Below are 55,097 nucleotides of genomic sequence, written 5' to 3' on the forward strand. Positions count from 1 at the left end.
GAGCGGTGATCCGCTGAGCTCACCACGCTCGACGAGATCATCCACCAGCCGCAGAGCCTCGGCGGGACCGGCATCCATCGACACCGCCACCGCCCGATTGAGCTCCACGATCGGGTTCGGGGCGATGCGACCGAGGATGTCGTACAGCACGACGATGCGCGCCCAATCCGTCTCCGCGACACTCGGAGCCACCGCATGACATTCGGCGATCGCCGCCTGCAGCGCGTACGGCCCACGTGCGACACCTCGCGCCCGCGCTACAGCATCGGCGCGCGCCAGAACCTGCCGAGCTCGGGCGATCTGCCCGTGATCCCAGCGGCGCCGATCCTGACCTGCCAGCAGGATCGGGGTGCCATCGCGCTCCTCACGGGCGCCAAAGCGCGATCGCTGAAACTCCATCAGGGCCAGCAAACCGAGCGGCTCGGGTTCGCGCGGCAGCAGCTCAGCCACGATCCGACACAGGCGGATCGCTTCGTCAGCGAGATCGGAGCGGGTCCACCGCTCACCCGCGGTCGCCACGTATCCCTCCGTGAAGAGCAGGTAGATGACACCGAGCACACCGGTCAGACGTGCGCGCCACTCGGTCGCAGGCACCGACTCAAACGGCACCTGCGCCTCGGCAAGCGCCTTCTTCGCCCGGGTGATGCGCGCCTGCACCGTCGGAACCCGGGTGAGCATCATCCGGGCGATCTCTTCTGTCGAGAGCCCGGCAACGACTCGCAACGTGAGGGCGATCTGCGACTCCCGCGAGAGCACCGGATGACACGCAATGAACACGAGCCGCAGCACGTCGTCGGCGATCGGCTCCCACTCGTCTTCGCGGGCCTCGTCAAGATCCCGCGCGAGCACAGCGTACCGGGCATCGAGTTCACCGCGCCTCCGCCACGCGTCGATCGCGCGACGCTTGGCTACCGCGGTCAGCCACGCCCCCGGATTACGCGGGATGCCGTCGCGCTGCCAGGCGACAAGCGCCTCGGCGACGGCATCCTGCGTCACATCCTCAGCCAACCCGACATCGCCCGTCATGCGCGCGACGCCGGCGACGATGCGGGCACCCTCGATGCGCCAGAGCGCGTCGACAGTGCGACGGATCGAGGTGTCGATGGCGGCCTCAGCCTGCCTCGGGCCGGGCGGCGTGCTCGGCCTCACGCCACTCGGCCTCTTTCTGGATGTACTCGTTATCGGCGAAGTCGGCGAAGTCCGACTCGTCGGTGACACGGCGCACCTCGAGCACGTTGCCGGGGGTGAGCGGGGCGCGCTTTGCCCACTCGAGCGCCTCTTCAACCGTGGCTGTCTGCACGATCCAGAATCCGTTGAACAGCTCGTGCACCTCGCCGTAGGGTCCGTCGCTGACGACCGGGGTCTCGCCCGAGAAGTCGACGACGTACCCGGGCTCGGGCGCGAGGCCATCCCCACCGACCAGAACGCCCGCGGTGATCATGGACTCGTTGTACGCGCCCATCGCGTTGATGACGTCTTCCATGTTCATCTCGCCATACGCCTCGACCGCTGCGGCGTTCGCTCGCATGATCAGCATGTGCTTCATTGGTGACTCCTCCGTCGTCATGGTGTGGTCCGGGGACTCCCCCGCCACCGCACTCCCTTCACTATCGCGTCGAATGGCACTCGGGGATATCGACATCGGGATCGAAAGTTCCCGGATGCCGTTTTTCAGCTTGTCCAGAGGGTCGCGAGCACGAGCGCAGTGGGTGCCAGAGGGAGGACCCAGCCGAGGAGTGCGTCGGTGCGGCATCCGTCGTCCCTGAGGCAAGCTCCGAGCGTCGTTCCACGTGACGGGTGTGGCGCTCGCCCCACCACCGCACCAACACGCTCCGCCTGAGCGCGTGGGAGGCCGCACCAGTGCGAAACGGCGCGCGACGAAGTGTTCGAGATCATCCGGGATATGCCCGGAACCCATGCTCGCGTCTTGGCGCGGCGTACGTTGCAGGTGAGCCGTCATGTCCCTTCCGCGACTGGCTCGGCCACCCGACAAGGAAGCACGACCGTGACCCCAACGGCTCCCGAAAACGCAGAACCCGGCGACTCAGCGATCGGCAGCGAACAAACCCGCACGACGAGGCGCCCCCGCCGGCACGGCGCGATCTTCCTCGCGACAGCGATCGTGGCGGTCGTCGCCCTCATCGCGGCAGGCGTCGTCTGGTTCGCCCTCCCTCGCGAGACGACCGTGACCCACGAATGGGGTTCCGGCACTCTCACCGTCCAGGCCACGGGCGTCGACCTCAGCATCGTCGAGGCGGAGCCGACACCCGAGCTGCTCGACGCCATCACCACGGTGGTGCCGACTTCGTACCTCGCCCCGACACCACTCGAGATCACCCCGACGGGCGACATCCCAGACACCGGCGTCACCCTGAGCTGGCAGCTGCCTACGCCCCTCCCCGAAGCCGCCGCCGCCACCTTCGCGTACTTCGACGAAGAGATCGACGCGTGGGTTCCCGAATACACGACGATCAGCGAAGACCGCCTCACCGTGACCGCCCTCGTGCACCACCTCTCGGTATGGGATGCCTTCATCTCTGCGACCGAAGACGTCGTCAGCGCGCTCGGCGACTATATCGTCGACTTCGGAGACGCCTACGTCGCCGGGTGGGAGACCGGATCCCAGCACCTGTTCCGATTCAGCCACGACCTTCTCGGGAACGCCGCAGCCAACCCCGTCTGTTCCGCCGACCTGCCCTCGTGGGTCGACGACACACTCATGAGCGACAATGTCGACGTCGACTACGGGCTCGGCGGTGATGCCGTGGGAACCGCCGCCGTCCTGCTCTGCACCGGCGCCGCCGAGGATGCGGAGTTGCTCGAAGTCCGTGCGGCCGCGAACCGCGGCTACGGCTTCCCCGTCACCTTCGCCGAAGGTGTCGTGCCCGTCTCGGCCGGCCTGTCGGGCGTCGAACCGACCATCGCAAGCGCGATCAGCGTCGGCATGAGCACCTTCTTCGACGGCGCAACCTCGCTCGGACTCTCACCCGACTCGTTCGTCTTCGCGACGCAGGAGTACTCCGCCACGTTCTCGCAGCAGAACCTTCGTGACGCCGCCGCGGGTCGGATCATGGAGTTCGGTCTTCCCAACATCGTGCAGGTCGCCGTGTCCTCGACCTTGAAACTCGCCATGGATCAGATCGCGGGCGAAGAGGATCTGGTCGTCGGCGGCATCCTGACCGTCCTTGCGGCGCTCGAGAACTGCGACCTCACCCAACTCTCTACGCTTCAGGATCCGGCCGAGACGACGCTGTGGCTCGCGGGATGCGCCGCGAGCTTCGACATCGACATGGTCGCCGATTCCGTCGAGGTGATCACGAGCGACGTGGACGGCAACCGCAACGCCGCGGCGACACCCGCACTGAAGAAGATGGCGAACGCCGTGAAGATGCTCCTCCTCCTGAGCGCCGCGCAGACCCTTGTCGACTACATCGGCGATCTCAGCACCGAGTCCATATCGAGCTACCCAGCATGGTTCGTTCAGGTGCAGCTCAAACCCGAGCCGCCGACCCTCGAAGCACTCTTCGGCACCTACACCCGCTCAGATTCCTACGGATTCAACACGTTCACCTTCGGCAGCGACGGAATCTTCCTCAGCGCCTGCTCCGCCTGCGGCGGGAGCGACCAGCTCGCGTCGCTCGGCGGCTCGACGTGGGACGGGCAGTGCTACACCGTCGAGAACCTGATTACGACACCCGGGGTCGACAAACCGTATGTCGAGACCTGGCTGGCATGCCCGGCAGGCTTCGGGGGTCCCGGCGACGACACGATCGACCGGTTGGGATCGATCTTCCGCGACTTCGCGCCGACCTGGTACCTCCGCGACTGAGTCGGACGTGCTGCTCGTGAAGCACACCGACACCATCACGTCGCATCCCAGAGCCGCTCGTAGTACCGCATCCGCCTCTCATCCGGCGCGACGCCAGGATGCATCGCTGTCGGCTGCGCGCGACCTGCCTCGCGGGCTCGCAACGTTCGACTTCGAAACAACGGGCCCGCCGCCACTACTCGGGCCGGGACAGTCCGCTTCGTGAGGCACTGGCACGTTACGCGGAGTTCTTCGACCTCTTCGAGACGTTCGACGGGTACGTCTCCTCCTGGCTTCTCGATGGCCTCGTGGCCGGAGGCGAAATCGGGTTCTTCCATCCTTTCCCCGACTTCGCGACTCCGGCTGTGCCCAAGACCCTCGACGACTATGTCCGGTACGTGGAGGCGAGCAACGCGTTCGTCGCGGCGCGAGACGAACGGATTCGAAGTTGCGACCCGTCGACCTCCACTTCGCAGCTCAACTGGGTCTCGCGGGCGACGGTAGTTGGATCTCAGTCGAGATGCGGGTGAATGTGGCGGTGTCCGAGAATTGGGATGCCAGCCGGTACACACCCAGGAAGCGGTAGTAGACGGCACCGAGCACCGGGTCACGGAACTTCGCGAAGACGACGCGTTCGACATCCTCGTACGGGTGTGTCTGCCAGTCACCGAGACGCTGCTCGACGATCGTCTCGCCGTCCCCGCTCAGCCGGTTGTCCCAGTCGTCGCGCTTCGGTGCTCCTTCTTGGGCGAGGTGCGGCATCCAGAGCTGACGACCGTCCGCGAGCGGGAACACCGCCCGCTGCCACCCCTTGTGGTTGTATCCGAAGAGCCGCGTGACGTGGTGCGTTACCTGCATTTGCGCGTCGTCCTCGACGGTCAATCGCCCCTTTGCCCGCCAGTAGTCGGGGTCGAAACGCGCGCCGAAGGCAAACGGGGTAAATGTACCGCCCGAGAGCGCGGCCTGCTTGCGGCTTCGGACGTCATCGATGAAGGCATCCACCTTGTTGCGGAACTCATCCCGCTCGCGCACCTGGCCGATGCCCAACCGCACGAACTCGAGGTTCGCAAGGGTGAGAACGCGCTGCTCGCGGGCCTTGTCGGCATCTTTACTCCCGGCCGCTAGGTGATGCAGCTCATCCACCTCGAGCGCGACTCCGAACTGGGGGAGATAGAGGTCGAGGAGCGCAAGCCCATCGCTCGTGTGCACGGCCTGCTGCGTGACGAGTTCGATCTCCGGGTCATCGAGACGGTGCAGGATGCGACTGATCGCGTAGACCTCGTGCTTCTTGGTCTGGATCTTCTGCAGCATCCGCGCGTAGTAGTCGAGCTCCGACGGCGGGGTGCGTGGGGCGCGCTTGCGCTTCGGCCTCTGCTCGTGACCCGGCTGCTGAACTTTCATCGCAAACTCCGATTCGGCCTTCTTGACAATCACGAGTAGACCTCCTCAAGCGCGAGGGGATCCTCGCGGTCGTGTGCGCATACTTCGGTGTCTATTTCAGTGGTCACTTGTCTCTCCTAACGACAGGTTCACTCCACAGGTCCGTAGACATCAACGTGCTGGGAGAGCGGGTTCGCGCAGCCGGGGGCGTGCACCTGGGCAAGCCGCACGAGCGAAAGCGCGTAGTGCCGCCCGCACAGAGTGTCAGCGTGAACGTGCGCGTCATCGCCGGCGCCGTGAGAGGTCATGATGCGGTGAGTCGGGGCCGCGGTGCAGACCGTCTCGTCCCAGGAACAACCACGGGGGCGATCGGCATCCGACTCGCTCTCGATGAAGACCCCGTCATCCTGCTTGACTCGCGTGTTCACTTCTCCTCCTTCGCGAGCGCATCGCGGAAGATCGCCTCCGCCCTCGCGATGCCCACGTCGATCTGTTCGTCGGTGAGCGTCACGTGCTCGTCGAGCCACTCTCCCCACTCGGCCTCGAACCGGGCGCGGCGCCGATTCCGCGCCGTTCGCCTTCCTGATTCGTGCGCAGAGAAGGTCACGGTCGCGCCGTCGTTGTCCACCTTCGCTTCCAGCAGCGTGTAAGCCGTCGGGACCACGATCGCGGCATCCGTGCCGATCACGTGGATCGCGAGCCACTCCCCGACCGAGGTCGCGTCGTCTGCGTCGCGAGCCGCCGGCGACATGTCACTCACCTGAGGTGCCTGCACCGCAGTGCCGGCGACCTGCGGGTGGCGATCGATCTCGGCATCCGCGACCAACTCGCTCCACAGCAGCACCTTGGTCGCCCAGCACGACAACACCTCGGATCCCGACATGTTCGTCCACACGATGGGCTCGATCTCGTCGATCGAGTGGAGCGCGTCGCCCCCGTCCCGCGCGAAGCTGACGCGTTGCGCCATCCACTCCTGCCGGTCGAACTCGGTGGACATGAGGATCGGGCGGTACGGGACCGCACCGTCGGGAAGGATGTCTCGCAGGAATGCTCCGGTGCTGACGAACCTGCTTTCGAAGGCCGGCATCCGCGTCACATCCGCGAATTCGACCGACACCTGAGTTCCGGCGAGAGCACTCGTGAACCACCGGCGCAGGTCACCGCGGGTCCACAAGCTCCTCAGACTGACCTCGTGCGTCGAATACGCGACGATTCCCCACTCCGCCCGCCCGACCATGGATTCAAGATCGTCACCGGCCCACCGGCTCTGGCGCCCGTGATCTCGGCCCTCGGCATCCCGCGACTGGATCTCCCACACCCAGTCATCGACGGTCCCCTCCCCCTCGAGCTCCCGGGTGAAGGGGTGTTGCAGGCGCTCGGCGAACACCGGTGGCTCACCGGAGACGATCATCGACTCCATCCGGCGCAGACCGAAGTGGGGATGCTCCGTGCCCGGATCATCCTCGAACGGGTCGAAACAGTACGCGTTCGCGATGACGTAATCGCACGGCGACCCGTCCCTCGCCAGACCGCGGACACGCCACCCCCAGTAGCCGGCGACGTCGCCGCCGACGTCGCTTCCATCGAAGAACTCGAAGTCGGTGGGCCGCAGCGCGGCACAATATGGCGGCGCGTAGTCGTCGGACATGAAGTCCGTGATCGGGAAAGTCATCCCCACATCAACCTCCCGGAGACTCGTGCTTCGAGTCAATCAACGCCGCCTCACGCCGAGTGTGCATCGAGCCGTCCGGGATCGTTCGGGAACGGTGCATCGGGACGGAGCGGTCGTGGCCACGACTAGCCTCGACAGCCGAGCGGGGTATAAGAGGGGCGGTGCCGATGGCGACCGGATCGGCGGCGCAGGTGGACCACTACCGCGTGCTCGGCGTCGACCGTTCCGCGACGGATGCCGACATCCGCCGTGCCTTCCGCGGCAGAGCCCGCGAGATCCACCCTGATCTGAACACCGGGATCGATACTGCCGGACGCTTCCAGGAGCTCGAGTACGCATACTCGGTGCTCATCGATCCGGAGTCGCGACGATGTCACGATGAGGAGTTGAGCCGCCGCGACATCCCCGATCCGCCGGCCGATGAGTGGGCCCCATCCCAGCCGCGACCATCCTCGGCACGAGCACGCACCGTCCATCCGCAGCCGGAACCAGTCCGCCCCCCATCGGCGAGTCGACCGGATCAGCATCCGAGTGCGACGCGCCGAGCGCGCCGCGGCCGTTCGGTGCTGGGCGCCGCTGTGGTCGGACTCGTGGCCACGGCGATCCTCCTCCCGGCGTTCTTGACACCGGCACCCTCTGTAGGGGTCGCCACCGTCACCGAGCCGACACCGGCCGATTCCCCCGTCAGCACGGACCCTTACTCCTCCTGCGCAGAGGTGTGGGATGCCTTGGGGCGCCCGATCCTCTTGACGGATGTCGGGTTCTCGCCGTCATTCGACGCGGATGCCGACGCCATCGGCTGCGAAGACGACCCGCGCACCGTCGGCGTCAACGAAGCATCCATCGATTGGCACGCCGTCTGGGAGTCGGCCGCGGAGTCGACGACAGCTTTCGCTGGCGCCGCATCCGATGCACTCCGCGATATCGCAACGTCACTCGCCCCGGCAACCGAACAGCTTCTCAATGACCTTCGGCAGCGCCTCGGGTCGTGGTGGGATCAGGGTGCCGCCACGACGGACGGCACCAGCGAGTAGTGGAACCCCGCTCGCAGAACTGGTCGCTCCCGCCCTGATTCACTCAATCCCAGGGACCCGGCGGCGGCGCGTCGTACAACGGGCGCCATCCCTCACGAGACCCGTTCCAGTCATCCTCGGCGGCCTGCGCTTGTTCGCGCCGTCGCTTGCGGGCTCGCTCGCGGTCGCGCTCCCGTTCCTCGGCGGCATACTCTGCACGCTGCAGAATGTGCTCGTAGGACGTCCAGGGGACCTTGTCGGTGTACCCGTGCCGCTCGAGGTACGCGAGCCGTTCGGTGAAATTCGCGTACCGCGATAGCTCCTGCACAAGACCCTCCTCGCGGTCTTTAAGACGAGCGCGCGATTCCGCGGCGCGCTGCTCCGCGAGCTGCTTCTGGAGTGTCGCCCGCTTTGATCTTCCCCATGCCATGCCGCCAGGCTAGGCTCCAGTTCTCTCGGGACGGCCCGATGCGGGCACCTCGAACGAACCCGAACAACGCGAGCCCCGCAGCGGCACGCCGTTCAGTTCCAGACGGTGGCCTCGTGTATCCGCCGCCTGCTGACCACGTTGCGGATCCGGCGAAGGATCGGAAAGTCCACGAACGCCTTCAGGTTGGCCCTCATGATCCAGGCCGTGATCATCGCGGGAACAAGGGTGGCCGAGGAAGCGACGACACCCATCGCGAATGCCGCGACCAGCGCACTCGGTGCATCGTGCCTCGGGCTGAGGATCACGATGAGAAAGAGCGCCACGAATCCGAGGACGAAGACGCGCCATTGAATCATCCACGTATCGCGGATGAACGTGCCCTTCACCTTTCCTTTGTATTCGACCTCCGCATCCCTGAAGATCGGCACTCGGTCGACGTACCAGCGACCGGCCGGCCAGCTACACCCGTCCCACGCCCCTTCGATGCCGAAAGCCGAAATCCTTCGTACCGCCACCGCACTCTCCAGTCATCGTTACCGTCACCGACCGAACGAACATAGAGCGGTGCGCGCGCGCATTCCGTGCGACTGCGCCTTGCCGAACGAAGCCGAACACCGTCGGAGGATTTCGCTACGATCTCGATCAAGCCCGAGGGTGTCGGCAGTGGAAGGTCCGGGGGGGACACACCATGCATATCGATGAACACGCTGAGCACGGCAGAGTGATGGACCGCCTCGTCGCGGAATTACAGCTCTTGAGGCTGAGTGCCGGCGACGTCAGCTACACGCAGATCGCGGACCGCGTCCGCGAACTGCGCCACAGCCGCGGCGAAACGGGGTCGGCCGCGTTCGTCGGGCGCACCACGATCTACGACGCATTCCAGCCTGGCAGGCACAGGATCAATCCGGACCTCGTCGCAGACATCGCCAGCGTGCTGGGAGAGGATACCGAAGGTGCCGCGCGGTGGCGGGAGTACTGCATCCGCGCGCGGGCTGACGAGCACCGGCGACGGCGCGACGCGACATCCGAACCGGCACGCGCAGGGAGCAAGGATGGCGCCCCCGCTGGCAGCGCCACAGGTCGCGGCACCACCACGCTCGCGCACACTCCGACCAAGCTGCCTCAAGGCTCGAGTGACAGCCAGGAGAACTGGCTCACCCGGAGGCTCGGTGAGCGCGGTGCGACCCTGACGGTGCTGACCCTGATCGTGATCGCGTGCGCGCTGGTCAATGTGAGCGGCTCGCGACTCGCCGTCACCTTCGCTCTGCCTCTCTACCTGGACATGATCGGCACCGCGATAGCGGCGATCGCGCTCGGACCGTGGTTCGGTGTGGGCGTTGCGATCCTGAGCCACTCACTCGGGGCGCTGGTCCTCTGGGAATGGCAGGGCCTGACGTTCATGATCGTCAACATCGTCGGCGCCCTCATCTGGGGATACGGGGTACGCGCGTGGCGGATGGGTATGACGCCGCTACGGTACTTCCTCCTCAACATGATGGTCGCGATCAGCTGCACGATCGTTGCGACGCCGATCATCATGCTCGTGTGGGGAGGGGTATCCATCAACGAGGGTGCCCAGGGAATCGCGGCGAACCTGGTCACTCTCGGGCAAAGTGTGATCGGCGCCGTATTCTCGGCCAATATCCTCACGTCGATGATGGACAAGCTCATCGCAGGCTTCATCGCCATCTCGGTGCTTCCCTATGCCATCGCTGCGTTGCCGCCGAGCGCGCGAGGCATACAGTTCGTGCCCTCCACGATGCACTTGAGATTCCCGAAGGTATTCACGCCTCTTCCCGACAGCGTCGTCACCTACCGGTGACCACAGGGGTGGGGAATGAGCCGGCGCTCAGCCGGTCCACACGGTTGAGAGCACGAGCGCGGCGGGTGCCAGAGGGAGGATCCAGCCGAGGAGCGCGTCGGTGCGGCATCCGTCTGTTCGCTCGGGATCACGGCGGGCGCGCCATCCGGTCACGACCCAGACGGATGCCGAGGCCGCCAGCACCAGCAAAGTCACGACGCGAACGGATGCCGTGACCTCGAAGCCTGCGAGCAGTGTCGTGATCTGCGCGAAGGCGATGACACCCCACGGCACGATGGCGACTGCGGATCCGAGGGTGAAGGCGGGGCCACCGAAGCGGCCGGTCGCGGCGCGGTGGTCGTGGACGATGAGGAAGAGCGCCCCGGCGGCGCCCAGCGCGTAGATCGGGACGAGACTCGTGACCTCGGTGATGCCGCCCAGCTGCGCGACCAGGAACGTTCCGATTCCGGCGACTTGCGAGTACTCGATCCAGCGCCAGGTGTGGCGATCGGCTGCGGCAGCCGTGGCGTGAGGGCGGCGGACGGCGGGGATGAGCAGCAGCAGGCGCATCGCGGCGACGAACAGCAACAGTACGGCGATCGCCGCGCCCATCTGGATGCCGGGCCACAGGTCGGGCGTTGGGGTGACGACGATGATCATTCCGCCGTCGGCTGGTGCGATTCCGGGTGGGGTGAGGGTGAGCGTGATGAGCGGCGCGAAGCCCGACTGCAGGCTCGAGGCGGCGAGGGCGAGCGCGGCGAGGATGACGGCAGCAGCCGCGACGGCGAGGTCAGCGCGCGGCACGGGCGGGGTGCCTGTCGGTGCGTCGGCGCTCGAGCGGGTGGGTGTGTTCATGCCGCTTCCCTCCGGGCCTGGGTGCGCCGATGTCGGTCTGGTGTCGAGCTTAGGTCGTGTGCGTTCGCGGGCATCGGTTCCTCCCCAGGCGGCCTGAGAAATGACCTGTCCACAGGCTGTTTTCGGGTCGGACTCGGCCCGCGATGAATGTCGGAGGTCGGTGAGAGAGTGAGCGTATGAACATCCTCACGGCGATGCGCGAGCGGCTTGACCGGCTCGCGGTTTTCGCTGAGCTGGATGTCGAGCCGTCGAGCCTCCCGTCCGGCGCCGCGGCGCTCAGCGATGCATCCGTGTTGGAGGTGTTGCGCGAGGTCACGGGCATCGCGAACGATGCGGAACGGTTGCAGTCCGTGGTTGCGGGAGTCGCTGCGCAGCGATCGAAGCACGAGAACGGACATTCCGGGCTCGCTGCCACGCAGGGGCACGCGTCACCGGTTGCTCTGGTGCAATCCATCACCGGCGGAACGCGCGCCGACGCGCTGCGGCAGGTGCGCGTCGGGCAGTCGCTGCTCGATGGTGCGGCGCCGGATGCGGGCGCCGCCTCGGGTGCTGAGCCGGCACCGGCGACGGATGACTCCCCCGACGCCACTCGCGCGCCGTGGCACGCTCCGCTGCAGGCAGCCCTGTGGGCTGGTCGGTTGACGACAGCGCAGCACGATGCGATCCGTGGTGGTCTGGGTGAGCCCGAGGCTGAGGGTGTGGATCCGGCATCCGCAGCTCTCGCGTGGTCGGTCGCGGCCGAGACACTTATCGATGAATCAATGGCGGGGGCGTCCGTTGAGGAGCTGCGCGCCCGGGCCCGGCAGTTGCGCGACATCCTCGACCCCGTCGGCGCCGAGAACCGGTTCCAGGAGCGGTACGAGAAGCGGTCGCTGCGCACATGGATCGACCAACACGGGCAGCACCACGGCCACATCGTTTTCGACGATGAGATGGCGCTGTGGCTGCGGTCGACGTTTGCCGCGGCGCTGCGGCCACGACGCGGCGGACCGCGATTCATCTCGGATGCCGACCGCGCCGCAGCGAAGGAGCTCTCGGACGATCCGCGCAGCAACGAGCAGCTCGAGTACGACCTGTTCGTCGATCTCATGCGTGCCGGGGCACTTGCCAACGCTTCGGATGTGTTCGGGGCGCGCCAACCCGGGGTTCGGATCGTCATGGTCGGCGACACTGAGGGGCCACGGGACCCGATCGGCCGGCTCATCAAGACCGGCCACGCCGAAGACGGCGGGGATGCCCTTCCCGGATCGGTCGTCGACCGCAACATCTGCATGAACGGAACCGTGACCGTCACCCTCGACTCCGGCGGCAACCCGCTCGATGTCGGACACGAGCAGCGCCTGTTCACGCCGAAACAGAAGATCGCGCTGGCAGTTCGCGACGGCGGATGCGCCGGTGAAGGATGCCCCGTGCCGGCGTCGTACTGCGAGGCCCACCACATCGACCACGTCGCCACCGAAAACGGCCGAACCGACATCGACCGCGGCATACTGCTCTGTCGGTTCCACCACATGCAGCTGCACAACAACGGATGGAAGATCATCCGCGACGGTCACGGCGCGTTCATTCTCGTGCCACCGGCAGGGCATGTGGGACCTCGCGGCGAGCCGGCGACGCCCCGTGCGTTGCGGACGAAAGCGCCCTGGGCGTGGGCGTGGGATCCGCCACCACCACCCAATCGACCACCCTGGCGCGAGGCGAGGCCCCGTGAGGGTGATGAGAAGACGCTCGTGGGGCGGCTGGATGGTGTGCTCGTCGGATAACCGGATGCTGCGCTTGCCGGGAAGCCACTCCGATGGGCAGCGGGATGCTGGGTTCGCGAGGCGCACGCATGATGCGTTCGCCGGGCACCCACATCGTGTCTAGCGATCCGGAGGGATAGCGAGATGGGGATGAGAGTGCCTTCGCAGCATCCCTCAGCGCACGCGAACGGGAGCCGCGAACTGCGTCATGAAGCCGGGATGGCCCATCGGCATCGCCAGAACCGAATCGGGCCGGCGACCGGCAAGATCCGCAAACCCCCGGTCGGCGAGAAGTCCGTCACGGATGCCGAGCATCTCCGCCCGCCGCAACGGCCACGGCTCGTGGGTATTGGCTGCCCAGATCGTGTAGCCGAGGTGCCGCTCGTGAAAACCCCACCGCGCCGTGAGGAAGCGCGACAGTTCGTCATCCACGACCTCCTCACCGACCCGCACGCGCAGGCGCGTCCCCGGGCCGCGCGATGCACCGTCGGCTCGGCGCCGCCGGGAGCGGTACTCGACGGTGCCGGCATCCTGAGCATCGAGGCGATGGCCGATGCTCGCCCACCGGTACGGCAGACCGAAGAGCGCGTTAGCCGTCAACACCGGGATGAGGTGCTCGGCCTCGAGCGTCAGGAACACCACCCCACGCCGACCCTCGTCGTCGATGCCGTAGGTGCGGACGTTGATCTCGTTGAAGGTCCCGAGAAAGGGCACCGGTGGGGCAGGTAAGAACTGAAACTGCGAGAGGACAAAGGGAACCAGACCGATCCAACCCGAGCCGTCGAACACATCCGGGCGCACTCCCGGCGGCAGCAGAGGAGCGAGGCGCGCGGCATCCACCCGCCAATGCAGGAAGACCGCCCGCGACCAGCGCTGAGCGATGACCGACCGACCTGGCAACGACGGTGGGTGGCTCGAGAAGGCCATGGCTCCATTGTTGCGTCGCGGCGGGGGCCGCGGTGGTCAGGTCTCGTTCTCGCGGATAGCGATCGCGCGCTCATGCGAAGTGAGCATCGTGGCTCACAACCAGGGCGAGAGCCACGCATGCGCGGTCGCAACGCGCTCTGCCTCATTCGGAATCGACGCTAACCGCTCGGCGATCAGCGCAGGGTCGACAAGCGACACTTCGAGCAGAGCAGCGACGAAGGCGCGATCCTTCTCGCGGTGGGCGATGAGTTTGGCTGCACAGAGGTCGTGCGGATCAAGGCACAAACCGACAGCACCGTCTGTGTTCTCGCCGCTCACCGGAACGAGCCGAGACTCCCAGCCGAGGGGCAGCTTTGCGGTCCGCCGTCCCACACCCTGGAGGTAGAAGCCCTGCGTCTCGTGGAACACAGACATCTCGCCCACTGCGGCATCGATCTCCGTCGCAAGCGACTCAACATCGTCATCCTCGATCGGACACATATCGATCTCGACAGACATCACCGCTTCGGCGGGGAGTTCACTCTCGTCCCACGAGCCAAGAATCGCCTGCGATCCGATGATGATGATCTCTCGCTGCTTCACGATCCTTGTTGCCGCGCGTATGGCGTGCTCGAGCTGATCCCGTCTCACGCTGCGGCCCCTCGTCGCACGACGTCGCGCCGCTCATTCTCCGACAGAACACCCGCGAACGGCGTCATCTGGCGCAGGTCATCGGCGCGCTCACCTGTCGCGAGCATGAACTCGATCAGCTCCCCGGTCGGGGCATCGAGCATGCGCTCCCAATCATCGAGCCACCCTTGCGACAGGGCACCGCGCGCGTTGAGGCGCATTCGAGCAATATTCTCGAGAGCTCGTGAACGAATGTCGTCAGGATTCGAGCGCAGTTTCCGCGCGACCGCCCGATGCAGTTCGCGGCTTACCCGCGCTGCGCGAGAATCCTCTTCGCCTTTCTGCCTCAGCGGAGATGACACGCGTTGACGATTCGGTGGCGATTCCTCGGTGGTCGCCAGACCTTTCGCATGAAACGTAACTCCCAGCGCGTCAGCGACCGCCCACGCCGTTGCGAGCGAACTACCCTCGCCTCGCTCGAGCCGTCGGAGCGCTTGCACACTCACACCCGCTGCGTTCGCGACATCACGCTGGTCACGGTGACGAGTCAGTCGCTGCGCACGCAAAATCTCCCCCAGCCGCTGCGGTGACTCGAGCGAGATCATGACTCCATTCTATCTCTAATAGATTGTTTTTCATCTATTAAAAACGGCTAAGACCTTACGGCACCGTGCCCTCTTGTCGAGCGAAGAACTGGTCGAGAGGCTCAGCGAACCATCCGCACTGAGCTCAACAGCGGCCGATACGCGTCTTCCCTTCGAAGTCCGTCGAGAGTGAAGCCGTTGCGCTCATAGAAGCGGATCGCCCGCGGATTGCGCTCAGCGACCCAGAGCATCGCGGGGTCGACGCCGAGGACAGCATCCAGCAGCGCGTGACCGATACCCGTGCCGTACTCGCTCTCGAGGATGTAGAGGAGGTAGAGCTGGCGCTCACGCGGGAAGTCCTCGCCGTCGGCGGCGACGGCCGCTCCCGACATCGCGATGCCTACAATCTGTCCGTCCCGGATGCCGACACGAAACACTGCTCCGGGCGGTGGGTCCTGCAGCGTGCCTCGCCACCATTGCCTGCGCGACTCCGCATACTCCGGCGTGAAGAAACCGTCGGGTAGCAGGTGCGTGTACGCCTCTTGCCAACTTTGGACCAGGACGGCGGCCCAGGCATCGGTATCCGTGACGTCGGCAGGGCGGATCGTCCAGGTCATTCGGTCATCGTGCCACGAGATACTGGCCCCATGCACCGGTCGACAGCCTGGGTCATCATCTCTGCCACAGCCCTGATCTCGTTGCTCGCGCTTGGCGGGGTGGCGAGCTTCCGGTTCGCCGTCGCGCCGGTCTATCCAGCTCTTCCGGTGCCTGACTACGGCAGCCAGGCGCTGATCGCCGCAAGCTTCATGATCGCGAACCTCATCGCGGCATTCTGTGCGGGCATCCATGCCGATCGACACGCACCAGATCGTCGCCGCATCGTGGGATGGACCGTCGTCTTGCTCGGCGCCAGCACCGTCCTCGGCTCAATCCTCGCGTTCACGCTCAGTTGATCACGTGAGTAGGCGTCGACGGCAACGATTCGCTCTCGGGGAAAGCCCGCAAGGCGCGTGACTACGGCATCCCGATCGTCGGCGAGGAGTGGCTCCTCGCGAACCTTGGGTGAGTGCGCCTCGGCCGTGGCGATCTTGCGGCGCAAGCTTCCCGCCTAAGGTTTGGGCATTGTGGCTACACTCGGCTCATGAAAAGCGCCACAATCGGCATCCGTGAGCTGCGCGACGGACTCAGTCGGCACCTCGCCGAGGTGCGTGCCGGAACGGAACTGACGGTCACCGATCACGGGCGTCCGATCGCGCGAATCGTGCCGATCGGCTCCGATTCCGGGCTCGAAGCCCTCGTTCGCGCCGGGCTGGCGACACTCCCCCGCTCGAGGCGTGCTGCACTCCCCGAGCCCGTCGACGCGTCCGGCACCGTGAGCGACCTCGTGGCCGACCAGCGACGCTGAGCACCGCATGGCGATGCTCGCGTACTTCGACACCTCCGCACTCATCCCCCTCGTCATCCACGAACCGGCGACTGCGCGCTGTCGGGCCGTGTGGGATGCCGCAGCCGCCATCGTCACCAGCGACCTCACCTACGTCGAGGCCCACGCGGCACTCGCCCAGGCGCGCCGACTCGAGCGACTCACGGATGCCTCGCACGAGCGCGCTGTCGCAGCGTTCGAGTCCCTGTGGACCGGCGTGGCGCGCATCGCCGTTGCGCCGCCCATCATCCGCGAAGCCGCGAAGATCGCTCACACTCAGGCACTGCGCGGAGACGACGCCGTTCATGCGGCAAGCGCGTTAGCAGCGGCATCCGATGACTTCGTTGCCGTTTCCGGAGACGCGGCGTTGTTGCACGCCTGGATCGAACTCGGCATCGCCACGGTCGACAGTGGCGGGTGACCTCACTCGCGGGATTCGATGCGGTACGCCTCAGATACTCGGCAATGATCTCGCCGAGTATCTGAGGCAGGCGCGCAGCATCGCGGAGTTCCCGCACGCCCATCGCGGATGCCGCGGACCCCTTGACATCCAGGTAGCGATCTGGCGTGCTGGGGAGGCGGGCCGGCGCCGAGAAGGAGACACGATGCGACTACTGCTGACCGGCGGCGGCGTGACCAATCCCAGCATCCGTAACGCCCTCGTGGGTCTGCTCGGCAAGCCGATCGAGGAGTCGACGGCACTGTGCATTCCGACAGCGATGTATGGGCATCCGTGGCTCGGACCGGGCGTGAAGGCGTGGGAGTTCGCCGCCGGCCAGGAACCCGGCAACCCGATGGTGTCGCTGGCCTGGAGGTCGGTGGGCCTCCTCGAGCTGACGGCGCTGCCGAGCATCCCCGACGAGCGATGGATGCCGCAGGTGCGCGACGCCGACGTGCTGCTCGTCTCGGGCGGCGATGCGATCTACCTGCACCACTGGCTGCGCGAATCACGGATGCTCGACCTGCTGGGCGACCTCGACGACACGGTCTGGGTCGGCATGAGCGCCGGCAGCATGGTCATGGCCCCGCGGATCGGCGAGGAATTCGTCGGTTGGAAATCACCCCTCGGCGACCGCGGGCTCGGCTTCGTCGACTTCGCGATCTGCCCACATCTCGCCGTCGGTGATCGCCCAGGCAACTCGATGGAGGTCGCCGAGAGGTGGGCGTCCAAGATCGATCTCCCCGCGTATGTGATGGATGACGAGACAGCCATAGTCGTCGACGGCGACCGGGTCGAGGTCGTTTCAGAAGGCGTCTGGCACCGGCTGGGCGACTAATGCCGCTCGGCGAGAAGAGACCCAGGACTCTCCCACATTCGTTATCTGATGTGATAATCTGCGCACGTGGATGATGCGATGTCACGCCTTCCTGAGGGCCTGAGCGAGGTGCTCGAGTCCGCCGCGCGACTGCAGGCCCGCGTGCCGGATGCCGTTCTCGTCGGCGGAGCCGCCGCCGCTCTCTATGCGCGCCACCGGATGTCGACCGACCACGATCACATCATCGAAGACCTCCAGGACCGTTACGAACAGATCCTCGATGCCCTGGAGCGGGAGGGCGACTGGGTCTTCAACAGAGGGGTTCCGGGGAAGATCATCCTCGGCGAACTCGGCGGAATCGAAGCAGGCGTGCGTCAGATGATCCGCACACGGCCGCTCGAGGTGCAGTCGGTCACCGTGCCGACTGGCGCCACCATCACGGTTCCCACTCTCGACGAGATTGCGCGAATCAAGGGCTTCCTGATCGTGAAGCGCAACCAGATGCGTGACTACCTCGACGTTGCCGCGCTGTCGTATCGCTTCGGACCCGAGCGAATCGGCGCGGTGCTGTCCCGGATCGACGACTACTACACCGACCCGACTCATCCGGAGGACCGGCCGGTGCAGTCTCAACTCGCCAGGCAGCTGATCGATCCCTCACCGAAAGACCACACCCGTATCCGCGATCTGGCCACCTATAAGCAGCTCGAGCGGCGCTGGCACGACTGGCAGAACGTCGTCGCCGACTGCCGAGCGCTGGCTCCCTACGTCGCCGCCTGAATGCCGAGAGGAACTGAGGATGCCGCTTCGATTCCGCAATATCGACGTCACCCCCGACGCCCCCGTGCGCGAGTGGGGGTTCGAAGGCATGCTTGCCGCACTCGATCGGGGCTACGCGCCTCACTGGTCTCGGCTCGCTTCAGCCGTGGCATCCGAGCCGGGCCTGCGCGAGGTATTCGAGGAGGCTGCTGAGGCCGCGGAGTCGCGCACCACCGTCGCGCTCGTGCGCGAGATGATCGACCACCGACAGCGGACGCCGTCGGACGTCGCCCGCGAACGCCTCCGCTCCGCCCACCGCGCGAGCGGCCTCACCCAACGTGAGCTCGCATCTACCCTCGGAACGTCCGCGAGCCGGCTGAGCACCTATCTGAGCGGTCGTGTGACTCCCGCCATGGATGTGCTGGTCGCGGCCGAGGAACTCGCTGACCGAGAAGTCGCGCTTCGTAATGCGCGGGAGCTGATTCTGCGGTAAGCGCTGCACGAGTCATCCATCACGAGACGGATCCACGGCGCTCCTGAGCGTCGAAGCTCCACCCCTGCACGCGGTGGATCATCGCCACCTTCGGATAGGTGCCGCCGGGTCGGCCGATCTCGAACAGATCGATCATCAGGAACAGCGGATAGTCGGGAGCCTGCGCGATCCGCCGCACGACGCTCGCCTCGCACCCGATGACGATCTCACCGCTCCCCCAGATCACCGTCCAGGTGTGTGGAGCACTCGCATCGAACGGCAACGTCACCTCGGCCATATCGGTACGCATCCGCGGATCATGATGCGCCTTCACACCAGTCCGCGCGACCGTGCTGTCACCGACGGCATCCGCATCGATCTCGAAGATGCAGATCTCTCCCGAGTCCTCCGGCGACAGATGCTCGGTTCCCACGAGCCAGGCCGCGAGCATGCATCCGTCATCACGCGTGGCCGACACGGTCAGGTCGACGCGTCCGCTCGAAGGATCAAACAGCAGCCGCAACGGCGTTTCGGTACGCACGCGCACGTCGTCGCGGTGACGGTGGGTTCCGGATGCCGACCCCACCGGCCCCGAGAAGGTGCCCGTCTGCAGATTCGACACCCGCAGCGGGGCATCCTCGTGCCGCCAGTCGAGCTGATCCTGCTCGATCCGCAGTTCGAGCCCCTCGGGGGTGATTCGGTAACGGGCCTCCGACCGATCCGGGGTCGTCCAGTGCGGCAAGTAGTGCGCCACCCAGCGCTCGGACGACAGATCACCCGAGAATCGGTCGTCGCGGTCGGGGCGCGATCCGGCGGCGGAGGCAGCAGTTCGACGACGGATGGATCGAAGCTCACGTCCCCAGCATCGCGCCGACGTCCGACATGACGCGCGCGGAGAGCCGGGCCGCGCCTCAGGTCGCGTTCCAGAGCGCCTGGTAGTACTGCATCCGTTCCGGATCGGGGTCGATGCCGTACGCGTCAACGAGCGCGTCTTCCCACCCGGGTCCATAGTTCCACTGCGTACTGAGCGCGGCCGACGCGAGGTCGCCCCACCGATCACCGATACCAAGCGAGCCGAGGTCAACGTGGCCCGACCAGGTGCCGGCATCCGAGATCAGCGTGTTCGGCGCGCACGCGTCACCGTGACATACGACGAGCCGGTCAACCGGCGGCGGCTCGTGCAGCGCTGCGGGAACACGGATGCCGCGCGCCGCCGCGGTCGCGAGGCGCCCGGGCACATCCCACCGGAACGGGCACTGCGCGACCGGCAGCGCATCGTGCAGTGCCCGCAGCCCCTGACCGATCGCCCGAACCGCCGTCGCGGGATCGGAGCGCCACCGCGGTGATACCGCACTCTCCCCCGCCAGTCCCTCGGTCACGAGCCACGCGTGGGTTTCGTTGCGTCCGAACTCGATGACCCGCGGCACGGGTGTGAACGGAGCGACCCACCGCAGCCGTTCAACCTCCGCCTCGACCGACCACTCGGCGTTGTGGGCCTCGTATTTGATGAAACGGGTGCTGTCGGCATCCGTCGCCCGAAAAGTCAGGCCGCCGAGGTCGTTGATCCAGGCCGGCGTAAGACGCGCGCCCTGCGCGAGGTCCCGCACCCGCGCCGGGATCGGGATGTCGGGCGCAGGGATGCTCATGCGCCTACGGTACGGGCGGACCGAGCGCTGGAGGATCAGCCCTCGACGTGCGCCGCGAGGTGGGCCAGGGTCTGCGCCCCTCCTTCTATCGCGTGATACTCCTCGACGGCCGTATCGCGCAGCTGCCGTGTTGGGAACACGGTCGAAAGTGTGACCCGCGTCTGCTCCCCGACCTCCTCGAACGTGAAGACCGAGTCGAACGCGTTCGGATCGCCCGCGTACTCACCGTGCAGCAGCACGATCCGCTCGGGCGGGGCGATCTCGCGCCACTGAATCCACTCGGCGTAGTCGGTGCCGTCGGGGCCGTGCATTGTGAAGACCCACGTCCCGCCCTCGCGAAAGTCGAACTCTCGCGTCGATGTCGTGAAGCCGTCCGGCCCCCACCACGCTGACAGGTGATCAACGCTCGTAAAGGCCGTGAACACCACCTCGCGCGGGGCGCTGACGAGCCGCTCGACCACGACCGTGCGGTCTGCTTCGGGCTCGGGGGCGGCGCCCGCGGCGGGCGTGTGCTGGTCAGTCATCCGTGTCTCCTTCATCTGTATTCCTCGTCGACGGATGCTGCGCCAAGCGCTGCACGTAAGCATCTAGTCGGTCGAAGCTGTCGTTCCAGAACTGCTCGAAGCCACCGGTCCACTCGTGGATGGGCCGCAAACCCTCGGCTTCCAGGCCGTACAAGCGCTGCTTGCCTGCACCACGGACCCGGACGAGCCCCACCTCCCGCAGCACGCGCAGGTGCTTGGACGTCTGGGGCTGCGTCATCTCGAGGTCGTCGGCCAGGTCGGCTACCGCCCGCTCTCCGTCACGCAGCAGCACCAGGATGTCGCGTCGCCGCGGCTCGGCAATCGCGTTGAAGGCGTCGGAGGTTGTCGCAGCTCGGGCCATGCCCCGATCATATGCCTATATGGGCAGATTATGCGATACCGAGTCGTCGACAATCGGAGTCGACCCGGCACGCGCCGCTCTCTGTGCCGAGATGTCAGCCATCCATCCGCTCGTCCGGGACGATGACCACCATCGCGATCTCGCTCTCAGACCACCCGCGCGACTCGAGTTCTGCAGACAGCGCCTGGCTGAAGACCTGGTGCGACCTCCTTCTGGCCAGGACCGTCGCCTCGGGCGCATCGTCGGCGTCGATCGCCTCGCACGCCTCGCGAAGATCGGCCCGCAGGCGAGACACCGTGGAGCTCCCGAACGCGGCGCGCAGATCCTCAACCGCGGGTAGACCCACCAACCAGCCGTTCACGCTATATCCGGACTCGGATCCGGTCGGCGGCCTGCGCCCACCCATGCCGCGTGCCACTGCCATCCGTACGACCGCCACCCCTGTCGCGGCGACCGCCAGAATGCCGACCGCGGTCGTCGGATAGATCGAAAACGCCGCTTGGTAGAGCGGCGAATCCATCCCCAGTGTGAGAGCGACGGCGATGCGTCCGGCCGAGAACGTGGCGTAACCCACGTTCACCAGCAGCAGCGTCAGCGCGCCGGTCTCACCGACGATCGGTGCGATGCGGGTCTCACGCGCCGTGAGTATGCACAGCAACAGAAGTGCAGCGACCTTCACGAGCGCCGAGACGGGGAGCCCGACGAACGCGGTCGTCGCTGCCACTGCCAACGCGGCGCCGGACACCACGATGGTGGCGCTGCGCAGTCGCCCCGACAGCGCACGAAGTGCCAGCAGAACCCCGCCGGGACCGAGCACCATGAACGTGTCACCGACCACGAGCGCGAGAAGGGTGCCCGTCGTTTCATAGATCGCGTACATCAACGTCGAGCCCACGGCGGCGATACCCGCAATGATGCTGAACCGAACGAACAGTTGCCCGCGTCCGGGCGAACCGATGCTGGGAAGAGTGGCGGCGATGATGACTCCCGCGACCGCGATGCAAATCACGAGCAGGATGCCGATCCACGCCATACAGCCCGCCCCCTTCTTGGTTTCGTCAGAAGCACCCAGGCCCGTCCGAGCTCATCCTAGGGAACAGCCGGACGACGAGGGCAGACACGATTTGGCCCGAACTGTAACCGCGAGACACGGACGCCACCACGTTCGTCGGTCGAAGATGGCATGATCGGTCGGCACGGATACGCGCGACAGGTGCGTGAACCGATGCGGAAGCAGGACATGACGAGCGACACGACTCCCGAACAGTTCACCGCCGCAGCGCGCGTAGCAGCGCTACCCGCCAACTACTGGGCGGCGATCGACCTCGAGGTCGCGCGCCTGAGCGCGCTCCCCGGACCCGCCATGATCGACGTGTCCAAGGGCAGCCCCGACCTCCCGACACCGCCGCACATCGTCGCGGCAATGCAGCGCGCCGTCGACGACCCGCGACACCATCGCTACAACGACTTCGCCGGCTACGCGGGCCTGCGAGAAGCGATTGCTCGCCGCTACAAGGCCGACCACGGTGTCGACCTCGACCCGCTCGCTCAGGTCATCGCCTTCAGCGGATCACACGAAGCGCTCATGGCATCCGTCCTCGCGCTCGCGAACCCCGGCGACACCGTGATCCTCCCCGACCCGGGGTATCCGATGTACGTCTCGGCGGTGGATCTCGCCGAGGCTCGCATCCAGACCCTGCCGCTGATCGAACCCGCCTACCTCCCCGACTATGCGGCACTCGATGACCTGACGACCGCGCGCCTGCTGCTTCTGAACTACCCGAACAATCCCACCGGTGCGATCGCCGACCGCAGCGTATTCGAGGGAGCCCTGGAGCTCACGCGCCGCGTCGGAGCGGCGTTCGTGCACGACTTCGCGTACTCCTCACTCGGCGACGGCAGCACCCGCCCGCTCTCGGCGCTGACTGTCGACCCCACTGCGGAACGCACCGTCGAACTGCAGACGCTCTCGAAGACCTACAGCATGGCGGGCTGGCGCGTCGGGTTCGCCGCCGGCAACCCCTCGATCATCGCCGCGATGCGCCGGTACCAGGCGCACGCCTTCAGCCTCATCTTCGGCGCGACACAAGAGGCCGCCGCGGCAGCCCTCGAGGGCGATCAAGACATCGTCTACGAGCTTGCGGCGATCTACCGGCGCCGCCGCGCAATCGTCACGGCGGGCCTCCGCGATATCGGCTGGGAGGTTGTCGGCGGCGAGGGCACCTTCTTCGTCTGGGCGCGTGTGCCCGGGGATGCCGCCGAGATTGCGGCACGCCTGCTCGAGGAATGCCGCGTCGCGGTGGCCCCCGGCGACGGCTTCGGCGAACGCGGGCGAGGACACATCCGAATCGGGCTCGTGCACGACGAGAGCATCTTGACCGAAATGATCGACCGCCTCCGAGGAGTCGATCTGCCCCGCTAACGAGGACCGCTTCCTCGCTGATCGCGTGGAGCATCGAGCCGACAATGCGCGCACCGCGTCGGTCCCGCTAATGTGATGCCGTGCGAAAGCTGATGGCGGCTGTTGCTGCGACGACCGGTCTGGTTCTCATGCTCTTCACCGGAGCGCCCGCGACTGCCAACGGCGGCTCTGGCCCGCTCGATGGCCTCGACTACGTGTCGCTCGGCGATTCGTACCAAGCGGGATTCGGCCTCACGCCCTACAGCAGCACAAGCCCGTTCGCTGGTGACCCGAACGGCTGCTACCAGGCTGACGGCAACTATCCGCACATCCTTGCCGCGGCATTCGGCCTGACGGTCAACGACCAAACGTGCTCCGGTGCGATCACGGCAAACATCGGCTACGGGTCGGCCACCGTGCCCGCGACCGCCACCAACGTCATCCTGCCGACGCTCCCCGACATCTCCACGCTCCAGGTGACTCTGTCGGGGATGACGGCACCCCAACTGCAGTCCGCCGGTCTCAGTGCCGACACTGACGTCGTCACCGTTGGAATCGGCGGCAACGATCTTGGCTTCTCGTCGATCGCGACAGCGTGCATGCGCCTGAGCGTCGACAGCGACCCCGCATACCTCGAGTACAAGGTAGGTGCGTTCGATAACTGCAAGGACTACTTCGACGACCCGGTCAACTACCCCTCCGCCTACCTGGCCGGCCGCATCGCCGACTCGGTTGCTCCCCGCCTCGCCGAGAGCTTCGCCGAGATTCGCGCCGCTGCGCCCAACGCGCAGGTGTTCGTTGTGGCCTACCCGCAGGTAGCGCCCAACGGCGCGACGGATGCCTGCTTCACCGCACCGACCACCCCCGATGCGGTCCCCTACAACGGCGTCGACCTGCAGTTCCTGCACGATATCGAACAGCAGCTCGACGGTGCCATCGAGTCTGCCGCGACCGCCGCCGACTTCACCTTCGTCTCCACCTGGGACCAGACGGCGGGTAACACCCTGTGCACCTCCGACCCGTGGATCAACGGCATCACGCTCTACATCAACAGCGGCTCGACCTGCGACCCCGGCTACTTGCCGGCCGACTCGGAAGCCTACGTGTGCGTGAAGCTCGGTGCGCTGCACCCCGACGAAGGCGGCGTGCTTGAGGTCGCCAACATCGTGCAGCAGGCTATCTCCACCACTATGGCGGTGACAGCCAGTGCGAGCGATGTCAGCCAGGGAGGCCAAGTCACCCTCTCGGGCGGCGGCTTCGCGCCAAACGAGACAGTTCAGATCGAGCTGCACTCGACGCCGGTGGTTCTCGCGTCGATCCCGGCTACCGGATCTGGCACCTTCTCGACGACCCTGACGATTCCGGCGAGTACAACCCCCGGCGCCCACACTCTCGTCGCGACAGGTCTCACCTCGGGACGCTCGTTCTCGACACCGATCACGATCACGGCATCGGGCTCATCGAGCGGCAGCGGAGCGTCAGTTCTCGCCGAAGGCGGAATGCGCACGGGTGCCCTGCAACTGCTGGGTCTCGTAGCCCTGATCGGCACGACGCTCGTCGCCGGCGGTGTGGCACTGATGCTGCGTCGCGGTCGCGTCACGAGCACGCGGCGCTGACCTCGTCATCCCGTCCCTCCCGCGCGGACGGGTGACGCCCACACCTCCCCGGGCAGGAGAGGATGGATGCCGTGAAACTGGCGATCGTTGGCCTCGTGCTGCTCCTGGCAGCAGCCACGGCGATCGCGACAGGCCTTGCCCGCCCCGACGACGCGCTGGTCGTCGCGGAACGGGTGTGGCCCATCCTCCTGTTCGTCGTCGCCGTGACGATCGTTGCCGAGCTCGCGGCGGCGGCCGGCGTCTTCGACGCCGCAGCACACCGGCTGTCACGCCTCGGCAAGGGACGAACTGCTGCACTGTGGGCGATGGTCGTCATCCTCGCCGTCGCCGCCACCGCGTTCCTATCTCTCGACACCACCGCGGTGCTTCTCACCCCGGTCATCGTTGCGGTCGTGCGGGCACGGCGCCTCGACCCGCTCCCGTTCGTGTTCGCAACCGTCTGGCTCGCGAACACGGCTTCCCTCGTGCTGCCGGTCTCGAACCTCACCAACCTGCTCGCTGCCGACCTGCTGCACCTCAGTCCGTGGGAATTCATCGCCCTCCTCGGCCCGTCGGCCGGGATCGCTATCGTGGCGACGGTCGGCGTGCTGGTGCTGTTCTTCCATCGACGTCTGCGCGGTTCCTACCCGGCGGTCTCGGCGCCCGAAGCGGCCGACCCGGTGCTGCTTCGCATCGCAGCGATCGTCGTCGTGGTGCTCTTGCCTCTTCTCGTGTCAGGGATACCTCCCTGGATCCCTGCGTCCGCGGCAGCGCTTGTTCTGCTCGGCGTCTTCGCCTGGCGGCATCCGCGGGCTGTGAGGTGGCGGCTCGTCCCCTTCTCGCTCGTGGTCTTCGCGGCCGGGCTCTTCTTCGCTGTCGGCATTCTCGAGACGCTCGGATCCGGCGCCCTGATCGGCTCGATCGCGGGCTCCGGCACCGACCTTCTATCGCTGTGGCGCCTCACCGGAACCGGACTCGTTTCGGCCAACCTCATCAACAACCTGCCGGCCTATCTGCTCGTCGAACCGGTAGCCGGCTCCCCCGAGCGTCTCGCGGCTCTGCTGATCGGCGTCAACGCGGGTTCACTCATCACGCCGTGGGCATCGCTCGCTACCCTGCTGTGGCATCAGCGGCTGCGAGCAGATGGCGTCGAGGTCAGCTGGACCCGATTCGTGCTCATGGGCCTGCTCGCTGCGCCGGTCGTCTCGCTGGCAGCTGTCATCCCTCTCGTGCGCTGAGTGGATCAGGACGTCACCCCTCGTTGCCTGCATCCAATCGACGGATCAACGTCACAGGCGCCGTAACCCGATACGACGCATCGATGAGCTCTGCGATCTCGAGCCAGTCGACGTCGGCGTCGAGGTCAAGCCCCAACCACCCCGACGGGCCCAGGTATGCCGGAACCCAGAACCGTGGATCCTGCCGAAGGGCCGGCTCGTCCACCGGGTCCGGCTTGATGAGAACCGCGGCATCGTGCCCAACCCACTCCCCGTCGATGCGCTGCGATCCGCCGAAGATACAGAACGTGCGCTTGGTGAAGAAGTGCGGCCGGCCGTGCGACACCTTCTCGTCGGAGCCAGGAAATCCGAGCGCAATCGCCCGAACGCGCCGGAGGTAGGGGTCTGCCTCGTCGAACATGATCGGATGCGCCACGCCCGACATCCTCCCAGCCAGGAACGACCGCCGCATCCGTCTCGTCTACGGCAACAGGTTCGGGATCGCGAGCTCACGCATCTGATCCCAGGGCTCTGTCCATCCCAGGCGATCGAACAGGCCGTCCAAGAGCATCGCGGTGAAGCCCCAGACCAGGTGCTCTCCCGTCGCGGTGCTCACCTGGAACGCGGGAGCACGGTGGGTGCGTGGGCCTCGATCGATGACGGTGCAGCCGCGGTTCGCAGGGTTGAGCAGGTCCGCAACCGGCGCCCGGAAGACCGCCGATGACTCGCCCACATCGACAGCTCGCACGGGCGACGGCTCACGCCACCACGCGAGGACCGGCGTAACGCGATGCGACGAGTACGGCAACGGCACCTCAGCGAGGGTGCCCAGCACATCGACACCGTCCGGGTCTACGCCGGTCTCTTCCTGAGCCTCGCGCAGAGCGGCGGCGACGGGACCGGCATCATCGGGCTCGAGCCTGCCCCCGGGAAAGGCGACCTGTCCCGCGTGCGAACGGAGCGTTGTCGCCCGGGCCAGCAGAAGCACATCGAGGTCCCGAGAGACGGCCGCAGCACTCGCGCGATGAGCGCTCGGGGCGTCATCCAGCACACCGAACAGGATGAGGACCGCAGCCCGCCGTGCGTCGGGGTCCTTCGGGAAACCGAGGAGCGCCGCCAGACTGTCACGCGGTCCGACCGCCGGATCTGTCGACACAAGATCGAGCAGCTGCCGACGGGCGCCGTGACGGTCAGCGGATGTCGCCACGTCACCGGAGTCGCCTGTCATCCGTCCAGGCTACGACGGGCGGGCCCGACCGGCATCGGTTGGCATCCTTTCGTTGACGGGCAGATGGCGGCTACCGACTATCGCGAAACGCCTCCACAAGGCCAGTCGCAGCTGCCGACCGCGCAAACACCGGAATGCGATCGATCGGCGCGGGAACGGAGATACGTGTTCCGCCAGCGAAACGCTCCCCCGTCCAGACGTCGACCCATTCCTCGTCGGGCAGGTAAACCGACCACGACTCGACGCCCGGCTCCAGCACGGGAGCGACCAAGAGGTCAGATCCCAGCATCCATTGCGTTCCCGTCCACACTCGCTCGTCAGTTGGCCAGTCGAAGAACAGCGGTCGCATGAGTGGACGGTCTGTCGCAATCGTCTGGCGAGCGGCCTCCGCGAGGTACGGAACGATGGCTTCCCGAAGCTTGACGAAGCGCCGTGTCAGCGGGATGACCCGTTCGTCACCGGACCGCTCTGCGACGTTCCACGGGGTACGGTCACGCGAGGGGAGACGGTGGTGGTTGAACTCAGAGTGGTACTGCATGATCGGCACGAACACCGACGCATTCATCGCCCGGATATACAGCTCGGCATCCGGGACATCGCCCGAGAACCCGGCAATATCCCACCCCCAGTAGACGATGCCGCTGGATGCCGCAGACAGTCCGGCGTTCATCGACCAGCGGAACGCCTCCCAGGTGCTGTTCTCGTCACCGGCCCAGAACGCGCCGTGCGCCTGCGACCCCGAGAATCCGGCACGGCTGAATGTCACCGGCGCCTTCCCGGCCGACCGCAGCAGTTCGCCGTACGACGCGGCGTAAGCGACCGGGAAGGTGTTGTTCTTCTCGTCGCCGGTTCGCCCGTCGAGGTAAACGAGTTCACTCCCCCACGCGTGTTCGCCGCCGTCGGTCTTGAACCCGTCGATGCCGACATCCTCGACGAGGTAACGGCGCTTATCGGTCCACCAGCGCGCCGCCCGCTCGTCGGTGAGATCCGGCATGAGGCCGAGCGGGAACCACCATCCCCGGTTGCGATACGGTCGCAGTCCGCCACGCGGGTCAGGCTCCCGGATGAGCACGTTCTCTGCGATCGCGGCGCGGGCATCGGCTGCCGCCTGCCCGACCGGATGCGGACGCATCTTGATCAGCGGAATCTGCCACAGGTGAACCGTGACGTCGCGACGGTGAAGTTCGTCGACCATGCCTTTCGGATCTGGCCACGCCCCCTCAGCCGGGAAGGTGAAATCCGAGAGTCGGTGAGGCGCACCATCAGCGGTGGGTTCGTATTGGGAATCGCGGAACGCGGTGAACGTCGACTCATCGCTCCACGCCTCGATCACGACCGATCCGACCGGGATGTCGTGCTCGCGGTGCAGATCCATCTGCCGCATGACCTCGGCTTGCGTGTTCCACTCGTTGCCACTGGCCCACAGGCGGAACACCCACGACGGCAACTCCGTCGCTCGTCCGACACCGTCGAGGAACCCGTGCAGCACCTCGACGGGCGTGCCGGCGAACAGGCGAAGCGGCACGGTCCCGTCGGGCCCTGTCTCGGCCTCGACAAGGATGCGGTCAGCCGCGGAAGCGCCGACGTCGAACCACACGCGCCGCGACGTGTCGACGTGGAATCCCCAGCCCGAGTCACCGACGACATGCGCGAAAGGCATCGGCATGTACGTCTTGCGTTCGGCGCCCTGCGACTTGTACTGCTCGAAGACCACAGAGTCCAGCCGGGTGCCGGTCTGGTCGAGAGCGTCGTATCGCTCCCCGAAGCCGACGACGCGCTCGCCCACCCGCAACGGCAACGCGAAGCGCACGCGCCACGCCCGGTCTCCGTCGTGGAGCACCTCGATACTTCCGGGAACGACTGTTGACAATCCGTTGACCGCCACAGCCTCGGGACGCGATTGCCACTGCGCTGCGCGGAATGAGAACCACCGGGTCTGCTCGTTCGCTCCGTTCTCCCGGATTGCTGAAAAGCGGTACCGGTATGACCCACCACTGCGCAGAGCGGGCGTCGTCACCTGCCATCCACCCGCCGAGCGCGCGAGGCGTGCGGCAGCTGAGGCGAGATGACCGCCATCTTCAACACGTCCGCGCGAGGCTCGCTGGACCCGCTCGAGCGGCAGTTCGGCGGTCTCGACCGTGCCATCGTCGCCGTGCCACTCCAGAACGCAGGTGACGGACATGGCCGCGGCATCCGTTCTGACGCCGAGCGTCGCTGTCGAACCCACGAGCGGGACGATCGGAGACCGCTGCTCAGTGTCGACAGCGTACGGGTGCCCCGAGCCTTTCGGGCGGTGACGGATCATCGTGAGCCTTCCTGAGCGTTGGAGTTCTGTGCGACGAGCGCGAGCGGTGTCGGGTCAATGGCGCCGAGTTCGATACCCAGTCGAAGGAACATCGCATGGCTCCACAGCAGGGGGGTGGCAACCGGGCCCCAGCGGTCGATCCATTCCTGACGCATTCCGGGAGCGATCAGGTGACCCCCCACTTGCTCGGGCAGGTCTCCAGCCGCGGTCGCAGTGTGGGCGGCCCATGCGAGCAGCTCCAGCGCACGGCCGCGATCGCCCGCGGCGAGATGGGCGAGACCGAGGAAGCAGCTGAGCAGGGGCCATTGCCCGCCACCGAAGAAGGTGTCGCCGAGGTAGCGGTGCACTCCGCCATCGACGGTGAGATGAGATTCGAGTACCTCGATCGTGCGCCGCCCCACGGCCGAGCGCGCATCGATCACGCCCAGGGGCGCGAGCGCCGCGGCGAGGCTGCCATCGACGGCACTCGATCCCACCCACTTCACGAGGTGGCCGTCCGATACTCCACGCTCCGCTATGAACTCCGCGATCGCGCGGGCCGCGGCGTCAGCAGCAACCCGGCGGTCGCCCGAGATGAGATCGGCGTCGGATGCTGCTCGCAATCCCGCCTGCACGCACGCGAGGGTCGAAATGTGTACGTGCTGAGAGTGCTCCTCCCACCAGTCGTAACAGGGCCGCTGCCAGGAGGCGACGAGATAGTCGACAGTGAGCTCAACGGCGCCGACGAACCGGTCGCCGGGCAGCCCGTGGCGGGCAAGATGAGCCGTCAGCGCCCAGACCCAGGTGCCATAGCCGTCGAGCTGGAAGTCCCACCACTCGTCGGAACCGTCGTCGCCGCTGAACGTGAACCGTGCCGGAAGCATGTGTGTCGCGGGCACAGGGCGGCCCTCGGCAGCCTGCGCGACGATCCCCTGAATCGCGTGGCGGCGCCTCTCGAGCGTGCTCGCACACCATTCGAAGAATGCTGTTGCCGACTGCGCCGCTCCCGACACCGATGCGGCATCGGCGATGAAGGAACCATCGCGCAGCCAGCTGTATCCGACATACGCCGAAAACGTGGGGCTCGCAGGATACGCCCCTTCGGGGGTCTGCAGGCTCGTGATGAGGCGGATGCTGTGCTCAGCAAGAGCAGCGAACGAGTCGGGACGGCTTGGCGTATTGGCCACGGGATCCTTCTATCTGTGAACGGGGCAGGTCGTGCGCCGGACACGGGTGCCGCACCTGGTCAAGGCAACCAGGCGCGGCACCGCGTGGTGTGGCTGCTACTCGAGGAGGCCGGTCACCTGATCGGCAAGCGCAGGAATGGCATCGTCGGCCGACGCGCGTCCAGCGGCGATCTCGCCGAGGGTGTTGGTGACGTCATCCTGGATCTCGGTCGCATTCGTACCGAGCTGCGGTGCCACTGCGATGTTCTCGAGCGCCTCGAAGACCGCTGCACGGTTCTCGGGCGGGGTGAGCTCGAGGTACGGCGCCAGGAGGGCGTCATCGCTGATTGCGGGCAGTTCCCACCCGCTGCTCAGGCGAACATCGACCATCGTCTGCGACGAGGTGAGGAATTCCGCCCACTTCTGAGCGGCCTCCTTGTGCTCCGAGTTCGCCGAGACCACAGCGGCGTTCGAGAACACCGCGCTGGCCTTCTGCACGTCACCCGGCTCGACGGCGATGTCCCAAGCGAAGGGAAGGTCACCGACGAGGCTGATCATCCAGATCCCGGTGTGCCACATGGCCAGCTTGCCGTCCTTGAACAGGTTGGAGTCGAAGTCGGGGGTGCCGGCTCCGTCCTCAGCGGTCGGCATCACCGTTCCGGACTTCCCGGCGAGCCAGTTCGCCGCGCGCAGACCAGCCTCCGAGTCGAACGCGGCAGCGCTGTTGTCGGCGTTGAGGAAGTCACCACCGGCCTGCTGCACGGTCTTGTAGTACTCGTAGTAGCTGATCGGCTGGTAGTCACCCCAGACACCGGCGGCGGTGTCGGTGAGGGCCTCGGCCGCGGCCATCTCGTCGTCCCAGGTCCAGTCGGCAGTGGGATACTCGAGGCCCGCAGCGTCGAACAGATCCTTGTTGTAGAACAGCACGACATCCGAGAACGACGTGGGAAGCCCGTACTGCGCCCCATCAACGGCGTAGGTCTCGAGCACAGAGGTCCGGTATGCCGATGCGTCGACATCCGTCAGTTCTGCCAGCGCCCCGCTGGCCTGGATGTTCGGGAAGCTCCCTGCATCGACGTCGAACACGTCGGCCTGCGTACCAGCAGCGAGGTCAGTCTGCAGCTGCGTGAAGTAGTCCGAATACGGAGCAGTCGTGACCTCGACGGTGATGTCGGGGTTCTCGGCCTCGAACGCGTCGACGATCGTCTGAAGGTTCTCTTCGTTCCCGCCGTTGGAGATGAAGTTCGAGTAGGTGATGGTGACGGGACCGCTGTCGGTTCCGCCGTCGCCGGATGCCGAGCATCCTGCCAGCGCGAGTGCACCGACGGCTGCCATCGCCGTCGTCGCTACGAGTGTCTTTTTCATGTGATCGGGATCTCCTTCGATTCGGATGGATGGTGAGGGGTTCGGGTGGCCTATTTCAGGCCGGTCCCGGCAACGCCCTGAACGATGTATTTCTGGGCGAAGACGTAGAGAGCGAACATCGGGATGATGCTGATGACGGATCCCGCCATGAGCACGTCCCACTGCGTGGAGTACTGACCCTGGAGGCTGGACAGCGCGACGGGCAGGGTCTGCAGCAGGGGGTCGCGCAGGATGATGAGCGGCCACAGGAAGCTGTTCCAGGTGTTCAGGAAAGCGAACACCGCGAGGGTCGCGAGGGCCGGTCGGATGAGGGGCAGCATGATCTGGAAGAAGATGCGGAAGTGGCCAGCACCGTCGAGGGTCGCAGCCTGGTCGAGGTCGTAGGGCACCGTGCTCATCGCCTGGCGCAAGAGGAACACCCCGAAGGCTGACGCGATCGTCGGGAGGATCGCCCCGAGATACGTGTTGATCAGTCCAAGCGTGCGCATCTCCGCGAACAGCGGCACGATGAGCACCTGGAACGGGATCATCATGGTCGCCAGGTACAGCAAGAAGACGAGGTTTCGGCCGGGGAACGGCATCCGGGCGAACACGTACGCCGCCATGGAACTGGTCACCAGCTGCAGGAGCGTGCTCACGACCGCGATGAGGATCGAGTTGACGATCACGCGGGCGAACGGAACGGAGCTGAACAGCTGGAAGTAGGGCTCGAACGACGGGTTCTCGGGGATGAGCTGCGGAGTCACCGTGAGGCTCGCACCAGGAGTGATCGAGGTCACGACTGTCCATAGGAACGGGAAGAGCATGACCAGCCCACCCGCGATGAGCAACACGTAGATGGACGTCGTGCGGATCGTCTTAGTCATAGTTCACCCACTTCCGCTGTCCGTAGAACTGGATGAGGGTGACCACGAGGATCACGATGAACAGAAGCCACGAAAGGGCGGATGCCATCCCCGCCTGTCCGTAGCGGAATGTCAGGTCGTACACCTCGAGCACGACGACTTGTGTGGCGTTGTTGGGGCCGCCAGCGGTCATGACATAGACCTGATCGAAAACCTGAAAGCCGTTGATCAGCGAGAGCACGATGACGAAGAAGGTGGATGGCGAGAGCATCGGCATCGTCACGTGAACCAGTCGCTGCCACCAATTCGCTCCGTCGAGCTCAGCAGCCTCGTAGAGGTCGGCGTTGATCGATTGAAGTCCCGCCAGCAGGATCACCATGACGAACCCGAGATCCTTCCACGCCGATGCGAGGATGATCGAGGGCATCGCCCAGGCGGGGTCTGCCCACCATCCAGGCCCGTCGATGCCGAACCAGGCAAGCACGGTATTGACCACACCCGTGCTGGGGTTCAGCAGCCACCGCCACACGAGCGCGACCACGACCCAGCTGGTGATGACCGGCAGAAAGTACACACCGCGCAGCAGAGAGCGGCCCTTGAGCTTGCTGTTGAGAGCGAGCGCGAGGGCAAGGCCGCCGACGTAGACCAGCGGCAGGTAACCGACGATGTAGTACAGGGTGTGCAAGAACGCTGCGCCGGTGGCGGGGTCGGTGAGCAGGTCGGCATAGTTGTCGAGGCCCACCCACTCCATCGGACCGATGAGGTTCCAGGAGTGAAGACTTGTCCACCCGGCGGAGATCATGGGGCCGAAGACGAAGGCCAGCAGCGGGATGAGGCTCGGCAGCAGGAATACGAGCACCGTCAGGGTGTACTTCGCCCGCTTCCCACGCGGTGGGGTTCGCCTCTGCGTCCCACCGCCCCGCACGCGCAGAGCGTCGGCGGCATCCGTCGACGCCGAGCGCAACGGAACAGTCGTCACCGATTCACCTCGAGGGACGTGACGAAACGTTCGCGAACGAGACGGCCCTGCTCACCCGAGACGCCGTGCGCGTCAAACGGCGTCGCGAGGACGAGCGCGGCAGCACCCTGTGCCCACCGGTCATCCAGCCACCGCTCCACGGCGACGGGAGTGCCGCGCTTGCCTGGAACGAGCGCTCCGCGCAGCGCCTTCTCGAACGAATCTGACCAGTAGTGCCACGCCTCAACTCCCTCACCGGACAGCACGACCACATCCGGATCAAAGAGGTTCACCGCACCGGCGAGAGCGCGGCCGAAGGTGTGACCCGCGTGCGCGAAGATCTCTCGGGCGTCAGGATTGCCGGAATCGGCAAGCGCGCGCAGCTCATCGATTCCCTCGTGCGCCCCCAGTAGCCGGATCGAACGAGCGTCATTGACCAATGCGCCCTGACCGACGATCGCCTCGAGGCATCCGCGATTCCCGCACTGACAGAGCGGGCCGTCCTCGCGAACGGGCATGTGGCCGAGATCGCCCGCGCCGCCTGCTCTGCCGCGCACGATGGCGCCGTCGGCGATGATTCCCGCACCGACACCGTTTCCGACGGTGACGACGAGCACGTTGTCTGATCCGCGACCTTGGCCGAAGAGGTGCTCAGCCACACACAGGGCGTTGACGTTGTTCTCGACGACAACGGGCAGTTCCAAACCGCGCCGCAACAGGTCTCCGAGGGGCACCTGGTGCCATCCCAACTGGGTCGAGTCCACAATGCCGACTCCCTGCTCGGCAACCGTTCCAGGCAGACCCACGCCGATGCCGAGGATCGAGGCGGCGCTGCCGTTCGCGATGAAGGCACGGATCAGGTCGATGAGCGTGGATGTCGCGACCGGAGACACCGCATCGAATTCGGCAGTTTCAGAGCGAGCGACGACACCATCGATTCCCACCTCGACGATCGCGACGTGGTCTGGCGCGACCTTGACGCCGAGGGCCGTCAGCCCACGGGCCACGATGCCGAGTCGACGTGCGGGGCGTCCACCGCTACTGGCGACTTCCAGCTCTTCGACCAGGCCCTCGGTCAGGAGGTCTCGCGTGAGCTGGGTAACAAGGGCCGGAGACACGTCGAGTGCCCGGGCAAGCTCGGCACGGGATGCGGGGCCCTGGCCGCCGAGATGCGCAAGGATCGCCGTCCGGTTGACATCCGCCGTGGATCGATTGACCTTCGCCACGTCACTCCCTTGTGATCACCCAGTTCCGTCACAACTTTGTTAAGTCGTGAATTAACCATAGAAGTAATCACACTCGACTGTCAACTGGTCAGACAGTCGCCGCACAATAGCGCGCGAGGATCGACGTCTCGGGCGACGCCCGAGCAACCGTCCCGCCTCCGAAGGCCCGAACGCACCCCTTAGGAATGCGCGCTGGTCGAGCTCCACCCGGAGAGTCGGCGCTGCTCGAATGCATCGATCAGGATGTCGAGGGCGAAGCCGAACTCGGCATCCGCATCGCACTGCCCTGCCGCGCCCGGTGCTGTCATCGCCATGCGCACGATGTGGGGAAACGATGCCGCGAAAGACGCCAGCGCGGCATCCTCGGACACGAGCTCGCCTCCCGATTCCGCCGCAGCCTCGGATGCCGAGGGCGTCGGAAGCACGTCGTGCGTGAACCCCCACATGCGGGTGCTGAGCGTGTGCATGGCGTGATGGACGAGATCCGCCGACAGGCCCCCACGGAACATGATCCCCATGAGCCGGTCCATGTACGCGAGCACAACCGGGGAGGCGAGGGTGCGTGTCTGAATCGCCTCGAACGACCACGGATGGGACATCATCGTCGCCCGCGCAGCAAGAATCTGCTCACGCAGCACGTCGCGCCAATCTGCGCTCGAACCGGCGTCGCTCACACCGGACAGAGCGGAAGACGGGTCAGGCTCTGCAAGCTCGGGCGCCATCTGGATGACGAGCCGATCGAACATGAGGTCGATCAGCTTCTCGCGATTGTCGACGTGCTTGTAGAGCGCCATCGGTGTCACCTCAAGCGCCTGTGCGAGGCGCCGCATTGTCATCGCCTCGAGCCCTACGTCGTCTGCCAGCTCGACAGCAGCCGCCGTCACACTCTGCGTCGTGAGCGCGCCACGGGAACTCGCCGCTGTCACGATGCCCCCCGCGGTCGCGAAGATTCACTGCGGATTCGCGAGGAACTTGACATGTATACAGCGTACACCTACAGTCGTCGACAGCGCGGTATACCGCGTATACCAGCTCGCAGAAATGAGATCACAATGCCTCGAATCCGCGCCCTCGCCCTCTGGGCCGGCTCCCTCTACCTCGTGACCCATGTCACCTCCGTCGCCGCAGCATTTGCCTACGCCGAGGGCATTGGCCAGTCATCCGCTGGGCTGCTGCGCACCGGGATCACCCTCGAGCTGATTCTTGCGATCGCGTGCGTCGCGAATGGCACCGTGCTGCTGGCTGCCCTGCGCCGTTCCGGACCGGCAGCTGCCTACACCTTCGCCGGCCTGCGCACGCTCGAAGGCTCGATCATCGCCGCCGGCATCCTCCCCATGCTCACGCTCGTCTTCGTCCTCTCCGGCTCCATCCCGGGAGCCGACGTCGCAATCGCACCCTCTCCCGACACGTCGATCGTCGCCAGCCTGGTGGGGATGCACGCGGCATCATTCCTCGTCGGACAGGGACTCGTCATCGGCGTGAACACCCTCGTGCTGTCGTGGCTGCTGTGGCGCTCACGCGCCGTCGTGCGCGGAATCCCGGTTCTCGGTGCCGTCGGCGCATCCCTCGTCTTGGTCTCCGACCTTGCACAGCTGTTCGGGATCATCGACCAGACGAACGTGCTCGCCGGCCTTGCTGCGGCACCGATCTTCGCCTTCGAGCTGTGGTTCGCGGGCTATCTGCTGTTCGTCGGATTCCGTCCGAGCGTCGAGCGCGCGCAACTGGACTAGGAAGACACTTCCCGGTCGACCATGTCATCTGCGTGCGCGGCAACCCAGTCCATGAGCGGGCCGAGGCGCAGCATCAGGTCGCACCCGAGCTCCGTGAGCGAATACTCGACGCGCGGAGGAACCTCGGGGTACGAGGTGCGCTGCACCAAGCCATCGCCTTCGAGGGTCTTGAGTGTCGTGGCGAGCATCTTCTCGCTGATGCCGTCAATGCTGCGGCGCAGCTCTCCCCACCGCGCTGTGCCGTCGCCAAGCGTCAGCAGCACGAGGACGCCCCATTTCGACATCACGTGGTCGAGGACGACCCGAGTGGGGCAGGCCGCAGAGAAAGCCTGCTCCCGAACGTCGCGTATTTCCGCAAGACTTACTGACACGTGGGTACCTTACGAAAAAGTGGGTACCGTAGGCAAGGAATGCGCAATTTCGAATCCAGGTTTCTGATCACGAGCGCCGAAGCGGCGTCACGATCGAAAGGATTCACCATGACCATTCTCGTTACGGGCGCCTCCGGACATCTCGGCGGCCACGTCGTCACCGCACTCCTCGAGCGCGGCGTTGCGGCATCCGACATCGTCGCCGGCGTACGCACGCCCGACAAGGCAGCTCCTCTGGTCGACCTCGGCGTGCGCGTCGCGCCGCTGAACTACGCCGAGCCCGCCACGATCGATGCCGCCCTCCAGGGCGTTGATCGCGTCCTGCTGATCTCGGGTTCCGAGGTCGGATCCCGGCTCGCAGGTCACCTCAACGTCATCGAAGCGGCGAAGAAGGCCGGCGTCGAGAAGTTCGTGTACACGAGTGCGCCGAAGGTGACATCCGCGGACTACGCACTCGGCGCCGAGCACCGCGCGACGGAGGAGGCGATCGCTGCCGCGGGCCTTCCTGCCGTCATCCTGCGCAACAACTGGTACCACGAGAACTACACGCAGGACGTCCTCGGAGCGGCCGCGTCCGGCGTCATTGCCGCAGCGGCTGGCGAAGGGCGCGTTGCCAGCGCGAGCCGCCGCGACTACGCCGAGGCTGCCGCTGTCGTTCTCACCGAGGACGGACACGCCGGTGAGGTCTATGAGCTCGCCGGCGACGTGGCGTGGACATACGACGAGCTCGCGGCGGCGGCAAGCGAAATTCTCGGCAAGGATGTTGCGTACGTCTCGCAGTCTGCTACTGACAAGCAGGCTCAGCTCGAGCAGTTCGGTCTTCCCGCCGATGTCGCCCAGTTCGTTGTGGGAATCGACCTCGCGATCGCCGACGGCGTTCTCGCCGATACCGATGACACGCTCGCTCGCCTGATCGGGCGGCCGACGACGCCGCTTGTCGAGGGCCTTCGGACGGCGGTCGCCGAGGCGCAGCCGGCCGCGTGAGGCCTCGCGGGTCCGGCACTCCCCCGCCGGACCCGCGTCGTCACTCGATCGCTCGCACCGGTTGACGAAGAATCGTCTTGAGCTTCTCGGGAGCGACGCGACGGGGATCACTGAGGTAGATCTCGTGGTGCGGCCCGTTGAATGTCAAACGCTGCGCCGGCATGAGTTCGGCGTGAAGGCGATGCAGCGTCGGGGTTTCCGCCTCGTACGAGCCGACGTGAAGAATCTGGAGAGACAGCCCCTCGTCGATCGTGACCGCACTCACCCGGCCGATCGGAAGCTCCGGCTTCTTGCGTGCTGCCGTCTCGAGTGCGGCACGGATGTCGGCATCCGTCACCGCCGGCGGCAACGGGATCAGCATCGTCCAGTCCCACGCCTCCTTGCGGCGGTCCGCAAAGCTCGACGGGTCGTCGCTTGACCACAGCCCCTCAAGCGGGCCGACCACGACATCGTCACCCGTGCGGCCCCGGAAGGCGAACTTGATGGCATACCCCGACGCGTAGAGGGCGCTCACGGCATCCGTGTACGCGGGTGACGTGTTGGGGTCGCCGTGACCGTCGATCGCGAGGTAGGTCATCGGCGGAACCGTCACGCGCGTGAAGTCCTGCCTCCCGGGCGCGTAGAGGTCTTTCCGATCCTTCTTGAGGTCGTACTTCACGCGCTCTCCCCCACGGCCGCGGTCGACCGCGCGGCAGCACGGCGGACCACGAGTGCCCCAACGAACCCGAGCAGGAGGAACACCGTCGCCACCAGCAGCGACCAGCGGGTGGCATCCGCGAAGCCGTTCGACAGTGCCGTCACTGCCGCCGCGGTCTGGTCACCGAGCGGGCTGCTCGCGCCCTCGACGCGCAACTGACTGATCGTCGTCCCCGCGGACTGCCGTGTGGTGTCGGCGAGCTGGGTGGCGGTCGGCCCGGTAATGCCAGCATCCGTCAACGCGGCCGGCAGCGTGAGCGCGAGGGCAACCGCCAGCGCCGCTCCCGCGAACGCGGTTCCGAGGGCCGACCCCACCTGCCGCACGGTGCTCTGGGTGGCAGATCCCTGACCTGAGACGTCAACCGGCACATCCTGCAACACCGTGCCGGTCAATTGTGCGGATGCCAGCCCCAGGCCCAGGCCGTAAACGACCAGCGGGATCGCGACAATCCACCCCGAGCTGTCACCGGTGATCAGCAGCGCCAGCACAGCGACGCCGGCTACCTCGAGCGCGAGTCCGATCAGCACCGTCCCGGGCGAGCCGAAACGCGCCGCGAGGTGACGCGCCGAGGCGCCCGAGAAGAAGGCGCCGAGCGCCATGGCGGCAAGGACCAGGCCCGCACCCATGACATCCAACCCGAGCGCGTTCACGAGGTAGAGAGGCAGGACGAAGATGATCGCGAACTCCCCCACCGCGACCATGGCTGCCGTGACGTTGCCCCAGGTGAAGGTCGGCAGGCGGAAGAGGTTCAGATCCAGGATCGCCGACCGTCGTACCTTCTCGCGGTGACGCTCCCACAGCACGAACAGCACGAGAGCCACGACCGCCACGGCGAACGCGATGGGGACCACCGACACCGGAGCGTCCGCCGGCCACTGCCACCCGAAGATCGAGAACTCGCCCGTCGGTGCCCACCAGCCCAGCTGGGGCCCTTCGATCACGGCGAAGACCAGTGCGCCGAAGCCGATGGCGCTCAGAAGCGCACCGTCGACATCGGCTCCCGGTCGACCCTTCGCGCCCTTGGTCTCGGGGACCGTCAGCAGCCCCGCAATGAAGACTGCCGCACCGAGGGGGATGTTCACGAGGAAGATCCAGTGCCACGAGGCCCACTGGGTGAGAGCGCCACCGGCCAGCGGGCCGATGGCTGCAGCTCCCGAGATCACTGCACCCCACACGCCGAAGGCCGCGCCGCGGTACTTACCGCGGAACACCGCGTTCACGGTCGACAGCGTCGAGGGCATGATCAGCGCCGCGCCGATCGCTTGCACAGCGCGCGCCGCGATCAACGGGCCCGCAGCATCCGCCATCGCCGCCAGGATGCTGCCGCCGACGAAGACGACGAGACCCACCTGGAACAGGAGCTTGCGTCCCCACCTGTCGGCGAGCTTGCCCGTCGAGAGCAGGAGCGCTGCCAGCAGAACCGCATAGAGGCTGTTGACCCACTGCGCGTCGGTGAGGTCCAGGCCGATGTCGGCGATGATGACCGGAAGCGCGACGCCGACGATCGTGCCATCGAGCACGATCAGGCCGAGCCCCGTCGACAGGACCGCGAGGGCCAGCCATTCGCGGCGGGTGGGTGGTGTCACGCGAAGATCGGTGCTGGTGCTCACGATCCGAGCCTGGCACAGCGGACGCACCCCGACAACGCGCGCCCGGCGATCGATGGGCACCTGTTCCGACCTACCGAGATACAGCGGTTTCGGGCCGTGCCGTTCGATCCGGGGACCTGACGGTTACCCCTGGGCACGTCGTTGTGGGTCGAGAAACATAACACCCGCCGGATGTCTGGCGCAAGCATCACGGGTTCACGACGCGGCAGCACCAGGGGGAGGAAGGATGGTGCCGCCGCGCCGTGGTCTTCGCGGTCTATACCGGCCCGGCAATCAGAGTGACCGTCGCGGACTGCGTGGCGCCCGACGTGTCGGTCCACGTGACCGTGACGGAGTCTCCGGGGTCATATCCCTCGAGGATGGCACTCAGGGAGTCGACGTCGGTGACCGCTGCCCCGTTGATCGCGGTGATCGTGTCGCCCCCGGCCAGTCCAGCCTGTTGAGCTGGAGTGCCTTCGTACACACCCGAGATCGTGACACCGTCCTCCGCCGTTGTGGACGTCTCGGACCAGGTCGATCCGCCCCCGCCCTGCCGCGTGCGCGAGCCGGGAACAGCGACCTGCGTCATGGAGGCCGTTTGCGCGATTCCGACACCCAAGAACGCGGGATACCCGAGGGCAACGCCGTCTGACTCATCTCCCGCAAGGATCTGGTCCACGATGGCAAGGGCATTGTCGATGTCGATTGCGTATCCGACCCCGCCACGGCTCGAGGCCGCCGTTGTCATGCCGATCACCTCTCCTTCGGCATCCAGCACGGCGCCTCCCGAGTCGCCCGAGACGACATCCGCGGCGATCTCGATCGTCCCCTCGAGCGTCTCGCTGTCGACGGTTCCCTCGGCGGCCGTGGTCACACTCGCATCGAGCGCGGTGATCTTGCCGTCGGCGGCCATCAGGATGCCGCCGCCTTCCGCGTTCCCGACGGCGGTGACCTCGTCTCCGACGGCTTCGGCCTCGTCATCGTCGAGGGTCACCGTCGCGAGGCCCGATGCGCCCTCGAGTTGGAGCAGCGCGACATCGTCTTCGGCATCCGTGCCGACGACCGTCGCGGTGTAGCTCGCCCCGGTGCTGGCGATCGTGACCGTGATCTCGGTCGACGACTCGACGACGTGGTTGTTGGTGAGCACGAGTCCGTCGCTGGTGAGCACCATGCCGGTTCCGGCCGCCGCCGCGGACGAGTAGCCGAGGACCGTATCGATGAGTACCACCCCGGTGGATTCGTCCGCGGTGGCCTCCGTTGCGTCAGCCACCGTCGTCGTCGACGATCCGTAAGCGTCAGCACTGTATCCGTACGTCGACGATCCGTTGCCCGAACCGGACCGCGGCGTGGCGCTGGAGGTTCCTCCCATCGTTCCGGGATACCCCACAACGGCCTCGCTTGATGCCGACGGACCCCTCGGTGCGGCACTCGCTGCGTATGGGATAGCGAACGCCGCTGCAACCATGACGGTGCACGCGGTGAGCCCTGCCATCGTGCTCTTCACCGAGCGCCGTCGGTACCAGGGGGCGGGTTCGACGTTGACAGGGGGATCGGTTACCGGTGCTGCACTGTGGTCCATGGTGACTCCTCGCTCTCGAGGACCATCACACCGAAACGGTCCATGAGCGAGCCCGCAGTCAGTTCAGGATCACCTATGGATCCGGGATCACCGATGGATGCAGGTCACTGCGTGAAGGCGGGGACCTCGACAGGGGCGGCGAGACCGATGAAGCCGACGATCTGGTGGCCACCGGGGTTCGTCTGCAGGGGGACTTCTTCCCAGTTATTCGCGACCCAGAGGTTCCCAGACGGGTCGACGATCAGTCCCGTGTTGCGAACGAGCCCGTCGAAGCCATAGCCGGTGTCGTCGGGGGAGATCGCATCGCCCGTCGATAGCGTGCCCGGGCAGGTCTCGGGCGCTGTGCCGCAGAAGGCGGACACCCGCTGGTCAGCGAAGTTCGCGACCCACACGTTTCCATCGCCGTCGGTCGCGATACCCCATGGTCGGGTCACTCCGCCGCCCGCGAACGGCCCTGTCACCGTCTGGCCGTCGGCAGAGATCAGTGCCACGGAGCCGGTCGGACCCGACGAGATCGGGCGATCCGGGCACGGCAGTGTCGTCGAGCCGGAATTCGCAACCCAGACGTTGCCATCGGCATCCGCTGCCACCCCCATCGGGAGGACGAACGCGTCACCGGTCAGCGGCGCACCGCCGACGAGCGTGCCGTCGTAGTTGAACACGGCGACCGAACTGTTCGCGATGCCGCTCACCACGACATGGCTGCCTGTATCGACGACGCTGAAGGCCTGCTCAAGCCCCGGGTCGAGCGTCTTTGCCTGCTCGGGGTCACCCTGTGGGTAAACCGTCACGGTGCCGGTTTGGCAGTTCGCGGTCCACACGTCGCCGGATGCCGTGACATCCATTCCCTGCGGCCACGCGAGATCGCCCGCCGTGAACCCGGTTGTGGCAGGCGAGAGCGGCTCCCCATCGATCGTGAACAGCGACAGGCTGTTGTGCGGGGGCTGCTCAGCGCATCCTTCGCCTGCGAAACCAAAGTTGCTCAGCCACAGCTGACCCGATGGGTCGAAGGCGATCCCGAACCCAGAGCCGCTGAGTCCACCGCCGGGGTACTTTCCGACCATCTGCCCGTCGGGCGAGAACTTCAGCACGAGGTCGCTGGCGCAGGTGGGCTGCTGCGGATCGCTGTTGTACTCGTAGTTGTTGTTGACCCACACGTTGCCATCGGGGTCGACCGCGAATGCTCCCGGACCGTCGAGGGTCTGGCCATCGCCGTCGAAGCGCAACGCGAGGGTCCAGGCCGAAGGCTCCTCGGTCAGACCCGGCCGGTCGCCGGCGACGACCAGAGACAGATCGTAGAGAGTCGACGCCGCTGCACTCGGGTCACGAGCGATCGCCGAGAACGCCCGGAATGTGTCGACCGGTCGCTCGTCGGCGCGCGCGCCAGCCGCGTCGATCAGAGTCGTGCAGGCATCCGTGTCGAGCACACACGCGCTCAGCGTGTTCGCCAGCGACGTGAACGACGCGAGGGCCGTGGTTTCGGTGCCGTTGGGCGACGAGGTGAGCACCGCGCCGTAGGCACCGGTTTCGGCATCCACGAGGTTCGCGGCCATGAGCGCAGCGTTTGGAAGGCCCGGGTCAGGCCCCGTGACACCCGCGTGTCCCGCGAACTGCGCGAGCGCATACCCGGTGGCCACGGTGGTCCGTTCGTTGAGCACCACGGTTTCGGCATCCGCGGAGACGATCGCCGCGAACGTCGCCGTGTCGGTCGATGCGCTGGCCCCGGGAGCGGAGGCCACGACGTACACGAGCGATGTCGCCCGCTCGATGCTGCGGAGGTCGATCGAGAAGCTGCCATCACTGTCAGACGCGGTCGCCGCAATGCGCTCGGCCGGATCGTCCTCGGTGCCTGCCTGCCACACCGAGACGCTCCAGCCGGACGCCGAAGCGCCATCGACGACGGGGGCGACTGTTCCGGAGAAGGATGCCGCACCGAACGGGGAATCGTCGCTCGCCCAGCATCCGGCGAGGGTGAGTGCGGAAGCTGTCACGGCGGCGGCGGCGGCCGCCAGGGTGCGGGAAACCAGTCTCGGTCGCATCACAATCACTTCGTCGGGTCTGCGGGTCCGCGTGCGCGGCAACCCTAGCAGGGCGCGCTATGCCACCGATCGAGCAGGAATCAAGAAGCGCGGGGCTGCCCGATCCCCGTATGTTCGGTGTCACCGGCACCAGAAGGGAACCACGATGGCCGACAAGCGTGACACCTCAGCGGATGGCTTCAGCGACGCCGAACGCGACGCAATGAAGCAGCGCGCAGCGGAACTGCGCGAGCAGGCGGCGGGCGGAACGGGCTCGGCCAAAAAGAAGAAGGAAGCCCAGGCGTGCGTCGATGCCATCGCCGCACTCACGGGCACAGACAAGGCCGTCGCCGAGCTGCTCCACCGGATCGTTCAGGATGAGGCTCCCCACCTCGACCCGAAGACCTGGTACGGATTCCCCTCGTACGCACGCGACGGGAAGGTCGTCGTGTTCTACCAGCCGGCGTCGAAGTTCGACACGCGCTACGGCAGCATCGGATTCAACGAGGATGCTCTGCTCGATGACGGCGCGATGTGGGCGACGGCCTTCGCCGTTGTCGAGGTGACCGACGAGGTGGAAGCCACCCTGCGCGATCTCGTGCACCGCGCCGCCGGCTGACGCGCGCGTTTCGGCGCGCCGCCGCGGTAGGAGGGCACTACGGTCAATGCCATGGCCGTCCCACGCACCCGCCGTGCCCGTGTTGCACGGCGCCGCGCCAGGCGTGTGGCCGCATCGGGTAGTGACCTCACCGAAGTCGAATGGGTACTGATCCGCGACGCGTGGGGACGGTGCGCGTACTGCGGGCGCGCGGGTCTTGCCCTCCAGAAGGATTGCGTGCTTCCGATTTCGCGCGGCGGCCGCTACACCATAGACAACGTGGTTCCGGCCTGCGGCAGCTGTAACGCAAGCAAGTGCAACGCAGAGGTCACGAGCTGGATGCGTCGACGACGGCTCGACGAATCGGGGTTCCTTCTGGCCTGGGCTCTCATTCTGCGCGAGCTTCGCGAGCGACACGAGCCGCGCGACGCTGACGCCACCACTGCCAGAACCGGTCCAGCATCCGCTTAACCCAGCCCGACAGCCTCCGCGCCCAGTGGAACTCGGTGCCGAGCACCGCGAGCCCGAGGAAGACGACCAACCATCCCGGCCCCGGCAGTGGAACGAGCACGAGTCCGCCGAGGGTCATGATCGTGCCGACGAGAGCGACGGCGACACGGTAGGCGAGCTCGATACGAGGATGCCGCGCGACCCACGCGCGCGCTGTGCGCAGCATCCGTCTGATCGGGCGGTCCTCGCGCTCAGCGTCAGCGATCTCGGCACGGATCTCACGCTCGAGTGAGCCGGATGGCGCGGGGTCGGAGCTGGGGTGTGCAGCCTCGGGGCCTGTCGAGGACATGCCCGGACGCTAACACGCGGGGCGGCGAGATCCCTGTGAAGCCGGTCACCCAGGCGCTTGACCTTGTCACTGTGACAAGCTTTTGACTGGGGTCAGGAGGTGGCCCATGACCACGGAAACCCGAAACGCCGACCGGCTCGATGCGCTGCTGCGGGATGCCTCGGCATCGACGCGGCTGCAGGCGGCTCTCACCGCGGGATCTCGCCCCGATCCGAGCTTCATTGAGCTCCTGATCGCACGGTGCGGGGTCGAGCCGGACTTCGCGGTGCGTGACACCCTCACCTGGGCGATCACCCGGCACGACAGCGACCAGACGGTGCAGCTGCTCGTGACCGAGGCGCGCAGCCTGAATCCGCAGGCCCGCAGCCAGGCGCTCCACACCCTGTCGAAGGTCGGTGTCGCTGCCGGGTGGCAGGCGATCACCCCCGAAGTGCTCTCCGATCCGGATGACGACGTCGCACGATCCGCGTGGCGTGCCGCGGTCGCGCTCGTTCCCGAAGGCCTCGAATCGGCGCTTGCCGACGCGCTCACCGGCCAGCTCGGTCGAGGCGACGCTGAGGTGCAACGCAGTCTCAGCCGCGCGCTCGTCGGCCTCGGAGAGGCGGGATCGCGTGCGATCAATCATGTTCTCGCGGGAGACGTCACCGAGAGCGCACGGATGCATGCGCTCGCGACCCAGCGACTCCTCGCCGACCCCGACGAGGGTTTCGAAGCAGCCGTGTTCGAGGCGAAGCGGGTCGTCGCGCTCCGCAACGCGCCGGAGCCGGCCGACGATGCGACGGCGGTGTCACCCCGATGAGAATCGGTGAGGTCTCCCGTCTCTCGGGAGTGAGCGCACGGATGCTGCGGCATTACGACCGCATCGGACTGGTCCAGCCGAGCGAGCGCACGAGTTCCGGGTACCGCGACTACGGTGACGACGATCTGCGCCGCCTGCTGCAGGTCGAGGCGCTGCGATCACTCGGCATGCCGCTACGCCAGGTTGGGAACGCCCTGCAGGACTCCGGAGCAACGCCCACCGACATCCTCGATCGGGTGATCGCCGGCACGGTCGACACCATCGCCCGAGAGCAGGAACTGCTGAGGCGGCTCCGGCAGCTGCGAGATCACGAACCCGAGCACTGGACCGACGTGCTGCACACGGTGGCGCTGCTGCAACGGCTGGGATCCGACGACGCCTCGCAACGCCAACGCGCCGCCCTGGCCAGCGCGGAACCGCCGATCGTCTCGGCGCTGATCGGCGCGGTCCTTACGGAGGATGACCCGAACGTCGCAGGAGCGCTGCAGTGGGCGCTGGCGCGCTCGGCCGACGCAACGGCAATTTCCGCACTGCGCGACGCCCTCGACGCGGGCGATGGTGCGGTCCGGCACCGCGCAGTCGCTACCCTCGTCAAGATCGCCGCGTCGCAGCGAACGGATGTCGATCCTGTCCTGCGCGGCGCTCTCTCCCACCGCGACCCGGTCATCCGCGCCGGCGCAGCTCTCGCTCTGGGGTCGCGGGCAGTCCCGGAGGCGGCAGATGAACTCATCGCGATGATCGTTCGGGGCGACGGCGATGTCGAGGCGGCCGAATCGCTCGGGCACATATCGCGGGCGCATCCCGGGACCATCGAGAAGCGACTGGATGCCGCACTGACGACTCCCGGTGACCCTGAGGCTCGACTCCGACTCACACAGGCGCTCGGTGAGATCGACAGCGAAGACGCGACGCGCATGCTCCAGCGGCTCGTCGAAGACCCCGATAACCGAGTGCGACTAACGGCGCGCTACCTCGTGAGCATCCGCGAGCACTGACACCGGCAGCAGACCGCCGATAATCTGGGCTGACGCCGCGAGATGGCCCGCGGGGGAAAGGATGCCGCCCAGCCGTGGTCGATTCACTCCCCCGTTCTCGGCTCGCGATCGCCGTTCTGCTCGCCGTCTTGGCGGGCTACATCGACGGCATTGCCTTCATCTACCTCGGCGGCTATTTCGTGTCGTTCATGAGCGGCAACACGACCCAGTCGGGCGTCGAGCTTGCCGGGGGCGATCTAGCAGCGGCCGGATTCGGTTTCGCGGTGATCGTCGCCTTTGTTGTCGGTGTGATGGCCGGGACGGCGATCCGATCACCGCGGCGCGATCGGGGCTGGCTTGTTCTGCTCGGCGTTGCGGTGCTGATCGCCGTCGGTGCGGCTCTGGCATCCGCTCCCCCGGTCGACGCCAACGCGGTGACTGGCGCGGCTCTGGTGGCGGTCGCCCCCACCGCGGTCTGCCTCTCGCTCGCGATGGGAGCCGTGAACACCGTCTTCAGTGGCAGCGGCGGGCCCTCCTTCGGCATTACCTATATGACTGGCGCCCTCGTGAAGATCGGCGAGGGGATCGCGGGGGCGCTCCGGGGCGGTGACCGGACCGGGTGGCTCCGCTACCTTGCGCTCTGGCTCGCGATCGCAGTAGGCGCGATCGGCGGCGCAACGGTCTATGCGGCTTTCGGGACTGCAGCGCTCTGGTACGCCGCGGTCTTCGCTCTCGCAATCACGTGGGTCGATCTCACGGCCAGAGCGAGAGCTTCTCGGGGTTCAACACCAGCCTGACCTCGCGCACACTCCCCTCACTCACCTCGAGCGTCACGACGCCGATGACCCGCGCGTCGAGCCACATGGCAAAACCAAGCCCATCGGGTGTCTGCTGGGGTTCGAGCTTCACCTCGGGGCGCTTGTTCGCGATACCCAGGAGGAAGCGGGCGACGCGGTCGGCGCCGACAACCGGCCGGCGAGCGGCGCTGACGTGTCCGCCGCCATCCGAGCGCAGCACGACGGCCGGGTCGAGCACCGCCACCAGCTCATCAAGGCGCCCTGACTGGGCGGCTGCCGCGAAAGCCCAGACCACCCGGTCGTGTTCCTCCCGCGAGACCCGACGGGCGGCAGCGCTCTGTACCCGACGGCGAGCGGATGCCGCGAGCTGGCGACATGCCGCATCCGTTCGCCCCACCACTTCGGAGACCTCGCCGAACGGCATCGCGAAGACCTCGTGCAGCACGAACACGACCCGCTCTGCCGGTGTCATCGACTCCAGCACCGTGAGGAGCGCGCTGGAGACCGATTCGTCCAGGCTCACGCGGTCAAGCGGGTCTCGCGCGTCAGTTTCCCGCGGTGGGGCGAACGCCGAGACCGGCACCGGCTCCGGGAGCCACTCCCCGACGTAGCTCTCGCGCCGTGCCCGGGCGCTCCCGAGCATGTCTAGGCAGACCCTGCCCGCCACGCGGGTCAACCATGCGCGCGGCGACACGATCGACGCCCGCTCCTGATCGGTGAGGCGATACCAGCGCACGTATGTTTCTTGCACAGCGTCTTCAGCCTCAGCGACCGTTCCCAGCATCCGGAATGCGAGCGACACGAGGTGCCGACGCTCAGCTATCGCCTCGTCGTCGAGGGGCTCATCAGTCATCGGTTCTCCCGGAGCCACCGTACTGATCAAGCCAGTCAGCGAACGTCTGCGACCCGAGGCGCGCGCCGGACCCCGGCAGCAGTCCGCCGTTCGCCATCGCCGTACCCAATCCGCCGGGAAGACGCACCTCGACCACGCGCGCCCCCGATCCTGTCTGGCGCAGGTATCTGCGGGCGAGGTCAGCCATCTGCTCCTCGCGCGGACCTGCAAGGTCGGGCGCGTCGCCGTGGGCTCCGCTCTCGACGATCCGAAGCAGGGCCGCGGCAACCTCGGCAGCTGCCACCGGCTGCGAGCGCATCCGCGGCACCAGGTGTGCGCCGAGGACCTTCGCCTGGGCGAGCACCTGAACGGCGAACTCATGAAACTGCGTCGCCCGCAGAATCGACCAATGCCCGGCGGATGCCGCCACCCGCTGCTCCTGCAGAAACTTGCCCGCGTAGTAACCGTGGGGAGCCTGCGCGGCACCCACGATCGACAGCGCGACGTGGTGAACATCGGCGCCGCGGGCAGCCGCCAAGAGGTTCTCAGTGGCTGTTCCGAAGAACTCCCGGGATGCCTTCGCCGACAGGGTCTGTATCGAGGCGACGTCGACGACGGCATCCGCTCCATCGATCGCGGCGCGCACTCCGTCCCCTGTCACCAGATCGACGCCGTTAGAGCGCGAGAGCACGACGACGTCGTGACCGGCTCTTGTCGCTTGCTCGACGATGTGTTGACCCACAGTTCCGGTTCCACCTGCAACGGCGATGCGCATGATCTCTCCTCGTCCGCGCCGTCACGACCAGGACGCACGCTCTCATCATTCAGGACGACGGAGCGCCCCAGAACGTGAGGTGGCTCCTCATTCAGGCCTCGAATCGAAGGATTGTCTGACTATAGTCAGACATATGAGTTCGATCCCGCCTGATCCTGTTCTCGCCCGCGCGGAACTGCGCGCGTTCAACAGAACCGTCACCGAACGCATCGGCGTTCTCGAAGACCAGTATCTCGACCGCGGCAGGTCACTCGCCCTCGACCGGCTGCTCTGGGAGATCGGCACCGGCGGCGCCGAGGTGCGAGAGCTTCGCGAGCGACTCGGGCTGGACTCTGGGTACCTCAGCCGCATGCTCCGAGCCCTTGAGCAGGAGGGCCTCATCGTGACCGCGGCCTCCGCCGACGACAGCCGCGTGCGACGAGCAGAGGTCACGGATGCCGGACGCGCTGAGATCAGCATCCTTGATCGCCTGTCCGATGACCTGGCCGACGCGATCCTCGATCCGCTGACGCCGAAACAACGAGAGCAGCTCCTTGCTGCCGCAGCGACAACGCGCCGGCTACTGACCGCTTCAGCAATCGAGGTCTCCCCCGTCGATCCCGACGAACCCGCAGCCCGGCACGCGATCGCGCAGTACTACACCGTTCTGGCAGAGCGGTTCGAGCTGGGTTTCGACCCCGCCACCACCCGCCCCGCGCCGGCCGATGCGCTGCGTCCCCCCGCAGGGCGCTTCCTCGTCGCAACGCTCAAGGGCACCGTCGTCGGATGCGTCGGCGTCAAACTTCACGCCGATGGCGTCGGCGAGATCAAACGCCTCTGGGTCAGCGCCGAGGCCCGGGGCATGGGCCTGGGCAGGCGCCTGCTCACCGCGATCGAGGATGCGGCGCGAGATGCCGGGTCCACGGTCGTGCGCCTAGACACCAACCGCACACTCACCGAGGCCATCCGGCTGTATCGCACCGCGGGCTATGTCGAGATCCCCGCATTCAACGACGAGCCTTACGCGCATCACTGGTTCGAGAAGCAGCTCACCGAACCGTCGCCGAATTCAGCGCGCTTCAAGTCTTTCGGTCGTGTCGGATTCATCGGCCTCGGGCTCATGGGGACCCCGATGGCCCTCCGACTTCTCGGCGCCGGCATCCCGCTGACAGCGTGGACCCGATCACCTGCCGCACTCGCACCGGTCGTCGACGCCGGCGCCACCGCTGCCGCTTCCGCCGAAGAGGTCTTCGCGGCATCCGACACCGTGATTGTGATGCTGCGCAACGCGGCAGCCATCGAGGCGGTGCTGCAGGGCGCCCACGGCACCGTCCAACCCTTCGTCGCGGGGCGCACCGTCGTGAACACCGGCACGATTGCTCCGACGGAGTCGCGACGGCTCGCTGACGCGATCGAGGCCGCGGGCGGCACCTACGTCGAAGCACCAGTGTCGGGCTCTCGCGTACCCGCCGAGAACGGCACCCTCGTGGGCTTGCTGGCCGGCCCGGCGGCCGCGATCGATCGTGTGCGGCCGCTCTTGGAGCCGCTGTGCTCGCGCATCGAGGTCTGTGGCGAGATTCCCGCGGCGCTCACGATGAAGTTGAGCGCCAACGTCTTTCTCGTCTCGCTGCTCGCGGGCCTGGCAGAGTCCTTTCACTTCGCAGACGCCCTCCAGATGGATACCGCCGTGCTTGGCCGCATCCTCGACGCCGGTCAGATGGCCTCCCCGCTGTCACGCGTCAAGACCGACAAGCTCGTCCGCGGCGACATGAACCCGCAGGCCTCGATCGCTGATGTCCACGCGAACGCCGAGCTCATCCGAGAAGCAGCCGCCTCCGCGGGAATCGCGTCTCCGGTGATCGACACGTGTGCACAACTCTTCGCTGCCGGCGTCCAGTCCGGTGACGGCGAGCTGGATGCCGTCGCCATCGTGCGGACGCTCGACGCCCTGTCACGCTGAAGACCGAGGCCTACGGCGCGGCCTCCACGAGCGGAATCGACAGCAGCCGGTCGTCGTCGCCCGATGGCGTCCCCCGCCCGTCGGTGTTACTGGTAAGCAACAGCAGTTCGTCGCCGTCGACGGCGGCATCACGGATGCGACCGAACTCCCCGATCCACAGCGGCTGCGGATCGCCGATCAGCCCCTCGGTGCCGACATCGAGCATCCACACCCGCTCGCCGCGCAGCGCCGCGATGAACAGGGTGTTCCCGATGGCTGCCATTCCGCTGGGGCTCGCCTGATCGGTCGGCCACGTGACGATCGGATCCACGAAGGCCGGGTCACCCGCGGCCCCCTCATGGATCGGCCAGCCATAGTTTCCGCCCGGGATGATGCGGTTGATCTCGTCCACCTGGTCTTGACCGAACTCGGTGGCCCAGAGGGTGCCGTCGTCGGTCCACGCCAGACCCTGAACGTTGCGGTGGCCGAGAGAGTAGACAGCGGTGCCGAACGGGTTGCCCGGCGCAGCTGAGCCCTCAGCGTCGATCCGCAGGATCTTGCCCGCTAGCGAACCCGGATCCTGCGAGGCATCCCGGTTCCCGGCATCCCCCGTCGCGACGTACAAATATCCGTCAGGACCGAACGCGATTCGTCCGCCGTTGTGCGTGTTCGCCTTCGGGATGCCGTCGAAAATGACCTGCTCGCCGCCGAGACTGCGTTCACCCGCAGCCCCCAGAAGCGGCATCCGGATGACGCGATTGCCGTCCCAGCTCGTGAGATACGCGTAGAGCCAGGTCTCGGCATCCTGCTCCAGCACCGCAAGGCCGAGCAGACCGCCCTCGCCGGTCGCGCTCACACCCGAGACGCCGCCGATCGTGCGCACCGTACCGCCGGCGTCGATCTCCACGATCTCGCCGCCGCGCATACTCACGATGCGGGTTCCGTCTCGGAACGGTGCGACCGACCAGGGCACCCGCAGGTTTGCCGCAGCAGCGGTCGGTGCGCCGGCCGTTCTCCACGTCGCTGCCATCGACGACGCGCTGGGGGTGGGTGTTGCCGCCGGCGTCGTCGCCTCGACGCTTGGCGTTTGCAGGCGTTCGGATGCCGATTCGACGCACGCGGTCAAGGTCAACGCCGCAGCGATGATTGCTGCACCGGCTGTGCCCCGAACCGCGCGCACGTTCATTCAGACGAGGATCGCGAGAAGACTGAGCGCAGCAGGAAGAACACGAAGAGGGCGACGACCGCCACGACCGCGAGTTTCACGATGAGCATCGCAACGCCCCAGAGCAGTTCCACGAGAATCCACGCGATCACGATCGCCGCGATGACTCCGAGGATCGTCCAGAGAGTTCCTTTGTTCATGCCCCCAGCCTACGGACGACAGGACCGCCGCGGGCACTCCGTCGAAGCTCGCCCGCGACCCATCAGAACAGATCATCGGCGCCGCGTCGACGGACGTGGACGGACTGCCCGCCACGGGCGCTGACGTTCCATTCAAGGTGATCTTCTGGAATCCTCTTTCCGAGGGGTCGAGGCCGCCGCGTCGCTCTAGCGAGGAGAATCATGCCGACGTTCACCGTGGAACTGCTGCGTACCGGCGGCAACAACATCGGCATCCCGCTCTCCGACGAGCAGATCGCCGAGATCGGCGGCGGCAAGCGCCCACCCGTGCGCGTCGTACTCAACGGATACGAATACCGGACCACGGTCGGGGTCATGCGCGGACTCTCGCTCATCCCGGTCAACGCAGCAACCAGGTCGGCGGCCGGAGTCGCCGGCGGCGAACAGCACAGCGTCACCGTCGAACTCGATACCGCCCCGCGCGAGATCGAGGTGCCCGAAGACCTCGCGCTCGCTCTGGACGCCGCGGGCGTGCGCGAAGCTTTCGACGCCCTGGCGCCGTCGCGCCGCAAAGAACATGCGCGTTCTGTCGATGAAGCGAAGGCGGCTGACACCCGCGCGCGTCGGGTCGCGAAGGTCGTGAAACAGCTCCAGAGCTGAATCGATCAGCCGAGTTCGAACGTCGTCACGCCGAAGAGCTCGTCGACGGGAAGCTGAAGCGGGTCTCCTCGATACATGCGCGCTGTCTCGAAGATCGGCCGCCACCCCAGACGAGACACCAACTCGCCTGCCGCAGCGTTCGGGAGGGGCGGATCCAGGAATACCAGACTTCCGGGTGTGACCGTAGCCAGAAGCGCGGAAAGAAGATCGGCGGCAATCTCGGGATCGGCGGCGAAGAGGGGACCGACCTTATAGCGGCTCTTCGCAGTTGAGGGTGTAGCCCGGGACCGCCGGCTGGTTCGCGGATAGGCGTCGAGGTCTTCCAGGATGGAAGTTCTCACGCTCACCATCCGCCGGAAGACCTCGACTTGCACCACCCTACGTTCGCGACCCCTGACCTGACCACGTTCTGCCGTCTCGACGAGCTCGGCCTTCAGGCCGTCGGGCAGCTGCTCGAGCCTGATCGGGCGGTGCTGGAGTGCCGCGTCGTCGAGGACGACCCGTGGTGTCGGAAGTGCGGCGCGGAGGGCGTGCCGCGTGACACGGTGACGCGGCCGCTGGCGCATGAGCCGTTCGGGCATCGGCCGACGACGCTGCTGGTCCGGGTGCGCCGCTACCGGTGCACGCACTGCCGCCGGACCTGGCGGCAGGACACGTCGAAGGCGGCGGCGCCGAGGGAGAAGATCTCCCGCGGCGGGATTGGGTGGGCACTCACGGCGATCGTGGTCGACCACCTCACCGTCTCCCGCGCCGCAGCAGGGCTCGGGGTGTCGTGGCATACCGCGAACACCGCGATCATCGCCGAAGGCAAGCGTCGCCTGATCGACGACCCGGCGAGGTTCGACGGGGTCACCACGATCGGTGTCGACGAGCACGTCTGGCGTCACACACGGTTTGGCGAGAAGTACGTGACCGTGATCATCGACCTCACCCCCGCGAGGAACAAGACGGGCCCGGCCAGGCTGCTGGACATGGTCGAGGGCCGCTCGAAGCAGGTGTTCAAGGAGTGGCTCGCCGCCCGGCCTGCGGAGTGGTCGAGCCGGATCGAGGTGGTCGCGATGGACGGGTTCTCCGGGTTCAAGACCG

At 66.7% G+C, this 55,097-nt stretch carries 60 protein-coding genes and 1 pseudogene (2 of these 61 cut by a window edge); 23 read left to right on the forward strand and 38 right to left on the reverse strand.

Features of this window, described 5'->3' with window-relative positions; genetic code table 11:
• On the reverse strand, positions 1 to 1,149 hold the 5' portion of the coding sequence (locus AB0O89_RS00845) for a sigma-70 family RNA polymerase sigma factor (RefSeq protein ID WP_363493355.1). It extends 225 nt beyond the left edge of the window; only the first 1,149 of its 1,374 coding nucleotides appear in the window; it begins with the start codon at positions 1,147 to 1,149; its stop codon lies off the left edge, out of view.
• Positions 1,112 to 1,546, reverse strand: a complete 435-nt coding sequence (locus tag AB0O89_RS00850; RefSeq protein WP_363493357.1) for a YciI family protein — start codon at positions 1,544 to 1,546, stop codon at positions 1,112 to 1,114. The genes AB0O89_RS00845 and AB0O89_RS00850 overlap by 38 nt, the downstream gene beginning before the upstream one ends.
• A 459-nt stretch (positions 1,547 to 2,005) precedes the next feature.
• Between AB0O89_RS00850 and AB0O89_RS00855 the strand changes: the two genes are divergently transcribed.
• A complete protein-coding gene (locus tag AB0O89_RS00855) occupies positions 2,006 to 3,829 on the forward strand; it encodes a hypothetical protein (RefSeq protein WP_363493359.1) in 1,824 nt (607 codons plus the stop codon).
• Between the two features lie 456 nt (positions 3,830 to 4,285).
• Here AB0O89_RS00855 and AB0O89_RS00860 read toward each other — a convergent pair whose 3' ends face one another.
• From AB0O89_RS00860 to AB0O89_RS00870, 3 genes are all read right to left on the reverse strand, one after another.
• Entirely contained in the window at positions 4,286 to 5,242 is a 957-nt protein-coding gene (locus tag AB0O89_RS00860; protein WP_363493361.1) for an AbaSI family restriction endonuclease, read from the reverse strand.
• Between the two features lie 95 nt (positions 5,243 to 5,337).
• Positions 5,338 to 5,616, reverse strand: coding sequence for a hypothetical protein (locus tag AB0O89_RS00865; RefSeq protein ID WP_228179538.1), 279 nt, complete (start codon positions 5,614 to 5,616; stop codon positions 5,338 to 5,340).
• Complete coding sequence (locus AB0O89_RS00870; protein WP_363493363.1) at positions 5,613 to 6,860, reverse strand: hypothetical protein; 1,248 nt, start codon at positions 6,858 to 6,860, stop codon at positions 5,613 to 5,615. The genes AB0O89_RS00865 and AB0O89_RS00870 overlap by 4 nt, the downstream gene beginning before the upstream one ends.
• Before the next feature lie 167 nt (positions 6,861 to 7,027).
• Here AB0O89_RS00870 and AB0O89_RS00875 point away from each other — a divergent pair, with 167 nt between their 5' ends.
• The gene (locus AB0O89_RS00875) at positions 7,028 to 7,894 is read left to right on the forward strand and encodes a DnaJ domain-containing protein (protein ID WP_363493365.1); all 867 of its coding nucleotides are present in this window, start codon (positions 7,028 to 7,030) and stop codon (positions 7,892 to 7,894) included.
• Between the two features lie 43 nt (positions 7,895 to 7,937).
• Here AB0O89_RS00875 and AB0O89_RS00880 read toward each other — a convergent pair whose 3' ends face one another.
• The gene (locus tag AB0O89_RS00880; RefSeq protein ID WP_363493367.1) at positions 7,938 to 8,303 is read right to left on the reverse strand and encodes a hypothetical protein; all 366 of its coding nucleotides are present in this window, start codon (positions 8,301 to 8,303) and stop codon (positions 7,938 to 7,940) included.
• A 92-nt stretch (positions 8,304 to 8,395) separates the two neighbouring features.
• On the reverse strand, positions 8,396 to 8,689 hold the full coding sequence (locus AB0O89_RS00885) for a hypothetical protein (RefSeq protein WP_363493369.1): 294 nt from the start codon (positions 8,687 to 8,689) through the stop codon (positions 8,396 to 8,398).
• Positions 8,690 to 8,991: 302 nt separating this feature from the next.
• On the opposite strand from AB0O89_RS00885, the gene AB0O89_RS00890 reads away from it, so the two are divergent.
• On the forward strand, positions 8,992 to 10,125 hold the full coding sequence (locus AB0O89_RS00890) for an ECF transporter S component (RefSeq protein ID WP_363493371.1): 1,134 nt from the start codon (positions 8,992 to 8,994) through the stop codon (positions 10,123 to 10,125).
• 27 nt (positions 10,126 to 10,152) lie between these two features.
• Here AB0O89_RS00890 and AB0O89_RS00895 read toward each other — a convergent pair whose 3' ends face one another.
• Complete coding sequence (locus tag AB0O89_RS00895; RefSeq protein ID WP_363493373.1) at positions 10,153 to 10,959, reverse strand: hypothetical protein; 807 nt, start codon at positions 10,957 to 10,959, stop codon at positions 10,153 to 10,155.
• Positions 10,960 to 11,135: 176 nt separating this feature from the next.
• Between AB0O89_RS00895 and AB0O89_RS00900 the strand changes: the two genes are divergently transcribed.
• Positions 11,136 to 12,722 (forward strand): DUF222 domain-containing protein, encoded by a 1,587-nt coding sequence (locus AB0O89_RS00900; protein WP_363493375.1) that lies wholly within the window; start codon positions 11,136 to 11,138, stop codon positions 12,720 to 12,722.
• A 153-nt stretch (positions 12,723 to 12,875) separates the two neighbouring features.
• Here the strand turns inward: AB0O89_RS00900 and AB0O89_RS00905 are convergent, their stop codons facing one another.
• From AB0O89_RS00905 to AB0O89_RS00925, 5 genes and pseudogenes are all read right to left on the reverse strand, one after another.
• Positions 12,876 to 13,628, reverse strand: coding sequence for a DUF2071 domain-containing protein (locus tag AB0O89_RS00905; RefSeq protein WP_363493377.1), 753 nt, complete (start codon positions 13,626 to 13,628; stop codon positions 12,876 to 12,878).
• 93 nt (positions 13,629 to 13,721) lie between these two features.
• Entirely contained in the window at positions 13,722 to 14,210 is a 489-nt protein-coding gene (locus AB0O89_RS00910; RefSeq protein WP_363493379.1) for a DUF6036 family nucleotidyltransferase, read from the reverse strand.
• Between the two features lie 44 nt (positions 14,211 to 14,254).
• A complete protein-coding gene (locus tag AB0O89_RS00915) occupies positions 14,255 to 14,458 on the reverse strand; it encodes a hypothetical protein (protein ID WP_363493679.1) in 204 nt (67 codons plus the stop codon).
• Positions 14,459 to 14,662: 204 nt separating this feature from the next.
• A pseudogene (locus tag AB0O89_RS00920) lies at positions 14,663 to 14,842 on the reverse strand (helix-turn-helix transcriptional regulator); the annotation flags it as partial.
• 101 nt (positions 14,843 to 14,943) lie between these two features.
• Complete coding sequence (locus tag AB0O89_RS00925) at positions 14,944 to 15,438, reverse strand: GNAT family N-acetyltransferase (protein WP_363493381.1); 495 nt, start codon at positions 15,436 to 15,438, stop codon at positions 14,944 to 14,946.
• 30 nt (positions 15,439 to 15,468) lie between these two features.
• On the opposite strand from AB0O89_RS00925, the gene AB0O89_RS00930 reads away from it, so the two are divergent.
• The 6 genes from AB0O89_RS00930 (at position 15,469) to AB0O89_RS00955 (ending at position 18,752) form a co-directional block, all read left to right on the forward strand.
• A complete protein-coding gene (locus AB0O89_RS00930) occupies positions 15,469 to 15,774 on the forward strand; it encodes a hypothetical protein (protein WP_363493383.1) in 306 nt (101 codons plus the stop codon).
• A 188-nt stretch (positions 15,775 to 15,962) separates the two neighbouring features.
• Positions 15,963 to 16,226, forward strand: coding sequence for a type II toxin-antitoxin system prevent-host-death family antitoxin (locus AB0O89_RS00935; protein WP_363493385.1), 264 nt, complete (start codon positions 15,963 to 15,965; stop codon positions 16,224 to 16,226).
• A gap of 7 nt (positions 16,227 to 16,233) precedes the next feature.
• A complete protein-coding gene (locus AB0O89_RS00940) occupies positions 16,234 to 16,665 on the forward strand; it encodes a type II toxin-antitoxin system VapC family toxin (RefSeq protein WP_363493387.1) in 432 nt (143 codons plus the stop codon).
• A gap of 184 nt (positions 16,666 to 16,849) precedes the next feature.
• On the forward strand, positions 16,850 to 17,521 hold the full coding sequence (locus AB0O89_RS00945) for a Type 1 glutamine amidotransferase-like domain-containing protein (protein WP_363493389.1): 672 nt from the start codon (positions 16,850 to 16,852) through the stop codon (positions 17,519 to 17,521).
• 66 nt (positions 17,522 to 17,587) lie between these two features.
• Positions 17,588 to 18,280: a hypothetical protein gene (locus AB0O89_RS00950; RefSeq protein ID WP_363493391.1), complete on the forward strand. Its 693-nt coding sequence runs from the start codon at positions 17,588 to 17,590 to the stop codon at positions 18,278 to 18,280.
• A gap of 19 nt (positions 18,281 to 18,299) precedes the next feature.
• The gene (locus AB0O89_RS00955; RefSeq protein WP_363493393.1) at positions 18,300 to 18,752 is read left to right on the forward strand and encodes a helix-turn-helix transcriptional regulator; all 453 of its coding nucleotides are present in this window, start codon (positions 18,300 to 18,302) and stop codon (positions 18,750 to 18,752) included.
• Between the two features lie 19 nt (positions 18,753 to 18,771).
• On the opposite strand, the gene AB0O89_RS00960 is transcribed toward AB0O89_RS00955, so the two are convergent.
• The 5 genes from AB0O89_RS00960 to AB0O89_RS00980 form a co-directional block, all read right to left on the reverse strand.
• Positions 18,772 to 19,485 (reverse strand): hypothetical protein, encoded by a 714-nt coding sequence (locus tag AB0O89_RS00960; RefSeq protein WP_363493395.1) that lies wholly within the window; start codon positions 19,483 to 19,485, stop codon positions 18,772 to 18,774.
• A 157-nt stretch (positions 19,486 to 19,642) separates the two neighbouring features.
• Positions 19,643 to 20,377 carry an aminoglycoside 3'-phosphotransferase gene (locus AB0O89_RS00965; RefSeq protein ID WP_363493397.1) on the reverse strand — a complete coding sequence of 245 codons (735 nt, stop codon included), beginning with the start codon at positions 20,375 to 20,377 and terminating at the stop codon, positions 19,643 to 19,645.
• A 35-nt stretch (positions 20,378 to 20,412) separates the two neighbouring features.
• A complete protein-coding gene (locus AB0O89_RS00970) occupies positions 20,413 to 20,901 on the reverse strand; it encodes an SRPBCC family protein (RefSeq protein WP_363493399.1) in 489 nt (162 codons plus the stop codon).
• A complete protein-coding gene (locus AB0O89_RS00975) occupies positions 20,894 to 21,262 on the reverse strand; it encodes a metalloregulator ArsR/SmtB family transcription factor (RefSeq protein WP_363493401.1) in 369 nt (122 codons plus the stop codon). The genes AB0O89_RS00970 and AB0O89_RS00975 overlap by 8 nt, the downstream gene beginning before the upstream one ends.
• Positions 21,263 to 21,356: 94 nt before the next feature.
• Complete coding sequence (locus AB0O89_RS00980; RefSeq protein WP_363493403.1) at positions 21,357 to 22,295, reverse strand: hypothetical protein; 939 nt, start codon at positions 22,293 to 22,295, stop codon at positions 21,357 to 21,359.
• 207 nt (positions 22,296 to 22,502) lie between these two features.
• Here AB0O89_RS00980 and AB0O89_RS00985 point away from each other — a divergent pair, with 207 nt between their 5' ends.
• The 3 genes from AB0O89_RS00985 to AB0O89_RS00995 all read left to right on the forward strand — a co-directional run bounded on the left by AB0O89_RS00985 (position 22,503) and on the right by AB0O89_RS00995 (position 26,496).
• On the forward strand, positions 22,503 to 23,684 hold the full coding sequence (locus tag AB0O89_RS00985) for an aminotransferase class I/II-fold pyridoxal phosphate-dependent enzyme (RefSeq protein WP_363493405.1): 1,182 nt from the start codon (positions 22,503 to 22,505) through the stop codon (positions 23,682 to 23,684).
• An 80-nt stretch (positions 23,685 to 23,764) separates the two neighbouring features.
• A complete protein-coding gene (locus tag AB0O89_RS00990) occupies positions 23,765 to 25,279 on the forward strand; it encodes an SGNH/GDSL hydrolase family protein (protein WP_363493407.1) in 1,515 nt (504 codons plus the stop codon).
• 62 nt (positions 25,280 to 25,341) lie between these two features.
• On the forward strand, positions 25,342 to 26,496 hold the full coding sequence (locus tag AB0O89_RS00995; RefSeq protein WP_363493409.1) for an SLC13 family permease: 1,155 nt from the start codon (positions 25,342 to 25,344) through the stop codon (positions 26,494 to 26,496).
• Between the two features lie 13 nt (positions 26,497 to 26,509).
• On the opposite strand, the gene AB0O89_RS01000 is transcribed toward AB0O89_RS00995, so the two are convergent.
• From AB0O89_RS01000 to AB0O89_RS01040, 9 genes are all read right to left on the reverse strand, one after another.
• Positions 26,510 to 26,911, reverse strand: a complete 402-nt coding sequence (locus tag AB0O89_RS01000) for an MmcQ/YjbR family DNA-binding protein (RefSeq protein ID WP_363493411.1) — start codon at positions 26,909 to 26,911, stop codon at positions 26,510 to 26,512.
• Between the two features lie 45 nt (positions 26,912 to 26,956).
• Positions 26,957 to 27,703, reverse strand: a complete 747-nt coding sequence (locus tag AB0O89_RS01005) for a CoA pyrophosphatase (RefSeq protein ID WP_363493413.1) — start codon at positions 27,701 to 27,703, stop codon at positions 26,957 to 26,959.
• Positions 27,704 to 27,773: 70 nt separating this feature from the next.
• Complete coding sequence (locus tag AB0O89_RS01010; protein WP_363493415.1) at positions 27,774 to 30,008, reverse strand: TIM-barrel domain-containing protein; 2,235 nt, start codon at positions 30,006 to 30,008, stop codon at positions 27,774 to 27,776.
• Complete coding sequence (locus AB0O89_RS01015; RefSeq protein WP_292708277.1) at positions 30,005 to 31,174, reverse strand: glycoside hydrolase family 15 protein; 1,170 nt, start codon at positions 31,172 to 31,174, stop codon at positions 30,005 to 30,007. Before AB0O89_RS01015 ends, AB0O89_RS01010 begins: the two co-directional genes overlap by 4 nt.
• A gap of 96 nt (positions 31,175 to 31,270) precedes the next feature.
• On the reverse strand, positions 31,271 to 32,518 hold the full coding sequence (locus tag AB0O89_RS01020) for a sugar ABC transporter substrate-binding protein (protein WP_292708275.1): 1,248 nt from the start codon (positions 32,516 to 32,518) through the stop codon (positions 31,271 to 31,273).
• A gap of 50 nt (positions 32,519 to 32,568) precedes the next feature.
• Entirely contained in the window at positions 32,569 to 33,384 is an 816-nt protein-coding gene (locus AB0O89_RS01025; RefSeq protein WP_363493418.1) for a carbohydrate ABC transporter permease, read from the reverse strand.
• Positions 33,377 to 34,342 carry a sugar ABC transporter permease gene (locus AB0O89_RS01030; RefSeq protein ID WP_292708273.1) on the reverse strand — a complete coding sequence of 322 codons (966 nt, stop codon included), beginning with the start codon at positions 34,340 to 34,342 and terminating at the stop codon, positions 33,377 to 33,379. Before AB0O89_RS01030 ends, AB0O89_RS01025 begins: the two co-directional genes overlap by 8 nt.
• The gene (locus tag AB0O89_RS01035) at positions 34,339 to 35,547 is read right to left on the reverse strand and encodes an ROK family protein (protein ID WP_363493421.1); all 1,209 of its coding nucleotides are present in this window, start codon (positions 35,545 to 35,547) and stop codon (positions 34,339 to 34,341) included. The genes AB0O89_RS01030 and AB0O89_RS01035 overlap by 4 nt, the downstream gene beginning before the upstream one ends.
• A gap of 179 nt (positions 35,548 to 35,726) precedes the next feature.
• Positions 35,727 to 36,473, reverse strand: a complete 747-nt coding sequence (locus tag AB0O89_RS01040; RefSeq protein WP_363493423.1) for a TetR/AcrR family transcriptional regulator C-terminal domain-containing protein — start codon at positions 36,471 to 36,473, stop codon at positions 35,727 to 35,729.
• Between the two features lie 126 nt (positions 36,474 to 36,599).
• On the opposite strand from AB0O89_RS01040, the gene AB0O89_RS01045 reads away from it, so the two are divergent.
• A complete protein-coding gene (locus AB0O89_RS01045) occupies positions 36,600 to 37,277 on the forward strand; it encodes a DUF4386 domain-containing protein (RefSeq protein ID WP_363493425.1) in 678 nt (225 codons plus the stop codon).
• Here the strand turns inward: AB0O89_RS01045 and AB0O89_RS01050 are convergent.
• Positions 37,274 to 37,648, reverse strand: coding sequence for a helix-turn-helix domain-containing protein (locus AB0O89_RS01050; RefSeq protein WP_363493427.1), 375 nt, complete (start codon positions 37,646 to 37,648; stop codon positions 37,274 to 37,276). The genes AB0O89_RS01045 and AB0O89_RS01050 overlap by 4 nt on opposite strands.
• 108 nt (positions 37,649 to 37,756) lie before the next feature.
• Between AB0O89_RS01050 and AB0O89_RS01055 the strand changes: the two genes are divergently transcribed.
• Complete coding sequence (locus AB0O89_RS01055) at positions 37,757 to 38,632, forward strand: SDR family oxidoreductase (protein ID WP_363493429.1); 876 nt, start codon at positions 37,757 to 37,759, stop codon at positions 38,630 to 38,632.
• Between the two features lie 40 nt (positions 38,633 to 38,672).
• Here the strand turns inward: AB0O89_RS01055 and AB0O89_RS01060 are convergent, their stop codons facing one another.
• The 4 genes from AB0O89_RS01060 to AB0O89_RS01075 form a co-directional block, all read right to left on the reverse strand.
• The gene (locus AB0O89_RS01060) at positions 38,673 to 39,290 is read right to left on the reverse strand and encodes a GyrI-like domain-containing protein (RefSeq protein ID WP_363493431.1); all 618 of its coding nucleotides are present in this window, start codon (positions 39,288 to 39,290) and stop codon (positions 38,673 to 38,675) included.
• Entirely contained in the window at positions 39,287 to 40,939 is a 1,653-nt protein-coding gene (locus AB0O89_RS01065) for an MFS transporter (RefSeq protein WP_363493433.1), read from the reverse strand. The genes AB0O89_RS01060 and AB0O89_RS01065 overlap by 4 nt, the downstream gene beginning before the upstream one ends.
• 256 nt (positions 40,940 to 41,195) lie before the next feature.
• On the reverse strand, positions 41,196 to 42,497 hold the full coding sequence (locus tag AB0O89_RS01070; RefSeq protein WP_363493435.1) for a trypsin-like peptidase domain-containing protein: 1,302 nt from the start codon (positions 42,495 to 42,497) through the stop codon (positions 41,196 to 41,198).
• Positions 42,498 to 42,601: 104 nt separating this feature from the next.
• A complete protein-coding gene (locus AB0O89_RS01075; protein WP_363493437.1) occupies positions 42,602 to 44,536 on the reverse strand; it encodes an NHL repeat-containing protein in 1,935 nt (644 codons plus the stop codon).
• A gap of 145 nt (positions 44,537 to 44,681) precedes the next feature.
• Between AB0O89_RS01075 and AB0O89_RS01080 the strand changes: the two genes are divergently transcribed.
• Both AB0O89_RS01080 and AB0O89_RS01085 read left to right on the forward strand, forming a co-directional pair.
• The gene (locus AB0O89_RS01080) at positions 44,682 to 45,134 is read left to right on the forward strand and encodes a hypothetical protein (protein WP_300590682.1); all 453 of its coding nucleotides are present in this window, start codon (positions 44,682 to 44,684) and stop codon (positions 45,132 to 45,134) included.
• A 51-nt stretch (positions 45,135 to 45,185) separates the two neighbouring features.
• A complete protein-coding gene (locus tag AB0O89_RS01085) occupies positions 45,186 to 45,584 on the forward strand; it encodes an HNH endonuclease (protein ID WP_300590683.1) in 399 nt (132 codons plus the stop codon).
• Here AB0O89_RS01085 and AB0O89_RS01090 read toward each other — a convergent pair.
• Positions 45,502 to 45,912, reverse strand: coding sequence for a TIGR02611 family protein (locus AB0O89_RS01090; protein WP_363493440.1), 411 nt, complete (start codon positions 45,910 to 45,912; stop codon positions 45,502 to 45,504). The genes AB0O89_RS01085 and AB0O89_RS01090 overlap by 83 nt on opposite strands.
• Before the next feature lie 106 nt (positions 45,913 to 46,018).
• Between AB0O89_RS01090 and AB0O89_RS01095 the strand changes: the two genes are divergently transcribed.
• From AB0O89_RS01095 to AB0O89_RS01105, 3 genes are all read left to right on the forward strand, one after another.
• Entirely contained in the window at positions 46,019 to 46,711 is a 693-nt protein-coding gene (locus tag AB0O89_RS01095; RefSeq protein WP_300590685.1) for a HEAT repeat domain-containing protein, read from the forward strand.
• Positions 46,708 to 47,706 (forward strand): HEAT repeat domain-containing protein, encoded by a 999-nt coding sequence (locus tag AB0O89_RS01100; RefSeq protein WP_363493442.1) that lies wholly within the window; start codon positions 46,708 to 46,710, stop codon positions 47,704 to 47,706. The genes AB0O89_RS01095 and AB0O89_RS01100 overlap by 4 nt, the downstream gene beginning before the upstream one ends.
• A gap of 74 nt (positions 47,707 to 47,780) precedes the next feature.
• Positions 47,781 to 48,482: a YoaK family protein gene (locus AB0O89_RS01105; RefSeq protein WP_363493444.1), complete on the forward strand. Its 702-nt coding sequence runs from the start codon at positions 47,781 to 47,783 to the stop codon at positions 48,480 to 48,482.
• Here the strand turns inward: AB0O89_RS01105 and sigJ are convergent.
• A complete protein-coding gene (gene sigJ, locus AB0O89_RS01110; RefSeq protein ID WP_363493446.1) occupies positions 48,439 to 49,335 on the reverse strand; it encodes an RNA polymerase sigma factor SigJ in 897 nt (298 codons plus the stop codon). The genes AB0O89_RS01105 and sigJ overlap by 44 nt on opposite strands.
• Complete coding sequence (locus tag AB0O89_RS01115; protein ID WP_363493448.1) at positions 49,328 to 50,089, reverse strand: NAD(P)H-binding protein; 762 nt, start codon at positions 50,087 to 50,089, stop codon at positions 49,328 to 49,330. Before AB0O89_RS01115 ends, sigJ begins: the two co-directional genes overlap by 8 nt.
• 133 nt (positions 50,090 to 50,222) lie before the next feature.
• Here AB0O89_RS01115 and AB0O89_RS01120 point away from each other — a divergent pair, with 133 nt between their 5' ends.
• Positions 50,223 to 52,028: a GNAT family N-acetyltransferase gene (locus tag AB0O89_RS01120; protein ID WP_363493450.1), complete on the forward strand. Its 1,806-nt coding sequence runs from the start codon at positions 50,223 to 50,225 to the stop codon at positions 52,026 to 52,028.
• A gap of 10 nt (positions 52,029 to 52,038) precedes the next feature.
• Here the strand turns inward: AB0O89_RS01120 and AB0O89_RS01125 are convergent, their stop codons facing one another.
• Positions 52,039 to 53,193, reverse strand: a complete 1,155-nt coding sequence (locus AB0O89_RS01125; protein WP_363493452.1) for a PQQ-dependent sugar dehydrogenase — start codon at positions 53,191 to 53,193, stop codon at positions 52,039 to 52,041.
• Complete coding sequence (locus tag AB0O89_RS01130; protein WP_363493454.1) at positions 53,190 to 53,372, reverse strand: hypothetical protein; 183 nt, start codon at positions 53,370 to 53,372, stop codon at positions 53,190 to 53,192. Before AB0O89_RS01130 ends, AB0O89_RS01125 begins: the two co-directional genes overlap by 4 nt.
• 201 nt (positions 53,373 to 53,573) lie before the next feature.
• Between AB0O89_RS01130 and AB0O89_RS01135 the strand changes: the two genes are divergently transcribed.
• Complete coding sequence (locus AB0O89_RS01135; RefSeq protein WP_363493456.1) at positions 53,574 to 54,011, forward strand: YdeI/OmpD-associated family protein; 438 nt, start codon at positions 53,574 to 53,576, stop codon at positions 54,009 to 54,011.
• A gap of 5 nt (positions 54,012 to 54,016) precedes the next feature.
• Here the strand turns inward: AB0O89_RS01135 and AB0O89_RS01140 are convergent, their stop codons facing one another.
• Positions 54,017 to 54,352: a hypothetical protein gene (locus AB0O89_RS01140; protein ID WP_363493458.1), complete on the reverse strand. Its 336-nt coding sequence runs from the start codon at positions 54,350 to 54,352 to the stop codon at positions 54,017 to 54,019.
• A gap of 27 nt (positions 54,353 to 54,379) precedes the next feature.
• On the opposite strand from AB0O89_RS01140, the gene AB0O89_RS01145 reads away from it, so the two are divergent.
• A protein-coding gene (locus AB0O89_RS01145; protein WP_022882454.1) for an ISL3-like element ISPfr18 family transposase crosses the window boundary here: on the forward strand, positions 54,380 to 55,097 show its 5' portion. The gene runs 593 nt beyond the window's last position; only the first 718 of its 1,311 coding nucleotides appear in the window; the start codon lies at positions 54,380 to 54,382; the stop codon falls past the right edge of the window.

This window comes from Microbacterium sp. NPDC076895, from assembly GCF_040687115.1.
Classification (GTDB): Bacteria; Actinomycetota; Actinomycetes; order Actinomycetales; family Microbacteriaceae; genus Microbacterium.

What these genes read in the sequence shown, in the direction of transcription:
- AB0O89_RS00875 (WP_363493365.1), top strand. Translation starts at nt 7,028, where the DNA reads ATGGCGACCGGATCGGCGGCGCAGGTGGACCACTACCGCGTGCTCGGC.
- AB0O89_RS01115 (WP_363493448.1), bottom strand. Translation starts at nt 50,089, where the DNA reads ATGCGCATCGCCGTTGCAGGTGGAACCGGAACTGTGGGTCAACACATC.
- AB0O89_RS00915 (WP_363493679.1), bottom strand. Translation starts at nt 14,458, where the DNA reads ATGCGCCTCAACGCGCGCGGTGCCCTGTCGCAAGGGTGGCTCGATGAT.
- AB0O89_RS00930 (WP_363493383.1), top strand. Translation starts at nt 15,469, where the DNA reads ATGCACCGGTCGACAGCCTGGGTCATCATCTCTGCCACAGCCCTGATC.
- AB0O89_RS01085 (WP_300590683.1), top strand. Translation starts at nt 45,186, where the DNA reads ATGGCCGTCCCACGCACCCGCCGTGCCCGTGTTGCACGGCGCCGCGCC.
- AB0O89_RS00870 (WP_363493363.1), bottom strand. Translation starts at nt 6,860, where the DNA reads ATGACTTTCCCGATCACGGACTTCATGTCCGACGACTACGCGCCGCCA.
- sigJ (WP_363493446.1), bottom strand. Translation starts at nt 49,335, where the DNA reads ATGACTGATGAGCCCCTCGACGACGAGGCGATAGCTGAGCGTCGGCAC.
- AB0O89_RS01025 (WP_363493418.1), bottom strand. Translation starts at nt 33,384, where the DNA reads ATGACTAAGACGATCCGCACGACGTCCATCTACGTGTTGCTCATCGCG.
- AB0O89_RS00895 (WP_363493373.1), bottom strand. Translation starts at nt 10,959, where the DNA reads ATGAACACACCCACCCGCTCGAGCGCCGACGCACCGACAGGCACCCCG.
- AB0O89_RS01070 (WP_363493435.1), bottom strand. Translation starts at nt 42,497, where the DNA reads ATGGACCACAGTGCAGCACCGGTAACCGATCCCCCTGTCAACGTCGAA.
- AB0O89_RS00995 (WP_363493409.1), top strand. Translation starts at nt 25,342, where the DNA reads ATGGATGCCGTGAAACTGGCGATCGTTGGCCTCGTGCTGCTCCTGGCA.
- AB0O89_RS00925 (WP_363493381.1), bottom strand. Translation starts at nt 15,438, where the DNA reads ATGACCTGGACGATCCGCCCTGCCGACGTCACGGATACCGATGCCTGG.
- AB0O89_RS01100 (WP_363493442.1), top strand. Translation starts at nt 46,708, where the DNA reads ATGAGAATCGGTGAGGTCTCCCGTCTCTCGGGAGTGAGCGCACGGATG.
- AB0O89_RS01075 (WP_363493437.1), bottom strand. Translation starts at nt 44,536, where the DNA reads ATGCGACCGAGACTGGTTTCCCGCACCCTGGCGGCCGCCGCCGCCGCC.
- AB0O89_RS01055 (WP_363493429.1), top strand. Translation starts at nt 37,757, where the DNA reads ATGACCATTCTCGTTACGGGCGCCTCCGGACATCTCGGCGGCCACGTC.
- AB0O89_RS01125 (WP_363493452.1), bottom strand. Translation starts at nt 53,193, where the DNA reads ATGAACGTGCGCGCGGTTCGGGGCACAGCCGGTGCAGCAATCATCGCT.
- AB0O89_RS01090 (WP_363493440.1), bottom strand. Translation starts at nt 45,912, where the DNA reads ATGTCCTCGACAGGCCCCGAGGCTGCACACCCCAGCTCCGACCCCGCG.
- AB0O89_RS00970 (WP_363493399.1), bottom strand. Translation starts at nt 20,901, where the DNA reads ATGACTGACCAGCACACGCCCGCCGCGGGCGCCGCCCCCGAGCCCGAA.
- AB0O89_RS01010 (WP_363493415.1), bottom strand. Translation starts at nt 30,008, where the DNA reads ATGATCCGTCACCGCCCGAAAGGCTCGGGGCACCCGTACGCTGTCGAC.
- AB0O89_RS00980 (WP_363493403.1), bottom strand. Translation starts at nt 22,295, where the DNA reads ATGGCGTGGATCGGCATCCTGCTCGTGATTTGCATCGCGGTCGCGGGA.
- AB0O89_RS01005 (WP_363493413.1), bottom strand. Translation starts at nt 27,703, where the DNA reads ATGACAGGCGACTCCGGTGACGTGGCGACATCCGCTGACCGTCACGGC.
- AB0O89_RS00955 (WP_363493393.1), top strand. Translation starts at nt 18,300, where the DNA reads ATGCCGCTTCGATTCCGCAATATCGACGTCACCCCCGACGCCCCCGTG.
- AB0O89_RS00985 (WP_363493405.1), top strand. Translation starts at nt 22,503, where the DNA reads ATGACGAGCGACACGACTCCCGAACAGTTCACCGCCGCAGCGCGCGTA.
- AB0O89_RS01135 (WP_363493456.1), top strand. Translation starts at nt 53,574, where the DNA reads ATGCCGACGTTCACCGTGGAACTGCTGCGTACCGGCGGCAACAACATC.
- AB0O89_RS01020 (WP_292708275.1), bottom strand. Translation starts at nt 32,518, where the DNA reads ATGAAAAAGACACTCGTAGCGACGACGGCGATGGCAGCCGTCGGTGCA.
- AB0O89_RS00940 (WP_363493387.1), top strand. Translation starts at nt 16,234, where the DNA reads ATGGCGATGCTCGCGTACTTCGACACCTCCGCACTCATCCCCCTCGTC.
- AB0O89_RS01045 (WP_363493425.1), top strand. Translation starts at nt 36,600, where the DNA reads ATGCCTCGAATCCGCGCCCTCGCCCTCTGGGCCGGCTCCCTCTACCTC.
- AB0O89_RS00850 (WP_363493357.1), bottom strand. Translation starts at nt 1,546, where the DNA reads ATGAAGCACATGCTGATCATGCGAGCGAACGCCGCAGCGGTCGAGGCG.
- AB0O89_RS01095 (WP_300590685.1), top strand. Translation starts at nt 46,019, where the DNA reads ATGACCACGGAAACCCGAAACGCCGACCGGCTCGATGCGCTGCTGCGG.
- AB0O89_RS00890 (WP_363493371.1), top strand. Translation starts at nt 8,992, where the DNA reads ATGCATATCGATGAACACGCTGAGCACGGCAGAGTGATGGACCGCCTC.
- AB0O89_RS00900 (WP_363493375.1), top strand. Translation starts at nt 11,136, where the DNA reads ATGAACATCCTCACGGCGATGCGCGAGCGGCTTGACCGGCTCGCGGTT.
- AB0O89_RS01080 (WP_300590682.1), top strand. Translation starts at nt 44,682, where the DNA reads ATGGCCGACAAGCGTGACACCTCAGCGGATGGCTTCAGCGACGCCGAA.
- AB0O89_RS00880 (WP_363493367.1), bottom strand. Translation starts at nt 8,303, where the DNA reads ATGGCATGGGGAAGATCAAAGCGGGCGACACTCCAGAAGCAGCTCGCG.
- AB0O89_RS00965 (WP_363493397.1), bottom strand. Translation starts at nt 20,377, where the DNA reads ATGAGCATCCCTGCGCCCGACATCCCGATCCCGGCGCGGGTGCGGGAC.
- AB0O89_RS00945 (WP_363493389.1), top strand. Translation starts at nt 16,850, where the DNA reads ATGCGACTACTGCTGACCGGCGGCGGCGTGACCAATCCCAGCATCCGT.
- AB0O89_RS01120 (WP_363493450.1), top strand. Translation starts at nt 50,223, where the DNA reads ATGAGTTCGATCCCGCCTGATCCTGTTCTCGCCCGCGCGGAACTGCGC.
- AB0O89_RS00975 (WP_363493401.1), bottom strand. Translation starts at nt 21,262, where the DNA reads ATGGCCCGAGCTGCGACAACCTCCGACGCCTTCAACGCGATTGCCGAG.
- AB0O89_RS01130 (WP_363493454.1), bottom strand. Translation starts at nt 53,372, where the DNA reads ATGAACAAAGGAACTCTCTGGACGATCCTCGGAGTCATCGCGGCGATC.
- AB0O89_RS00905 (WP_363493377.1), bottom strand. Translation starts at nt 13,628, where the DNA reads ATGGCCTTCTCGAGCCACCCACCGTCGTTGCCAGGTCGGTCGGTCATC.
- AB0O89_RS00935 (WP_363493385.1), top strand. Translation starts at nt 15,963, where the DNA reads ATGAAAAGCGCCACAATCGGCATCCGTGAGCTGCGCGACGGACTCAGT.